Source organism: Nonomuraea sp. NPDC005650 (assembly GCF_040605375.1).
Lineage (GTDB): Bacteria > Actinomycetota > Actinomycetes > Streptosporangiales > Streptosporangiaceae > Nonomuraea.
Window position 1 is genome coordinate 1 of the sequence record NZ_JBEXCR010000004.1, and the last position, 56520, is coordinate 56520.

The 56520-nt window shown below is 70.9% G+C and carries 56 protein-coding genes (1 of these 56 only partly in view); 31 read left to right on the top strand and 25 right to left on the bottom strand.

What is annotated here, in order from left to right; translation table 11 throughout:
• The 14 genes from ABZS69_RS07905 to ABZS69_RS07970 form a co-directional block, all read left to right on the top strand.
• Window positions 1-1112 (top strand): N-acetylmuramoyl-L-alanine amidase (locus ABZS69_RS07905; RefSeq protein ID WP_355368338.1); only part of this gene is annotated, 1112 nt, incomplete at its 5' end.
• Between the two features lie 256 nt (window positions 1113-1368).
• A complete protein-coding gene (locus ABZS69_RS07910) occupies window positions 1369-2238 on the top strand; it encodes a branched-chain amino acid ABC transporter permease (protein ID WP_355368341.1) in 870 nt (289 codons plus the stop codon).
• Window positions 2239-2248: 10 nt separating this feature from the next.
• Window positions 2249-4795, top strand: a complete 2547-nt coding sequence (locus ABZS69_RS07915) for an ATP-binding cassette domain-containing protein (RefSeq protein WP_355368344.1) — start codon at window positions 2249-2251, stop codon at window positions 4793-4795.
• Complete coding sequence (locus tag ABZS69_RS07920; RefSeq protein ID WP_355368347.1) at window positions 4795-5919, top strand: acyl-CoA dehydrogenase family protein; 1125 nt, start codon at window positions 4795-4797, stop codon at window positions 5917-5919. The genes ABZS69_RS07915 and ABZS69_RS07920 overlap by 1 nt, the downstream gene beginning before the upstream one ends.
• A 73-nt stretch (window positions 5920-5992) precedes the next feature.
• A complete protein-coding gene (locus ABZS69_RS07925; protein ID WP_355368350.1) occupies window positions 5993-6781 on the top strand; it encodes an enoyl-CoA hydratase/isomerase family protein in 789 nt (262 codons plus the stop codon).
• A gap of 63 nt (window positions 6782-6844) precedes the next feature.
• On the top strand, window positions 6845-7153 hold the full coding sequence (locus tag ABZS69_RS07930; protein ID WP_355368353.1) for an OB-fold domain-containing protein: 309 nt from the start codon (window positions 6845-6847) through the stop codon (window positions 7151-7153).
• A complete protein-coding gene (locus ABZS69_RS07935) occupies window positions 7150-8295 on the top strand; it encodes a thiolase family protein (RefSeq protein WP_355368355.1) in 1146 nt (381 codons plus the stop codon). Before ABZS69_RS07930 ends, ABZS69_RS07935 begins: the two co-directional genes overlap by 4 nt.
• A gap of 25 nt (window positions 8296-8320) precedes the next feature.
• Window positions 8321-9523, top strand: coding sequence for an acyl-CoA dehydrogenase family protein (locus ABZS69_RS07940; protein WP_355368358.1), 1203 nt, complete (start codon window positions 8321-8323; stop codon window positions 9521-9523).
• Window positions 9520-10485 carry a phosphotransferase family protein gene (locus tag ABZS69_RS07945; RefSeq protein WP_355368361.1) on the top strand — a complete coding sequence of 322 codons (966 nt, stop codon included), beginning with the start codon at window positions 9520-9522 and terminating at the stop codon, window positions 10483-10485. Before ABZS69_RS07940 ends, ABZS69_RS07945 begins: the two co-directional genes overlap by 4 nt.
• The gene (locus ABZS69_RS07950; protein WP_355368364.1) at window positions 10486-11703 is read left to right on the top strand and encodes an acyl-CoA dehydrogenase family protein; all 1218 of its coding nucleotides are present in this window, start codon (window positions 10486-10488) and stop codon (window positions 11701-11703) included. It abuts the gene before it with no gap.
• Entirely contained in the window at window positions 11700-12470 is a 771-nt protein-coding gene (locus ABZS69_RS07955) for an SDR family oxidoreductase (RefSeq protein WP_355368367.1), read from the top strand. The genes ABZS69_RS07950 and ABZS69_RS07955 overlap by 4 nt, the downstream gene beginning before the upstream one ends.
• Window positions 12467-13219: an SDR family oxidoreductase gene (locus tag ABZS69_RS07960; protein ID WP_355368370.1), complete on the top strand. Its 753-nt coding sequence runs from the start codon at window positions 12467-12469 to the stop codon at window positions 13217-13219. The genes ABZS69_RS07955 and ABZS69_RS07960 overlap by 4 nt, the downstream gene beginning before the upstream one ends.
• Window positions 13216-14019, top strand: coding sequence for an enoyl-CoA hydratase-related protein (locus ABZS69_RS07965; protein WP_355368373.1), 804 nt, complete (start codon window positions 13216-13218; stop codon window positions 14017-14019). The genes ABZS69_RS07960 and ABZS69_RS07965 overlap by 4 nt, the downstream gene beginning before the upstream one ends.
• A gap of 11 nt (window positions 14020-14030) precedes the next feature.
• Entirely contained in the window at window positions 14031-15179 is a 1149-nt protein-coding gene (locus ABZS69_RS07970) for an acetyl-CoA C-acetyltransferase (protein WP_355369115.1), read from the top strand.
• 39 nt (window positions 15180-15218) lie between these two features.
• On the opposite strand, the gene ABZS69_RS07975 is transcribed toward ABZS69_RS07970, so the two are convergent.
• A complete protein-coding gene (locus tag ABZS69_RS07975; protein ID WP_355368376.1) occupies window positions 15219-15914 on the bottom strand; it encodes an alpha/beta fold hydrolase in 696 nt (231 codons plus the stop codon).
• 456 nt (window positions 15915-16370) lie between these two features.
• Between ABZS69_RS07975 and ABZS69_RS07980 the strand changes: the two genes are divergently transcribed.
• The 6 genes from ABZS69_RS07980 (at window position 16371) to ABZS69_RS08005 (ending at window position 21669) form a co-directional block, all read left to right on the top strand.
• Window positions 16371-16997 (top strand): TetR/AcrR family transcriptional regulator, encoded by a 627-nt coding sequence (locus tag ABZS69_RS07980; RefSeq protein WP_355368379.1) that lies wholly within the window; start codon window positions 16371-16373, stop codon window positions 16995-16997.
• 156 nt (window positions 16998-17153) lie between these two features.
• Window positions 17154-18338: an ABC transporter substrate-binding protein gene (locus ABZS69_RS07985; RefSeq protein WP_355368382.1), complete on the top strand. Its 1185-nt coding sequence runs from the start codon at window positions 17154-17156 to the stop codon at window positions 18336-18338.
• A gap of 45 nt (window positions 18339-18383) precedes the next feature.
• A complete protein-coding gene (locus tag ABZS69_RS07990) occupies window positions 18384-18746 on the top strand; it encodes a nuclear transport factor 2 family protein (RefSeq protein ID WP_355368385.1) in 363 nt (120 codons plus the stop codon).
• A 12-nt stretch (window positions 18747-18758) separates the two neighbouring features.
• Complete coding sequence (locus ABZS69_RS07995) at window positions 18759-19079, top strand: EthD family reductase (protein ID WP_355368388.1); 321 nt, start codon at window positions 18759-18761, stop codon at window positions 19077-19079.
• Between the two features lie 44 nt (window positions 19080-19123).
• Window positions 19124-20632: a class I adenylate-forming enzyme family protein gene (locus tag ABZS69_RS08000; RefSeq protein WP_355368391.1), complete on the top strand. Its 1509-nt coding sequence runs from the start codon at window positions 19124-19126 to the stop codon at window positions 20630-20632.
• On the top strand, window positions 20629-21669 hold the full coding sequence (locus tag ABZS69_RS08005; RefSeq protein ID WP_355368394.1) for an MBL fold metallo-hydrolase: 1041 nt from the start codon (window positions 20629-20631) through the stop codon (window positions 21667-21669). Before ABZS69_RS08000 ends, ABZS69_RS08005 begins: the two co-directional genes overlap by 4 nt.
• Window positions 21670-21696: 27 nt before the next feature.
• Here the strand turns inward: ABZS69_RS08005 and ABZS69_RS08010 are convergent, their stop codons facing one another.
• From ABZS69_RS08010 to ABZS69_RS08030, 5 genes are all read right to left on the bottom strand, one after another.
• The gene (locus tag ABZS69_RS08010) at window positions 21697-22455 is read right to left on the bottom strand and encodes an SDR family NAD(P)-dependent oxidoreductase (protein WP_355368397.1); all 759 of its coding nucleotides are present in this window, start codon (window positions 22453-22455) and stop codon (window positions 21697-21699) included.
• Between the two features lie 58 nt (window positions 22456-22513).
• Window positions 22514-23311 carry an SDR family NAD(P)-dependent oxidoreductase gene (locus ABZS69_RS08015; RefSeq protein ID WP_355368400.1) on the bottom strand — a complete coding sequence of 266 codons (798 nt, stop codon included), beginning with the start codon at window positions 23309-23311 and terminating at the stop codon, window positions 22514-22516.
• A gap of 39 nt (window positions 23312-23350) precedes the next feature.
• Window positions 23351-23734: a hypothetical protein gene (locus ABZS69_RS08020; RefSeq protein ID WP_355368403.1), complete on the bottom strand. Its 384-nt coding sequence runs from the start codon at window positions 23732-23734 to the stop codon at window positions 23351-23353.
• Between the two features lie 48 nt (window positions 23735-23782).
• Window positions 23783-25123 carry an FAD-binding protein gene (locus ABZS69_RS08025; protein ID WP_355368406.1) on the bottom strand — a complete coding sequence of 447 codons (1341 nt, stop codon included), beginning with the start codon at window positions 25121-25123 and terminating at the stop codon, window positions 23783-23785.
• 122 nt (window positions 25124-25245) lie between these two features.
• A complete protein-coding gene (locus tag ABZS69_RS08030) occupies window positions 25246-25815 on the bottom strand; it encodes a TetR/AcrR family transcriptional regulator (RefSeq protein WP_355368409.1) in 570 nt (189 codons plus the stop codon).
• A 102-nt stretch (window positions 25816-25917) separates the two neighbouring features.
• Between ABZS69_RS08030 and ABZS69_RS08035 the strand changes: the two genes are divergently transcribed.
• Both ABZS69_RS08035 and ABZS69_RS08040 read left to right on the top strand, forming a co-directional pair.
• Window positions 25918-27111: an acyl-CoA dehydrogenase family protein gene (locus ABZS69_RS08035; RefSeq protein WP_355368412.1), complete on the top strand. Its 1194-nt coding sequence runs from the start codon at window positions 25918-25920 to the stop codon at window positions 27109-27111.
• Window positions 27108-28136, top strand: coding sequence for a phosphotransferase family protein (locus ABZS69_RS08040; RefSeq protein WP_355368415.1), 1029 nt, complete (start codon window positions 27108-27110; stop codon window positions 28134-28136). Before ABZS69_RS08035 ends, ABZS69_RS08040 begins: the two co-directional genes overlap by 4 nt.
• 28 nt (window positions 28137-28164) lie before the next feature.
• On the opposite strand, the gene ABZS69_RS08045 is transcribed toward ABZS69_RS08040, so the two are convergent.
• A complete protein-coding gene (locus tag ABZS69_RS08045; RefSeq protein ID WP_355368418.1) occupies window positions 28165-28686 on the bottom strand; it encodes a MarR family transcriptional regulator in 522 nt (173 codons plus the stop codon).
• A gap of 74 nt (window positions 28687-28760) precedes the next feature.
• A complete protein-coding gene (locus tag ABZS69_RS08050) occupies window positions 28761-31763 on the bottom strand; it encodes a glycosyl hydrolase (RefSeq protein ID WP_355368421.1) in 3003 nt (1000 codons plus the stop codon).
• A 287-nt stretch (window positions 31764-32050) separates the two neighbouring features.
• On the opposite strand from ABZS69_RS08050, the gene ABZS69_RS08055 reads away from it, so the two are divergent.
• From ABZS69_RS08055 to ABZS69_RS08065, 3 genes are read left to right on the top strand one after another with little or no spacing between them, the layout of a single operon-like run.
• Window positions 32051-33025, top strand: a complete 975-nt coding sequence (locus ABZS69_RS08055) for a hypothetical protein (protein WP_355368424.1) — start codon at window positions 32051-32053, stop codon at window positions 33023-33025.
• A gap of 8 nt (window positions 33026-33033) precedes the next feature.
• Window positions 33034-34272 (top strand): histidine kinase, encoded by a 1239-nt coding sequence (locus ABZS69_RS08060; protein WP_355368427.1) that lies wholly within the window; start codon window positions 33034-33036, stop codon window positions 34270-34272.
• A 22-nt stretch (window positions 34273-34294) separates the two neighbouring features.
• A complete protein-coding gene (locus ABZS69_RS08065) occupies window positions 34295-34936 on the top strand; it encodes a response regulator transcription factor (protein ID WP_355368430.1) in 642 nt (213 codons plus the stop codon).
• Between the two features lie 64 nt (window positions 34937-35000).
• Here the strand turns inward: ABZS69_RS08065 and ABZS69_RS08070 are convergent, their stop codons facing one another.
• Window positions 35001-35264 carry a hypothetical protein gene (locus ABZS69_RS08070; protein WP_355368433.1) on the bottom strand — a complete coding sequence of 88 codons (264 nt, stop codon included), beginning with the start codon at window positions 35262-35264 and terminating at the stop codon, window positions 35001-35003.
• A gap of 364 nt (window positions 35265-35628) precedes the next feature.
• Window positions 35629-36258 carry a TetR/AcrR family transcriptional regulator gene (locus ABZS69_RS08075; protein WP_355368435.1) on the bottom strand — a complete coding sequence of 210 codons (630 nt, stop codon included), beginning with the start codon at window positions 36256-36258 and terminating at the stop codon, window positions 35629-35631.
• A gap of 112 nt (window positions 36259-36370) precedes the next feature.
• Here ABZS69_RS08075 and ABZS69_RS08080 point away from each other — a divergent pair, with 112 nt between their 5' ends.
• Complete coding sequence (locus tag ABZS69_RS08080; protein WP_355368438.1) at window positions 36371-37786, top strand: MDR family MFS transporter; 1416 nt, start codon at window positions 36371-36373, stop codon at window positions 37784-37786.
• Between the two features lie 104 nt (window positions 37787-37890).
• Window positions 37891-38238, top strand: a complete 348-nt coding sequence (locus tag ABZS69_RS08085) for a hypothetical protein (RefSeq protein ID WP_355368441.1) — start codon at window positions 37891-37893, stop codon at window positions 38236-38238.
• Between the two features lie 120 nt (window positions 38239-38358).
• Here ABZS69_RS08085 and ABZS69_RS08090 read toward each other — a convergent pair whose 3' ends face one another.
• From ABZS69_RS08090 to ABZS69_RS08105, 4 genes are read right to left on the bottom strand one after another with little or no spacing between them, the layout of a single operon-like run.
• Window positions 38359-39705 (bottom strand): sugar ABC transporter substrate-binding protein, encoded by a 1347-nt coding sequence (locus ABZS69_RS08090; protein WP_355368444.1) that lies wholly within the window; start codon window positions 39703-39705, stop codon window positions 38359-38361.
• Between the two features lie 32 nt (window positions 39706-39737).
• Window positions 39738-40619: a carbohydrate ABC transporter permease gene (locus tag ABZS69_RS08095; RefSeq protein ID WP_355368447.1), complete on the bottom strand. Its 882-nt coding sequence runs from the start codon at window positions 40617-40619 to the stop codon at window positions 39738-39740.
• Window positions 40616-41563 (bottom strand): sugar ABC transporter permease, encoded by a 948-nt coding sequence (locus ABZS69_RS08100; RefSeq protein ID WP_355368450.1) that lies wholly within the window; start codon window positions 41561-41563, stop codon window positions 40616-40618. Before ABZS69_RS08100 ends, ABZS69_RS08095 begins: the two co-directional genes overlap by 4 nt.
• A gap of 29 nt (window positions 41564-41592) precedes the next feature.
• The gene (locus ABZS69_RS08105) at window positions 41593-42744 is read right to left on the bottom strand and encodes an ROK family transcriptional regulator (protein WP_355368453.1); all 1152 of its coding nucleotides are present in this window, start codon (window positions 42742-42744) and stop codon (window positions 41593-41595) included.
• 156 nt (window positions 42745-42900) lie between these two features.
• Between ABZS69_RS08105 and ABZS69_RS08110 the strand changes: the two genes are divergently transcribed.
• Complete coding sequence (locus tag ABZS69_RS08110) at window positions 42901-45033, top strand: alpha-galactosidase (protein ID WP_355368456.1); 2133 nt, start codon at window positions 42901-42903, stop codon at window positions 45031-45033.
• A 31-nt stretch (window positions 45034-45064) separates the two neighbouring features.
• On the opposite strand, the gene ABZS69_RS08115 is transcribed toward ABZS69_RS08110, so the two are convergent.
• Entirely contained in the window at window positions 45065-46741 is a 1677-nt protein-coding gene (locus tag ABZS69_RS08115) for an aminotransferase class V-fold PLP-dependent enzyme (RefSeq protein WP_355368459.1), read from the bottom strand.
• 170 nt (window positions 46742-46911) lie between these two features.
• Here ABZS69_RS08115 and ABZS69_RS08120 point away from each other — a divergent pair, with 170 nt between their 5' ends.
• The 3 genes from ABZS69_RS08120 to ABZS69_RS08130 are packed head-to-tail and all read left to right on the top strand — an operon-like array spanning window position 46912 to window position 50461.
• Window positions 46912-47469: an ATP-binding cassette domain-containing protein gene (locus tag ABZS69_RS08120; protein WP_355368462.1), complete on the top strand. Its 558-nt coding sequence runs from the start codon at window positions 46912-46914 to the stop codon at window positions 47467-47469.
• Window positions 47466-49874, top strand: coding sequence for a YhgE/Pip domain-containing protein (locus ABZS69_RS08125; protein ID WP_355368465.1), 2409 nt, complete (start codon window positions 47466-47468; stop codon window positions 49872-49874). The genes ABZS69_RS08120 and ABZS69_RS08125 overlap by 4 nt, the downstream gene beginning before the upstream one ends.
• Window positions 49871-50461: a TetR/AcrR family transcriptional regulator gene (locus ABZS69_RS08130; RefSeq protein WP_355368468.1), complete on the top strand. Its 591-nt coding sequence runs from the start codon at window positions 49871-49873 to the stop codon at window positions 50459-50461. The genes ABZS69_RS08125 and ABZS69_RS08130 overlap by 4 nt, the downstream gene beginning before the upstream one ends.
• Before the next feature lie 93 nt (window positions 50462-50554).
• On the opposite strand, the gene ABZS69_RS08135 is transcribed toward ABZS69_RS08130, so the two are convergent.
• From ABZS69_RS08135 to ABZS69_RS08180, 10 genes are all read right to left on the bottom strand, one after another.
• Complete coding sequence (locus ABZS69_RS08135; RefSeq protein ID WP_355368471.1) at window positions 50555-51130, bottom strand: isochorismatase family cysteine hydrolase; 576 nt, start codon at window positions 51128-51130, stop codon at window positions 50555-50557.
• A 169-nt stretch (window positions 51131-51299) separates the two neighbouring features.
• Complete coding sequence (locus ABZS69_RS08140; protein ID WP_355368474.1) at window positions 51300-52193, bottom strand: DUF4097 family beta strand repeat-containing protein; 894 nt, start codon at window positions 52191-52193, stop codon at window positions 51300-51302.
• A gap of 32 nt (window positions 52194-52225) precedes the next feature.
• The gene (locus ABZS69_RS08145; protein WP_355368477.1) at window positions 52226-52741 is read right to left on the bottom strand and encodes a hypothetical protein; all 516 of its coding nucleotides are present in this window, start codon (window positions 52739-52741) and stop codon (window positions 52226-52228) included.
• Between the two features lie 26 nt (window positions 52742-52767).
• Entirely contained in the window at window positions 52768-52890 is a 123-nt protein-coding gene (locus tag ABZS69_RS08150; RefSeq protein WP_355368480.1) for a hypothetical protein, read from the bottom strand.
• 14 nt (window positions 52891-52904) lie between these two features.
• Window positions 52905-53360, bottom strand: a complete 456-nt coding sequence (locus ABZS69_RS08155) for a MaoC family dehydratase (RefSeq protein WP_355368483.1) — start codon at window positions 53358-53360, stop codon at window positions 52905-52907.
• Entirely contained in the window at window positions 53357-54229 is an 873-nt protein-coding gene (locus ABZS69_RS08160; RefSeq protein WP_355368486.1) for an amidohydrolase family protein, read from the bottom strand. Before ABZS69_RS08160 ends, ABZS69_RS08155 begins: the two co-directional genes overlap by 4 nt.
• 2 nt (window positions 54230-54231) lie before the next feature.
• The gene (locus tag ABZS69_RS08165; protein WP_355368488.1) at window positions 54232-55137 is read right to left on the bottom strand and encodes an SDR family NAD(P)-dependent oxidoreductase; all 906 of its coding nucleotides are present in this window, start codon (window positions 55135-55137) and stop codon (window positions 54232-54234) included.
• 12 nt (window positions 55138-55149) lie between these two features.
• The gene (locus tag ABZS69_RS08170; RefSeq protein ID WP_355368491.1) at window positions 55150-55332 is read right to left on the bottom strand and encodes a hypothetical protein; all 183 of its coding nucleotides are present in this window, start codon (window positions 55330-55332) and stop codon (window positions 55150-55152) included.
• A complete protein-coding gene (locus ABZS69_RS08175) occupies window positions 55329-55862 on the bottom strand; it encodes a hypothetical protein (protein ID WP_355368494.1) in 534 nt (177 codons plus the stop codon). Before ABZS69_RS08175 ends, ABZS69_RS08170 begins: the two co-directional genes overlap by 4 nt.
• 10 nt (window positions 55863-55872) lie before the next feature.
• Window positions 55873-56520: the 3' end of an aldehyde dehydrogenase family protein gene (locus tag ABZS69_RS08180; RefSeq protein ID WP_355368497.1), read on the bottom strand. The gene runs 807 nt beyond the window's last position; the window shows 648 of its 1455 coding nt (coding positions 808-1455); the start codon falls outside the window, past its right edge — the gene reads right to left on this strand; its stop codon occupies window positions 55873-55875.

A 56520-nucleotide genomic window follows, 5' to 3' on the forward strand; every position in this document is an offset into this window, starting at 1 on the left:
GCGCGGCCGTCCTGCGGGCCCTGGCCGACGAGCTCAAGCTGGACGCCGCCGCCCGCAAGGACGCGGGCAAGTGGTACCAGGCCGTCGCCAAGTACAGCGGCGCCTCCTCTCCCGCGGTCGCCCGGCTGTACGCCGACACCGTGTACGAGGAGCTCGCCAAGGGCATCCAGGCGACGACCCCCGGCGGCGCGAGCATCACCACGCCGGCGAGCAGCGTGACCCCCGACCGCGGCCCGTACGCCAACGTGGACGACCTGGACAAGCCCAGCACGCTCGCGGCGAGCACCGACTACCCGTCGGCCAGGTGGGTTCCGGCGCACAGCAGCAACTACGCCGTCTCCAACCGGCCGACCAGCGACGCGATCGACCGCATCGTCATCCACGTGACCCAGGGCAGCTACGCCGGCACCATCTCCTGGTTCCAGACCGGCCCCCGGCCGAACCCCACCTCCGCCCACTACGTCGTCCGCTCCTCCGACGGCGCCATCACCCAGACGGTCAGGGAGAAGAACCGGGCCTTCCACGCCGGCAACTGGAACCGGCGCTCGGTCGGCATCGAGCACGAGGGCTTCGTCGACAACGCGACCTGGTTCACCGACACCATGTACCGCGCGTCGGCGGCGCTGACCCGCAACATCGCCGACCGGTACCGCATCCCCAAGGACCGCACCCACATCGTGGGCCACAACGAGGTCCCGGGCGCCGACCACACCGACCCGGGCCGGTACTGGAACTGGTCCAAGTACATGCAGTACGTCACCGGCGGCAGCGGCGGGGGCGGGGGCACCAACCCGCACACCGCCGAGTCCGTGTGCGGCGCCGGCTACAAGGTGATCGACTCCGCGGCCCTCGGCTCGAACGGCACGGTCTACCTGACCTTCAACTCCGCCAACGGCAACAACTGCGTGGCCACGATCAAGAAGACCTCGCTGGGCAAGGCCACCGCCACCAGCGCCTTCCTGGAGGTCAAGGGCAAGGCCCGGGCCACCGACACCGGCAACTTCGACTACTACGCCGGACCCGTACGGGCCGCCGCCGCCGACAAGTGCGTCCAGTGGGGCGGCAAGGTCGGAACGAGCACGTACGAGAGCCCCTTCGAACACTGCGGGTGATCCGCTGACCCGATGACCTGTGGCCGGATCGCGAGGGCTCGCGATCCGGCCACAGCTTTTCCGTGCCACCCGCTCGCCTTCGACCGCGTCGCATCGTGACGCCCGGCACGCGATCCGGTGCCGCCGTCGACAGGAGCCTGGCCGCTCACCTATTGCTGGCCGCCCATTCCTCATCTACAGTTTTCGAACTGAGTTCAATTTGGCGCGGGGGGCGCCTGCCGAGTGAAGCCGCCCCGCCGAGAAGGTGGCGGTCGGAGTGGATCAGTTTCTGCTTGTCCTGGTGAGCGGGGTCGCCAGTGGCGCGATCTACGGCTTGATGGGCCTCGGCCTGGTGATCATCTATCGTGCGACGGACGTGGTGAACTTCGCCCTCGCCAGTCTGGCCACGCTGGGGCTCTACGTGGCGATCACGTTCCACGACAGCGGGGTCGCGACGCTGCTGGGGGTGTTCGCCGCGATCGCGGTGACCGCGGTGGCCGGGGTGATGGTGCGAGAGGTGGTGATCCGGCCGCTCGGTCAGGGGCAGTTGTTCTCCGCGCTCGTGGTGACGATGGGTGTCTCGCTCATCGTCGAGAGCGTGGTGGACTCGATCTGGGGCACCCAGCCGAAGACCTTTCCCAGCCTGGTGGACGGCACCGTCCGATGGGGTGACGCGGCACTGCCCGCGCAGAGCCTGGTGACCATCGGCATAGCGGCGGCGGCGATGGCGGCCGTCGCCTTCCTGTTCGGGCGCACCACACTGGGGTCGGCGATGCGGGCCGTCGCCGAGTCCGCGGACACCGCCCAGCTCATCGGCATCAGCGCGCAACGGGTCGCGCGGATCGCGTGGGCGCTCGGCCTCGCTCTGGCGGCTCTGGCCGCCTGCCTCTACGCGCCCCGATCGGGGCTGGTGCCCACCGTGCTGGCCGCGCCGCTCTTCCGGGCGTTCGCCGGGATCTTCCTCGGCGGTCTCACGAGCATGTACGGAGCCGTCATCGGCGGGCTGACCGTCGGGGTGCTGGAGAACATCGCGGCCAGCTACGTCTCGGCCAGCTTCCGCGACACCTTCGTGTTCTCGTTCACCATCCTCGTGTTGTTGATCCGCCCACAGGGCCTGTTCGGCACACGTACCTTCCAGCGGGTCTGAGGAGGAGCACATGGTATTCACCCGCTCGAATCTCGTGTGGGCGGCGCTCGGCCCGGTCGCCGGGCTGGCGCTCATCGCGCTGATGCAGGCCGGCGCGATCCCGGCCTACCAGGCCTATTCGGTCGCGCTCGCCGCCGTCTACGCGATCGTGGTCCTCTCTGTCGGCCTCCTGGCCGGCTGGTCGGGAGTGTGGTCCGTGGGCCACCCCGCGTTCGTCGCCGTGGGCGCCTACTTCGCGGCGTACGGCGGTGCGCACCAGTGGCCGCTGGAGTGGGTACTCGTGGGGGCGATCACGTCGTGCGCGTTGCTGGGCGCCTTCCTCGGGTACGCCGGCGCCAGGTTCTCGGTGCTCTACATCGCCCTGCTGACGTTGGCGTTCAGCCTGGTGTCCCTGGAGGTGATCAACCGGTGGACCGGCGTGACCGGCGGCGACCAGGGCGTGGCGGTGTCCCCCTTGGACAGCGCGCTCGGCCTGGGCACGGTGCCGAGCGGCGGCAGCGAGGCCCAGCATTTCGCGGTCCTCGTGGCGGGCGTGGTGTTCGCGATCGGGGTCTTCGCCAGGTCGAGCGCGCTGCGCATGCGGTTGGTCGCCGCGAAGGCACACCCGCTGGTCGCCCGTTCCGTGGGCATCGTGCCCGAGGCGCAGACCGCTCTGTCGTTCGCGGTCAGCGCGGCGTTCACCGGCCTGGCCGGCGTGCTGCTTGGCCTGATCACCGGCTTCGTCAGCCCTGACACGTTCTCGCTGAACTTCGGTGTCACCATCATCGCGGCCTGCGTGCTCGGCGGCGTCGGCACGGTGTCCGGCGCCGTGGTGGGCGGGGTCTACCTGGCGTGGGTTCCGACGGTGGCCGACGCCGTGTCCGTGCCGCAGCCGGTGGTGCAGGGCGTCCTGCTGATCGCCGCGCTGATCTTCCTCCCCGGCGGGGTGGTCCCGTTCCTGGGCTCGCTGGTACGGCGGGCGCTGGGCAGGCGCGGCCCCGGCCTGCTCGACGGCGAGCATCACGTCAGCGCGGCGGCCGCCGGCGGCGGGGACGGCGCTCCGGAGAGGGACCGGCCGGCCACGGACGACGCGGCACCGGTGCTGGTCGTCGACGGCCTGTCCGTACGATTCGGTGGTCTGAACGCCCTCGACGGCGCGTCGCTCGACGTACGGCCCGGCGAGGTGCTCGCCGTCATCGGCCCGAACGGCGCCGGCAAGACCACGCTGCTCAACGCCGTCTCCGGGCTCATCGGCGGCGCGCGGATCAGCGGCGCGGTCGACTACGCGGGTGTGCGGCTGATGGGGACGAGGGCCACCGCACGGCGCAGGCTGGGAATCGCCCGCACCTTCCAGCACGCGGAGACCTTCTCGGAGCTCACGGTCGCGGAGAACGTGCTGTGCACGAAGCGCTGGGCCGGCGCGGCGGACCTCGCGCGGGCCGACGAGCTGCTCGCCCGCACCGGGCTGGCCGACGTGGCCGACCGCTATCCGGCCGAACTGCCGTTCGGGCTGCAGAAGCGCCTGGACCTCGCCCGGGCGATCGCCGAGGAGCCCAAGCTGCTGATCCTGGACGAACCGTTCGGCGGCCTGGACGCCACGGAGCGTCGACTGGCCGCCCAGCAGATCGTCCGCCTGCGCGCGCAGGGCGCCGCGGTCGTGATCATCGATCACGTGCTGGACGACCTCTTCGCCGTCGCCGACCGGGTGGTCGCCTTCGACTTCGGCAAGCCGATCGGCTCCGGCGAGCCGGGCACCATTCTGAAGGACCCGCACGTGCGGTCGTCGTACCTCGGCCTGATCGCCACGCGCGCCGAGTTGCCGGCCCGCGCCGACGAGACCGTCGCCATCTCCCTGCGCGACGTCAGCCACCACTACGGTGGCGTCGCCGCCCTGCACGACGTCCACCTGGACATCGGCAAGGGCACGGTCATCGGTGTCGTCGGAGCGAACGGCGCGGGCAAGAGCACGCTCGGCAAGATCATTCATGGCTCGCTGCGCCCGTCGTCGGGGCAGGTGCGGATCGGCGAGCCCGGCGCGCGCCCGATCCGCAGCAGCCTGGTCCCCGAAGGCCGTGCCCTCTTCAAGACGTTGTCGTTGCGGGAGAATCTCGAAGTGGCCGGTTACGCCGTGGGCGTCCAGGGATCCGCCCTGCGCGCCCGCCTCGACGAGACCGCCGAATGGCTGCCGGAGCGGCTGCGCGGCCGCCTCTCGGCGGCCGCGGCCGGGCTGAGCGGAGGAGAACAGCAGATCCTGGCCGTCGCGCGAGCCCTGATGGCCCGGCCGGACGTGCTGATCCTCGACGAGCCCGCGCTGGGGCTGGCGCCGGCCCTGGTCGACGAGGTCTACGCCCGGATCAACCAGCTCGCCCGCGACGGGATGACGATCGTGCTCCTGGAGCAGCTGCTCAGCCGGGCGCTCACCTCCTGCCATGAGGTGGTGGTGCTGCACGAGGGCCGGGTGGCCGCCCGCGGAGACGCGTCGGACCCCTTGTTCGCCGAGACCGCCGAACTGGCCTACTTCGGTGGGGAGGCCGCGACCTTGCTCAAGCTACGCGACGTGAACGAACTGGAGGCCTGATGCTCGACGTCGATCCGGCTCTGCTCGGCGACACCGACGAACGCAAGCAGCTACGGGAGGTCCTGCGCGACTTCTTCACCGAGGCCGCCGCGTCGGCGGACGTACGCGAGCACCTGGCGACCGGCCGCGGACACGACGCGGCGCTGTGGGCGCGGATGGCCACGGAGCTTGGCGTCCAGGGACTGGCGATACCGGAGGAACACGGCGGGTCGGGCTGCTCGTTCGCGGAGCTCGCGGTGGTCTTCGAGGAGGCCGGGCGGGCGCTGCTGTGCGCTCCCTTGCTGTCCACCACCGTGCTCGCCACCTACACCCTGCTGCTCAGCGGAGATCGCGAAGCCTGCGCCCGCTACCTGCCCGGCATCGCCGACGGCACCCTGACCGCGACGGTCGCGGGCTTCGACGACGGCGGCGGCGGTCCGCGGGCCACGCCGGGGAAGGGCGGGTGGGTCGGCAACGGGTCGGCCGACTTCGTGCTCGACGGGTGCGGAGCCGGCCTGATCCTCGTCGCGGCGCGGACCGCCGATGGAGCCGGTCTGTTCGCGTGCGAGGGTGACGCGGAGGGCCTTACCCGGACGGCCCGGACGATTCTGGACGGCACCCGTCCGCAAGCCCTGCTCACCTTCGCGGACACCACGTTCGTACAGGTCGGGCAGCCGGGGAGCGCCGCCGCGATCATCGGGCGGGTGCTCGACATCGGGCGGGCCGCGCTGGCCGCCGAGCAGGTCGGCGGGAGCGCGCACGCGCTCGACGCGACCGTGTCGTACGTGCTGCAACGCCGTCAGTTCGGCCGGCAGATCGGCTCCTTCCAGGCGATCAAGCATCGGCTGGCCGACCTGCTGGTCGAGATCGAGGCGGCGCGTTCGGCCGCGGTCTACGCGGCGGCGTGCGTCACCGCCTCGCCCGGGGACCTGCCGGTGGCGGCGAGCGCGGCGAAGGTGGTCTGCTCCGGCGCCTACCGCCGGGCGACCGCCGAGTACGTGCAGCTGCACGGCGGCATCGGCTTCACCTGGGAGCACCCCGCCCACCTGTACCTCCGCCGCGCCCGTGCGGCGGAGGTCCTGTTCGGCACGGCCGACGACCACCGGGCACGCCTGGGTGGCCTGCTCGGTTTCAACGTGGCCTGACATGCGCAGGACCGACCCTTGACAGGGCCGCACCGGCCCCAGAAACTGTACTGAATTCAGTTTAGGAGGAACAGTGGCGGTAGAGGACGAGATCCAGTTCGAGCGCGATGGGAACGTCGCGCGGGTGTGGCTCAACCGGCCGTGGAAGAAGAACTGCGTGACCCTGCCGATTCTCAGGCGGCTCGACGAGATCATCACCGAGGTCGACGCCGACCCCGAGCTGCGCGTCCTGGTGCTGCGCGGCCGGGGCGGCACCTTCTGCTCGGGCTTCGATCTCGACGAGTTGCAGGCCGACTACATCGGCAGCAGCACGGCCATGGACGTGGCGGTCATCTCGGCGAAGGTCTGCGACCGGCTGTACTCGATGAGCACCCCCTCCGTGGCGGTGCTGGAGGGCCATGTCACGGCCGGCGGCTTCGAGCTGATGATCTCCTGTGACTTCGCGATCGCCGCGGACGACGCCAAGATCGGTGACTTCCACATCCGCCGGGCCCTGTTCGGCGGGGCGGGGCCGATCTACCGGGTGCCTCGCATGATCGGCGTCCGCAAGACCAAGGAGCTGATGCTCACCGGCAAGCTGTTGTCCGGTGTCGAGGCGGCCGACTTCGACCTGATCAACAAGTCGGCGCCCGCGGAAGAGCTCGACGCCACGGTCGAGGAGTTCATCAGCCACCTGACCGACAAGAGCCCCTTCCAGATGCGGATCACGAAGATGACCATCGACCGCAGCCTGGAGGCCGACATCCAGTCGCTGATGGTGATGGAGCACCTGGCCGTCGGGGTGACGCTCAACTCCCAGGACGCCGCCGAGGGTGTGGCCGCGTTCCTGGAGAAGCGCGAGCCGAAGTGGAAGGGACGCTGACCGGTGCCGGCGATTGCGCATCAGGCCGCCGGTCTGCGGGGTTCCCGGTGCGGGGAGTGCGCGGTGACGGTCTACCCGGCTGACGACGCCTGCCCGCGCTGCGGGCAGGCGGCCGCGCCGGTGACGCTGTCCTCGGCAGGGCTGCTGTGGACCTGGACGGTTCAGCGGTTCGCGCCGAAATCACCCCCGTTCGTGCCGCCGCAGGAGGGCTTCCGGCCGTTCGCGCTGGGTTACGTGGAGCTGCCCGAAGGCGTCCGCGTCGCGGCGGTGCTCGACATCGACGACCTCGACTCGATCCGGATCGGCATGCCGCTGCGGATCGAGCGGGCCACCGGAGTGCCACGCGCGACGGCGATCGAAGGGGCCCGATGACCGACGTACTGATCGCCGGCGTCGGCCTGTCGCCGTTCGGGCGCACCGAGCACACGACCGGACGTCAGCACGCCGTGTACGCGGTGAAGGCCGCGCTCGCCGACGCCGGGGTCGCGTGGCCGCGGGTGGACGCGGCGTTCGGCGGCAGCGACGCCGCGGGGCTGGCCGACACCTTGGTGGCCCAGCTCGGCCTGACCGGCCTGCCGTTCGTCAACGTCAAGAACGGCTGCGCGACGGGCGGCAGCGCGCTGGTGTCGGCGGTGAACGCCATTCGCGGCGGCATGGCCGAGGTGGTGGTGGCCGTCGGGTTCGACAAGCATCCGCGGGGCGCCTTCGACCCGCTGCCAGGGGACTGGGGACTCGACGAGGCGTATGGGCGTGACGGGCTGATGGTCACCACCCAGTTCTTCGGCATGAAGATCCGGCGTTACATGCACGACCACGGGATCAGCTCCCGGACGCTCGCACTGGTGGCGGAGAAGGCCTACCGCAACGGTGCTCTCAATCCGAACGCCTGGCGGCGTACCCCGGTGGACGCCGACGAGATCCTCGCGTCGGGCATGGTCAGCGACCCGCTGACCCGCTACATGTTCTGCTCCCCGGGAGAAGGCGCGGCCGCGCTGGTGCTGTGCGCAGCCCCGGCGGCCGGGAAACTGACGGGCGTCCCGGTGACCCTGCGATCGGCGGTCGTGCGCTCGCGCCGCTTCGGCTCCTTCGAGGTCTTCAGCCCGTGGATCGCCGGCGGCGAGCTGACCAGCGTGACCCGCGACGCCGCCGCGGCGGCGTTCGAGGCGGCCGGTGTCGCCCCCGGCGACGTCGAGGTGTGCCAGCTGCAGGACACCGAGAGCGGTGCCGAGGTGATGCACATGGCCGAGTGCGGGTTCTGCGAGGACGGTGAACAGGAGAAGCTGATCGCCTCCCGCGCCACCGAGATCGGCGGCTCGTTGCCGGTCAACACCGACGGCGGTTGCATCGCCAACGGCGAGCCCATCGGCGCGTCGGGTCTGCGCCAGGTCTGCGAGGTGGTGCGGCAACTGCGCGGACAGGCCGGAGACCGGCAGGTGCCCGGCGGGCCCAGAGTCGGATTCACCCACGTGTACGGCGCCCCGGGCGTGAGCGCCTGCACTGTGCTGACCCGATAACTGTGCTGACCCGATAGAGGAACTGATGAGCGACATTCCAGCACCAGAGAAGTTCAGGGCAGAGGCCGCCGGCTGGCTCGCGTCGGCCGCCCGGCCGCGGCGGGCGAACGGTGCCTGGGGCACCGGAGACGACTCGGTCGCGGTCTTCGAGAACTGGTCGGAAGAGGAGGAACGCGAGCACACCGAACGGATCCGGGCCTGGGAGGTGACCCGGTACGACGCGGGCTGGGGCGCGCTGAGCTGGCCGGAGGAGTTCGGCGGACGCGGCCTGCCCGTGTTCTACGAGCAGCTCTACCGGCAGGAGGAGGCGGCCTTCGACGTCCCGCGCCGCACCGAGATCTTCCCGGTCACCCAGCAGCTGGTGGCCCCGGCCGTCCGGATCTGGGGCACGCCCGAGCAGCAGGAGCGCTGGATCCGGCCCATGCTGCGTACGGACCAGCTGGCCTGTCAGCTGTTCTCCGAGACCGAGGCCGGCTCCGACCTGGCCGCGGTCCGTACCCGGGCGGTGCGCGACGGCGACAACTGGGTGCTCGACGGGCACAAGGTGTGGACCTCGGGGGCGACGGTCGCGTCCTGGGGCGTCGCCGTGTGCCGCACCGACCCGGACGTGCGCAAGCACGCGGGCATCACCGTGTTCATGGTGCCGATGGACGCTCCGGGCGTCACCATCCGCCCCATCCGGCAGATGACCGGCGGGACCAGCTTCAACGAGGTCTACCTCGACGGTGTCGTGGTACCCGACACCGATCGGCTGGGCCCCGTCGGCGAGGGCTGGCGGGTCACCCTGACGGTGCTGGCCGCCGAACGGCTGGACTCCGGCTCCCTCGGCCTGGACAACGCCGACCGCGCCGTCGAGCTGGCCCGGCACCTGCCACGGCCGCTCACCGGCCAGGAGCAGCACCTCGCGGCGGACCTGTACGTACGCACGCTCGTCCAGCGCGTCATCGGACTCCGCGTGACCGCGGCGCTGGTCTCCGGCCGCGAACCGGGCGCCGAGGCGTCGGTGGGCAAGCTCTACGCCACCGAGACCATGCGCCGGACCAGCGACCTGGTCCTGCAGCTCCTCGGGCCGCGCCTGGCCGCCGACACGGGGGAGTGGGGCACCTTCGCCTGGACCGAACAGCTCCTGGGCGCACCCGGCTACAGCATCGCCGGCGGCACCGACGAGATCCAGCGCACCATCCTGTCCGAGCGGGTGCTCGGCCTGCCCAAGGAGGCGGCGCGATGACCGCCGGCGTCGCTTCGCCGGATCTGGCCGGCCGGGTCGCCGGCGCGTTCCCCGGCCGGCGGGTGGGCCCGCTGGAGACACTCGCCGGCGGCCACTCCGGGCTCACCTACGTGGTCAGGGTGGGGGAGCGCAGGTACGTCGTCAAGGCGGTCCCGCACGCGGAACGGCCGGTGGGCCGCAATGACCTGCTTCGCCAGGCGCGAGTGCTCCAGGCGCTGGCCGGTACGGCGGTGCCCGTCCCCGAGATCGTGGCCGTCGACGAGCGGCAACCGGCCTGGTTCGCCATGGAGTTCGTCTCCGGCGAGGCCGTGGAACCGGTGCTCGACGAGCACGATCTCGACCCGGGCCTCGCGCGGGCCCGCATGCTGGAGGCGGCCCGCGTACTGCGCCGGTTGCACGACCTCGACGTCCCCTCCCTGCCGCTGGACGCGCCGCCGCCCCGCGACGCGACCGCCGAGCTCGGACAGTGGAGCCGCACGATGCGCGCGGTCCCCGTCGAACTCCGCCCCGGGGGCGAGGAACTGCTCCACCGGCTCGCTCAGGCGGTGCCCGACGACCTGCCGCCGGTCCTGGTGCACGGGGACTTCCGGCTGGGCAACGTCCTGTGCCGGGCGCAGGAGGCGGCGGCCGTCGTCGACTGGGAGATCTGGAGCGTCGGCGACCCGCGGACGGACCTCGGCTGGTTCCTGCTGTTCGCCGACCACCGCAACTTCCCCGCGCTGGGCAGGGAGTTCCCCGGGCTGCCGGCCGAGGCGGAGCTGCTGGACGCCTATCTCGCGGGCGCCGGCCCGCTGCCCGGCCTCGACTGGTTCCGCGCGCTCACCCGGATGAAGATGGCCGCGATCATGGGTCACAACCTGCGCCGTCACCGCGAAGGCCGGATCCACGACCCGGACCAGGAACGGTTGCCGCCGACGATCGCCGCCATGATCCGCACCGCGAACGACATTCTAGGAACCTAAGTGGATTTCGCATTCTCTCCCCGCGCACGCGAGCTCCAGACGCGGCTGCGAGCGTTCATGGAGCAGCACGTCTACCCCGCCGAAGCGGTGTACGACCGTCAGCTCGCCGACGCCGACGACCCGCACGCCCTTCCCCCTGTGCTGCTCGACCTCAAGGAGAAGGCCCGCGCCGAGGGGCTGTGGAACCTGTTCATGTCCCACGGCGACTGGGGCGCGGGCCTGACCAACCTCGAGTACGCGCCGCTCGCCGAGCTCGCCGGCCGCTCCATCATCGGCCCCGAGGTGTTCAACTGCTCCGCCCCGGACACCGGGAACATGGAGCTGCTCGCGCTGTTCGGCACCCCCGAGCAGCGGGAGCGGTGGTTGCGCCCGCTGCTGGAGGCCGAGATCCGGTCGTGCTTCGCCATGACCGAGCCCGACGTGGCCAGCTCCGACCCGCGCAACCTCCGTACCAGGATCACCCGCGACGGCGACAGCTACCTCGTCAACGGCCATAAGTGGTACACCTCGGGCATCCTCGACCCGGACTGCCGGCTGATCATCCTCATGGGGGTGAGCGACCCGGACGCGCCGACCTACCGCCGGCAGAGCATGCTGCTCATCCCCCGGGACACCCCGGGCATCACGGTGCTGCGCGACCTGCCCATGTTCGGGTACACCGACCGGCTCGGCCACGGTGACGTGCTCTTCGAGGACGTACGCGTGCCCGCCGCCAACCTGCTCGGCGGCGAGGGCGAGGGCTTCGCGCTCGCCCAGGGACGGCTCGGACCCGGCCGGATGCACTACGCCATGCGCGCGGTCGGGTTCGCCGAACGCGCGCTGGAGCTCATGTGCCGGCGGGTGCTCGACCGCGAGGCGTTCGGCGGCCCGCTGGCCGACCAGGGCGTGGTGCGGGAATGGATCGCGCGCAGCCGGATCGAGATCGAGCAGTTGCGGCTGCTCGTGCTCAAGTCGGCATGGCTGATGGACACCGTCGGCAACGCCGCGGCCCGCATGGAGGTCGCGGCGATCAAGGTGGCGGCGCTGGAGGTGGCTCATCGAGTGGTCGACCGGGCCGTCCAGGCGTTCGGCGCGGCAGGGGTCAGCGACGACACCGTCCTGGCCCGGCTTTTCGCGATCACCAGGGCGTTGCGCATCGCCGACGGGCCCGACGAGGTGCACCTGCGCACCGTCGCCCGCCAGGAGCTGGCCAAGTACACCAGGAAGGGGGCGGCATGAACATGCTCGACGGACGGGTGGCGGTGATCACCGGCGGGTCCCGCGGCATCGGGCTGGCGATCGCGCGGGCCTACCGGAGCGCCGGCGCGCACGTGGTCATCGCCGCGCGCAAGCCGGAGGGGCTGGCCGCCGCCCGTGCCGAGCTGCTGCGCGCCGAGGCGGGCGGGGACGTGCACACGGTCGTGGCCAACGCCGGCGAGCCGGACCAGGCGCAGCGCTGCGTCGACCAGACGATGGAGCGGTTCGGCCGGCTCGACATCCTGGTCAACAACGCCGCCACCAACCCGTACCACGGCGACCTGCTCGACCTCGACCTGCCCCGCGCGGAGAAGACGGTGCGGGTCAACCAGTACGGGATGATCGCGTGGACGAGCTGCGCCTGGAAGGCCGCGATGGCCGAGCACGGCGGTGCCGTCATCAACATCGCGTCGGTGGGCGGGCTGATCGTCGACCCGCACATCGGTTACTACAACGCCACCAAGGCCGCCATGATGCACATGACGCGGCAGCTCGCCTATGAGCTCGGCCCCAAGGCGCGCGTCAACGCCATCGCACCGGGCCTGATCAAGACCGAGCTGGCGCGTGCCGTCTGGGAGGCGCGCGAGTCCATCCTCACCGCGAAGCTCCCGCTGCGCAGACTGGGCACCCCCGAGGACGTCGCCGACGCGGCGCTCTTCCTGGCCTCGGACGCCTCGTCCTGGATCACCGGCCAGACCTTCGTCATCGACGGCGGCGCCACGGTCCTGCCGATCGGGGTCGAGGAGTGATCGACGACCTGTTCTCCCTGCGCGGACGGACGGCCGTGGTCACCGGCGCCTCCTCCGGGCTGGGCGCCCGCTTCGCGACCGTACTCGCCGCCGCCGGGGCGAGCGTGTTCGCGGCGGCCCGGCGGATCGACCGGCTGGCGGAGCTGGCGGCCGGTGATTCCCGTATCCACCCGGTGGCCTGCGACGTCAGCCGTGAGGAGGACCGCGAACGGCTGATCGCGACGGCCATGGCGGAGACCGGCCGCCTCGACGTCCTGATCAACAATGCCGGCGTCCCGGGCGGGCTTCGCGCGCAGGACGAGAGCTCGCAGGATTTCGCGGACGTCCTCGCGGTGAACCTGGTGGCGCCGTTCCACCTCGCCCGCCTCATGACGCAGCACGAAGCACCCGGGCGGAGCATCGTGAACGTGGCGTCGATCCTGGGTCTGGTGTCCACGGCTCCGATGGGCGGCGCGAGCTACTCGGCCTCCAAGGCTGGGCTGGTCGGGCTCACCCGAGAGCTGGCCGGCCAGTGGGGTCAGGCGGGCGTACGCGTCAACGCGCTGGCGCCGGGCTGGTTCAGGTCCGAGATGACCGAGGAGCTGTTCTCCGACGCCCGGTCCAGCCGGTGGGTCGAGAAGAACACGATGCTGCGCCGCGGCGGGGACCCCGCCGAGCTCGACGGCGCCCTGCTGTTCCTCGCCTCCGACGCCTCGTCCTACTGCACCGGCCAGGTGCTGGTCGTCGACGGCGGCTGGACGGCACGATGAGGGCACTCTCCGCCGTCACGGTCGACGTCCTGGACGGAGTGGCCGACATCGTCATGTGCCGCGGCGCCCGCGGTAACGCCATCGATCTGGACCTGGCGCGCGGGTTGCATGCCGCCGCCCGGACCTGCCGGGGCGAGAACGTCCGGGCCGTCCTGCTGCGCGGTGCGGGACGGTCCTTCTGCGTCGGCGGCGACCTGCGCGAGTTCTCCGCGCTGAGGGGTGAACCGCTCAAGGAGCACCTCATGGAGGTGACCGACGCGCTGCACGGAGCACTGCGGATCTTCGCCCGGATGGACGCGCCGCTCGTCGCGCAGGTCCAGGGAGCGGTGGCCGGCGCCGGCGTGGGCCTGGCCGCCGCCGCCGACCTCACCATCGCGGCGGACGACGCGACGTTCGTGCTCGCCTACACGGGCATCGGATACTCACCCGATGCCGGGGTGACCTGGTCGCTGCCTCGCCTGGTCGGCCCGAAACGGGCCTTGGAGCTGCTGCTCACCAATCGCCGGATCTCCGCGCGGGAGGCGGCCGACATGGGGCTCGTGACGTCCGTGGTGGCCGCCGAGCGGTTGCCGGAGGAAGCGCGCCGGGTGGCCGCCGCGCTCGCTCTGGGGGCGACCGGGGCCGTCGGCGCGACCAGGCGGCTCGTCTCAGCCGCCCTGTCCGTCGACCTCGACCGTCAGCTCGACCGTGAGGCCCGCTCTCTTGCCGAGACGGCGGCGTCCGCCGAGGGCGTGGAAGGCGTCGCCGCCTTCCTGGGCAAGCGTGCTGCCCGGTTCTCTTCCATCCATCCCACCGAATGACCGGAGACACCGTGGCCGAGGCTTTCATCGTCGATGCCGTCCGTACCCCTGTCGGCCGCCGGAAGGGAGGGCTCAGCCAGGTCCACCCCGCCGACCTGGGCGCCCACGTCCTGCGCTCGCTCGTCACCCGTACCGGGATCGATCCCGGGGACGTCGACGACGTCTACTTCGGCTGCGTCGGCCAGATGGGGGCGCAGACGGGGAACATCGCCCGCACGTCATGGCTGGCCGCGGGGCTTCCCCAGCACGTGCCCGGCACGACCGTCGACCGGCAGTGCGGCTCGTCGCAGCAGGCCGTCCACTTCGCCGCCCAAGCGGTCATGTCCGGCACCACCGACCTCGTCGTCGCGGGCGGCGTCGAGGTCATGAGCCTGGTGCCCATCGCGAGCCCGGCCGTCGTGGGCGAACGCGAGGGCATGGGGACGCCGTACGACGGGGAGGGATGGCGGACCCACTTCGGCGAGGAGGAAGTGTCGCAGTTCCGCGGCGCCGAGCTGATCGCGCGGATGTGGAAGGTCTCGCGGGAGGACATGGAGCGGTTCGCCATGAACAGCCACCAGCGCGCGGTCGCCGCCTGGGCCGACGGGGTCTTCGCCGGTGAGGTCGTGCCGGCGTTCGGCCTGGAGGCCGACGAAGGACCGCGGGCCGACACCACTCTGGAGAAGATGGCGGGGCTCAGTACGCTCAGCGAGGGCGGCCGGCTGACCGCTGCGGTGTCCAGCCAGATCTCGGACGGCGCCGCCGCACTGCTCGTCGCCTCGGAGGACGCGGTGCGCCGCCACGGGCTCACGCCGCTGGCCCGGGTCCACAGCATGGCCGTGGTGGGCTCGGACCCGATCTACATGCTCACCGGGCCCATACCGGCCACCGAGAAGATTCTGGACCGCTCCGGGCTGTCCATCGACGGCATGGACCTGATCGAGATCAACGAGGCGTTCGCCTCGGTGGTGCTGGCCTGGCAGAAGGAGACCGGCGCGGCTCCCGAACGGACCAACGCGTTCGGGGGAGCGATCGCGCTCGGCCATCCGCTGGGCGCCACCGGAGCGCGGCTGATGACGACCCTGGTGCACCAGCTTCGCCGCACTGGCGGACGGTACGGCCTGCAGACGATGTGCGAGGGCGGCGGGATGGCGAACGCCACGATCATCGAGCGGGTATGAGAGCCGGCCCGCCGCAATCGCGGCGGGCCGACCCGTCGATCAGCCGTGAATGGCGTTGAGGACGGCGGCCAGCTTTCCGGGCGCGCTGATCATCGCCAGGTGGCCGGTGTCGAGATCGACGACGTCCGGCCGGAGCAGCGCGATGGACCGCTGCTGAAGCTCCTCGACGTAGCACCGATCCCGCGTGAGGTGCAGGTACGTCCGCGGGATCTCGCGCCGGTAGCCGCTCAGGTCCACGGTTTCGCTCAGCAGGGCAGCCGAGTCGTCGATCAGCCGGTCCAGCGTGGACGCGGTGGTCGCCTCGTCCATGTCCTCGCACAGGATCGCGGCGGCGCCCTCGCGGGTCTGGTGGTAGACGCCGCCGGCGATGGACTGCTCGACCAGATCCCGTACGCCGGGGTCGATCTGATCGAGCACCCGCGATCCGTCGGGAGGCACCACGCCAGAGACGAGAACGACGTGCCGGATCCGGTCCGGCATGAGGTCCAGGACCCGCGGCACCGTGACTCCCGCGAAGGAGTGACCGACCAGCACCACGTCCCGCAGATCCTTGGCTTCGACATCCTCCCGGACCGCGTCGGCGCAGTCCGCGAGGGTGACCGTGTCGAGCCCGATCCCGGCCCTCGTCCCGCGGCCGGGAAGGTCGACCGCCAGCGCCTGAGCGTTCAGGTGGGGGATCAGCTCGTCCCAGCAGTTCGCGCCGAAGCCGGCGCCGTGGATGAGAACGAACGGCATGGGTGGCCTCCTCATTCGCAATGTCGCTGAACCCTAACTGAATTCAATTTCGCTGCATAGGCCTTGTGCCGCTCGCGGGCCGATCGCCAGGCGCCGACACCATGGCCGGGCGGGCGATGGGAGCCGGGACCCGCCCGCTACGGAACGACGATCGTGCCGGACGTCCCGGTGCGGATGGACGACGGCGTGACGCTCACGGCCATGGACTGGTCCTCCAAAGGGCCGGGCAAGCCCTGCGAGCGGTAGCGCGCGTGCGGCGTGCGGCCTCGCCGGACGCGCGCAGTCGGGAGCTGCGATCTTGGCGATCCGCCGCGAGATCCCGAGCTCGACCAGGGCTGGCGCATTCTTACGGGTATGATGACTTGGAGTGGGACTAGAACCGAGTTCAAATCAGGTCGACCATAGGGTATCGGCCGGGCCACGACGTTCCTCGGCGCGAATGCCGGAGGTGGGGTGATGAAGGCAGCGAAGATCACGGAGCCGGATGAAGGTCCCCGTTCCAAGCGGAGGGCCATCCTGGCGGCTGCGATCAAGAATTTCGGCAAGAACGGCTACGACGCCACCAAGTGGTCGGTGGTGGCTGATCAAGTAGGGATCGGGCAGACCGCCCTTTATCACTACTTCGAATCGAAGGCCCACTGCCTGCTCACGATCATGCGGCTTGAGCTCCAGCGTTCGCTGGAGATGTTCGTGCAGGCGACCGACGGCCGGCCGGAGCCGATGGAGGCGCTGCGGGAAGCGGTGCGCTCGGCGTACACGGTGTCCGACCGCGATGTGGCGCAGATGCGGATCCTGCAGAACAACCTGGCGATCCTCGCGGTGCCGCGTAGCTCGGCGAAGGAGGAGGCCGAGCGGCTCGCCGCTCGCGAGCTGGTCCATCGCATCGAGGGCGCCTGGACCGAGCTGCTCCAGCGGGGGATGGACGAGGGCGCCTTCGTCCGCCGTGACGCGCACACGCTGGCCCTGAACATGCTCGGCATGATCGTGAGCGTCTGGCGGTGGTATCGCCCCAGAGGTGCGGTGACCCTCTCCGACGTGAGCGAGCTGACCGAAGACTGCTGCGTGCGGATGGTCGCACCCTAGCTGTCGGTCCGGCGACCGGCACGACCTGTGGAAGGTCGTGCCGGTCGCTTCGGGTCTGGATGAAAGCACGCATTTGCCTCATCAGGCTATTGCCCGAGTGTGAGCGCGGCGATAGAGTCCCGTAAACTGAACTGAACTCAGTTGTGGGAGAACGTCATGCGCCTCCATTCGACGCACCTTCTCACCGCCTGCGTCGCGGCCCTCGTGCTCGCCACGGGCGCCTGCGGCGGTGGCGGCTCCGCTGCCGCCGACGACAAAGAAATCAAGATCGGCGCCTGGTATCCGCTCACGGGTCCCGTGGCCGCCTCCGGAGTCCCGCAGCGCGCGGGTGCCGACGCCTACTTCAAGATGATCAACGACAAGGGCGGTATCAACGGACGCAAGATCAACTGGATCGTCAAGGACAACGCCTTCGACCCCCAGCAGACCGTGCAGATCGCCCGGGAGCTGATCGGCCAGGACAAGGTCGTGGCCATCGTCGCCGCCAACGGCACCGCGCAGGGCGAGGCGAGCTTCCCCTTCGTCCTGCAGCAGTCGAAGATCCCGATCCTCAACGAGCTGGGCGGCGCCGCCGGCTGGTACACCCCGCCCCGTCCGGGCCTGTTCGGGATCCAGACCCTCTATGAGGACCAGGCGGCGGCGCTGGCGGCCTGGGCGGCGGAGGACGGCGCGAAGAAGGTGCTGGTCGTGCACAGCGACCCGGCCGCGTTCGTGAACGTGGCCAAGCAGGTCGGGCCCGTCCTGCAGAAGGTCAGCCCGGGCAGCAGCGCCGAGCTGTTGTCGGTGAAGTTCCAGTCCACCGACTGGAGCCCGACGATCACGCAGGTGAAGGCGAAGCGGCCCGACGCGGTGATCGTGATTCTCGCCTCGCCGGAGGCCGCGGCCTTCCTCAAGGAGGCCAAGCTGCAGGGCCTGTCCGTGCCCACCTACGGCTACGCGCCCACCGCGGCCGCCTCCACGCTCACCCTCGCCGGTGACGCCGCGGAAGGCTTCAAGGCGGTACAGCTGGTCAAGGCGCCGAGCGACGACGATCCGTCGGTCAAGGAGTTCCGCGACGCGATGGCCAAGTACGAGCCGAAGCAGCCCGCCGACTTCATCGCCCTGTGGGGGTGGGCCTCAGCCAAGGTCTTCGTCCAGATCGCGCAGACCATACAGGGCCCGATCACCTCGCAGTCGCTCGTCCAGGCGTACGAGAAGGCGGGCAGCATCGACCCCGGGGTCGCGCCGGTGATGAACTTCAGCGCGACCAACCACCTCGGGACCCGCGGCGTGCAGAAGGTGGTCGTGAAGGGCGGCCAGTTCGTGGCGGAAGGCGACTTCTTCACACCCCCTGACAGGTGACACCGGCTCACCTGGTTTCCTTGGCGTTGAGGAGGATCGACGATCATGGTGTTGCGTGAGTACATGGCCTGCATGGACAGCCAGAACCCGGAGAAGGCGCTCGAGCACGTGGAGCCGGACTTCCGATTCCTGCTCGCTCTCCCCGGCGGCCAGGTGAGCGGACGGTCCAGAGAGGACTTCGCCCGGTACATCTCCGGCCGCAACGCGGTCGAGCGGGTGCACAAGGTCCTCCGCTCGGCGGTCGACGGGAACCTCGAGATGGTCTACGGGGTGGTCGTCGAGTCGGGCAGGCCAACCGGAACGTTCCACTCCGCGGCCGTCGTGTCGGCCAACGGGAAGATGCTCCGCTACCAGTCCTTCTTCACGACCTCGTTCGAGCTGCTGGACTGGCCGGCCGCCGAACAGTAGAGGAGAGAGCGCATGTACAACCTCGTGCTGCTGGCCGCGCGGCCACCGGAGTGGACCCATGAGCAGTTCATCGCATGGTGGCGGGTCGAGCACGCGGAGCTCACCTGCCGGCTGCCGGGCCTGCGGGCGTGGCGGCACACCGAGATCGAGGCGGCGTTCGACCCCCGTTCCGAGGGCTGGGACGGGGTGTCGGTGCTCAGCTTCGACAGCGCGGAAGCCCTCAGGAAAGCGCTGGACAGCCCCGAATGGGCTGCGGCGGTCGCCCAGGTCGGCGACATGAGGGGCCGCCGGCTCGCCGTGATGGGCACCGAGAAGGAAATGTTCACAGGCTGACCGGCATGGGCCGGCCGGCCCGTGAGTGATGCGAGGAAAGCGGTATGCGACAGGTAGTGAGTGAGTTCCGGCGGCGGGCCGAGGAGTCGGATGCCGTGGCCGTCATCGACGATTCGGGCAGTCACACCGCACGCGAGCTGCTCACTCATGCGGCCGGGCTCGCTGACGCCGTGGCCGGGCCGGGTGGCGCCGGAACCGTGCTGGTGCAGGCCGACAACTCGTGGCGGACCGTCGCGGCGAGCCTGGCCGTGGGGATGAGCGGCGGCGTGCTGGCGGTGGTCAACCGGCACACGACCGGCGCCGAGTTCGCCGCGGCCTTCGAGGACATCCGGCCCGACGCCGTGCTCGCCGAACCCTCCGCCCTTGAGGAGTGGGCCGTGCCCGCCCTGATGGCCGGTGCGGGCCGGCACGATGTGCTGGACGGCTGGTCGGCCTGGTCAGGCGACGGGTCGCGGGACGTCTCGCGGTGGTCCGGCGGCTCGCTGATCGGGCTCACCTCCGGGTCGACGGGCCGGCCCAAGGGGGTGGTGCAGTCCGAAGACGCCTTGCGGTACGCCTGCTCGCACACCATCGCCATCAACGGCCTGCGCCCAGGGGACGCGATCGCGGCGATCGTGCCGCTGTCGTCCACCGCGGCATATTGTTTCGGGGTCTTCCTGGCCCTGTCGCTCGGCGGTCCGCTGGTCCTGTGGCGCAAGTGGGACCCCGCCGCGGTGCTGGCCCGGATGGCCGAGACGCGGGTGCGGTGGACCATGTGCGTGCCGACCATGTCGCTCCAGCTGGGCGCCGCCGCCTCCGGATCGCGGGTGCTCCAGGGCGTGCGATCGATCACCGTCGGCGGCGGCCCGATGGACGTGGCGGCCATGACCCGGGCCGAGGAGTCGCTGGGCACCAGGATCCTGAGGGTGTTCGGGATGTCGGAGTGCCTGGGCCACACCTCGCCGTCGCCTGAAGAGCCGGTGGAGATCCGGCTCGGCCGCGATGGCCGCCCGTTTCCCGGCACCGAGCTCCGGGTGGTCGGCCGGGACGGCCGTGCGGCGCGGCCGGGTGAGGTCGGCAGGGCCCAGGTGCGCGGGCCGTCGCTGTTCCTCGGATACGCGCATGAGGGCAGGCTGAACCCTCCGGAGCTGACCGCGGACGGGTTCTTGCCGACCGGTGATCTCATGATGACCAACGAGGACGGGACCGTCAGCGTCATGGGCCGGGAGAAGGATGTGATCATCCGCGGCGGCCGCAACATCGACGTCACCGAGGTGGAGCGCGCCGTCGCGTCTCACCCGGAGGTCTCGCAGGCCTGCGTGGTGCCGGTCCCCGACGAGATTCTCGGTGAACGGGTGGCCGCGCTGGTGACCTCCGCCGACCGGGGCGCGATCGGGCTTGACGAGATCACCCGGCACCTGCGGGGGGTGGGGCTCTCCAAGGCCAAGTGGCCCGAGTTCGTGTTCACCGTCGACGAGTTGCCGCAGACCACGGTCGGCAAGATCTCCCGAGCCGGCGCCCGCGATCTCGCGCGTGACCTGCTCGCCGGCCAGAACGGCGGGGCGGGGAAGTGACGACACCTGCCCGGCACGGCCGGTGGGCCGAGCCCGGAGCGGAGCTGATCCGGCCCGGCGTGCACCGCGTTCCGCTGCCGCTTCCTGGCGACGGGCTGCGTGCCGTCAACGTCTACCTGCTCGAAGAGGACGACGGCATCGTCATGATCGACGGCGGCTGGGCGTTGCCCCAGTCCCGCCGCGTCCTTGAGCAGGCCATGGCGCCGGTGGGGTACGACCTCGGTCAGATCACGAAGATCTTCGTCACCCACATCCATCGTGATCACTACACGCAGGCCGTGGCGTTGCGCCGGCTTCTGGGGTCGCGGGTGTATCTCGGGGCCGGCGAGCGGCAGGGCCTGGAGCTGCTGGGCGAGGTGCGCAGCGACGTGCCGGTCACCTCGCTGCGGGTGCTGCGCCGTGGCGGCGCAGGCGACCTCGCCGACCGCCTGTCGGGCGTGGACCACGGCGGCTTCACCGCCGGCGACTGGGAGGCGCCGGACGGCTGGCTCGGCGCGGGCGTCCTCCAGCTCGGCCGACGGGCTCTGCGCGTCATCCCCACGCCCGGCCACACCAAGGGGCATGTGGTGTACCTGGACGAAGGGGCAGGGCTGCTGTTCGCCGGCGACCACGTCCTGCCGCACATCACGCCGTCCATCGGTTTCGAGCTCGGCGAGTCCGAGCGTCCCCTGGCGGACTACCTCGATTCGCTGCGGCTGATGACCCGCTTCGCCGACGCGCGGCTGCTGCCCGCGCACGGCCCGGTCACCGAGAGCGCCCATGCCCGCGTCGCCGAGCTGCTGGCCCATCATGACGTACGGCTGGCCCAGGCGCTGCGGGCTCTCGGCGCGCGGACCCTCGACGGGTACGCGGTCGCGCGGCAGCTGACCTGGACCCGCCGGGAGGTGCCGTTCGCCGGCCTGGACGACTTCAACCAGATGCTCGCGGTCAACGAGACGGTCGCCCACCTCGACGTCCTCGTGGCGCGCGGACAGGTGACCGTGGCGCTCGACGGCGCGGTGGGCAGGTACACGCGGGTGGACGACGGCGCGGAGTGACCGGCGTCCGCGCCGCCGTGGCCGGCCTCAGCGGGCGGTGTAGCCGCCGTCGACGTACAACTCCGAACCGGTGATGAAGCTCGCCTCGTCGGAAGCGAGGAAGAGCGCGGCGTCGGCGACCTCGTCGGTGCGGCCCAGCCGTCCCATCGGGGTGTTGCCGACCATCAGGTCGAGCCGGGGCGTCCCCCGCCAGAGCTTGCGTGACAGCGGGGTCTCGATGAATCCCGGGTGCAGCGAGTTGACCCTGACCCCGCGCGTCGCCCAGTGGAGCGCCGCGTTCTTGGTCATCAGCCGGACCGCGCCCTTGGCGGCGTGGTAGGAGAACTGCCCGCCGAATCCGCCGACCGTGCCGAAGATCGACGAGACGTTGACGATCGAGCCCCCACCGGAACGCTCGATCACCGGGCCGACGTGCTTCATCCCGAGCCAGACCCCGCGCTGGGTCACCGCGACGACCGCCTCCCAGGTCTCCAGCGTCTCCGTCTCCACGTCCGTCATCTTGGCGATGCCGGCGTTGTTGACCAGTACGGAGATGCCGCCGAACCGCCCGTCCACCTCGCTCACCACCGCCTCCCAGGCCTGCTCGTCGGTGACGTCGAGGCCCAGGCCGAGGGCGCGCACACCGGTCGCCGCGAACTGCTCGGCGGCCTCCTCACAGCGTCCCGCGTCCACGTCGGTGATCACGACCGCCGCGTCCTCCTGGGCGAACCGGCGGATGACGGCCTCGCCGATTCCGCCGGTCGCGCCGGTGACCAGGGCTACGCGTCCGGACAGCCGAGCTTTCACGGCGATCTCCATTCCGTTACTGGATCGAATTCACTTCAAAATGAGGGCCTGGGGATTCTCAGACCGTGAATCGCCCGCCGTTGCTCAGCAGGACGGCGCCCACCACGTTCGAGGCGCCGGGAGAGAGGAGGTAGAGGATGTTGTCCGCGAGCTCTTCCGGGGAGGCGTACCCCACCGGTCCCGACGCCTCCATCGCCTGCCTGACGGCCGCGGGAGTGCGGGCTGCCATGGGGGTGTCCACGGGGCCCGGCGCGACGACGTTGACCCGTACGCCGAACGCCGCCGCCTCCTTGGCCACCGACTGCGCGAGCGCGTGCACGCCCGCCTTGGACGCCGCGTAATGGGCGTAGCCCGCCAGCGTGTCGAAGGCCGCCGACGATCCGACCATGACGACGGCGCCGCGACCCGCCGGGATCATCGCGCGCACCGCGGCACGCAGGACGTGGAACGACCCGTCGAGGTTGACCGCCATGACCCGGCGCCACTGTTCGTCCTCGAGATGCCGGAACACGTCGAGAGGCTCACCTGACTGCTGGGCGGCCAGGATCCGCTCTTTGGCGCGCGGGTCGTCGACCCCCGCGGTGTTCACCACGACGTCGAGCCGGCCGTGTGCTTCGACGATCCGTTCGACCTGCGTTTCGACGGCGGCGGCGACGGTGACGTCCAGGGCGACCGGACGGCCGGACCTGGTCGTCGCGGCCACCGTCCGCGCTCCGGCCTCGTTGACGTCGGCCACATAGACCGCGGCGCACCGCTCGCGATCGAGCCAGCGGACGACTGCCGCGCCGATTCCGGAGCCGCCGCCGGTGACCAGCGCGATCATCCCCTCGAACCGGCCGTCGGTGGTCGCGGTCATGCCGTCGTTCCCTTCGATCGCCGGTCGCTCACTGGTCACTCACCGGTCGCTCAGGGGAAAGGTGATCTCGGGAGTCCGGCAGATCAGCAGTCGCCGGCACCTGCCGGACGCGGGATCCACGAGCGCGGTCACGTTGAAGGACGCCTCGAACCGGCCGTCCCGCGTCACCAGCCCGAACCCCAGCTCGACGTCGTCGACGGCCGCGGCCCGGACCAGGTGGTGGACGAGCGTGTTCTTCTCGCGTTGCTCAAGGTAGCCCACCAGGCCCGCCCGGTCGCCGCAGAACTCGGCGGTCTGGCCGTCGCCCTTGGAGAACACCACCGACATCTGGAAGTCATCGGTGATCTTCTCGAGCACGCGTTCCGGCTCATCGGAGTCCATCGTGGCGAACCACGCGTCGAGCAGGGGCGTTTCGGTGGTCATGGGCGGCTCCTTGTCGGTGGGTGAATCCGTGGTACTTCGGCGGGAATGTCACGTCGCCGCCGCCGCCTTCATGGCGGTGTCGGCCGCGGTGAGCCCGAAGACGAGAGCCGCGGCGATACCGCCGGCGTAGGCGCGGTGCCACAGGCCGCCGACATCCGACCCCGCCGCGAGGAGCCCGCCGAGCGGTTCGCCGTCCTCGCGCAGCACGCGGGCGCGGTCGTCGATGCGCACGCCGTGGAACGGGAAGGTGATGGCGGGCGCCGTCTCGATGACGTAGTACGGCGGCTCGTCGAGCGGGAGGCGGTCCAGCTCGCGGCCGGGCCGCAGTTCGAGCCCCGCCGAGGCGCGCTCGTTGAACGCCTCGACAGCGTCGCGAACGGCCTTGCCGTGGTAGCCCCATTCCTCGGGCAGGAAAGCCAGCTCGTCCAGATCCTCGGCGACTCCGACGCGGCCACCACGCTTGCTCGCCAGGGCGAACTTGTCGACCGCGACGGCTCCCTCGACATAGGAGCCGAGGATCCAGTCGCGGAACACCCGGGCGTCGGCGACGAGGAGACCGCGACTCTCGCGCTGCTCCAGCAGCGCCATGGTCGTGAGGTGATCGCCCAGCGTCTCGTCCACGAACCGCTCGTTGTCCAGGTTGAACAGGAGCGCGTGCTCGCTGTAGTACAGCGACATGTCCACGAAATCCGACGGATCGGCGAAGGACAGGCCGCTGGGGATGAGGTGGCCGTAGAAGCCGGCGTCCTCATGACCGGTGGCCGCGCCGGCCTGGGTGGCCAGCCGGTAGCCGCGGCCGCGGCTGTGGGGATTCGAGCGCAGCTCCATGCGGTCGGCGTTCGGGTGCACGTGAGCGGTCCGGAGCCCGAGGTCGCCCTGGAATCCGCCGGTCGCGATGAGCGTCGAGCGGGCCCGTACCTCCCTCGACGTGCCGTCGGCCGACCTCAGGCGCGCTCCGACCACCGCCCCGTGCTCCGCCACCAGCTGCTCGGTGTCGGTGTTGAGCAGCAGTTCGCCACCGCCCTGGAGGATGAGCCGGCGACAGGTGTCGACGTAGTGGTTGGTGTCGAACCGGTGTCCGCGGCCGAAGCTGAGGATGCGCTGCGCGTCCTTGGCCTCGACGCCGATGGAGCGGATCCACGCGATGCCGTCGGCGAACCGGTCCACCAGGGCGCGCTTCAGCGAGACCTCTCCGTGTGGATTGTGCTGATCCATGACCTCGTGGCTCGGGGCGGTCCAGGCGTATCCGGCGACGCGGGCGGATCCGCCGACGTCTTCGCCGATCTCGACGATCACCACGGACAGTCCGTCGCGTGCCGCGCGGGCACCGGCGGTCAGCCCCGCCATGCCCGCGCCGATGATCAGCAGATCGGTCTCCTCTGCGCTCACGCGGCTCTCCTCTGTCCGGATCGGCTGGTCGGTGGGGGTGGTTGCCGTCCGCGTGCCACGATAGACCAAACTCAATTCAATTCAAGTCCCGGCTCCCGGTTCGTGCCGCGCCCGAGGGCCGATCAGTCTCCTGAGCCCACGATGCGGAGCGCGAACTCGCTGTACTGCCACACGACGGCGTCCTCGCTGTGCTCGCCGTCGTCGCGGTACCAGGCCGCCAAGCCCATGCCGAGGTCGAGGATCGCGTAGGACGCGAGCCGCTCCGAGGTCACGCTGAACACGCCCGCGGCGATCCCCGCTCGTACGAGCTCGCGAAAGCAGGTCTCGTACTCGGCGCGCAGGTCGAGCACGCGGCCACGATGAGGCTCGACGAGACTGCGGATCTCCCGGTTGCCGACGAACGCCTCACGCCGGTGCCGGGCGTGATAGCGGACGTGGGCCTCGGCCGCCCGCCGCAGGCGCTCGACGGGGTCGGCCGTGGTCGCGACCGCCGCGCGGTTGGCGGCGAGCAGCTCCCGCATCGTCGCGGTCATGATCTCGGCGAGCAGCTCCTGCTTGGAGGCGACGTGCTTGTACAGGCTGGGTGCGCGCATCCCCACCGCGGCGCCGATGTCGGCCATCGTGGTGGCTTCGTAGCCCTTGCCGGCGAACAACTCCAGCGCCACCGCACGGATGTGATCGAGCCTGTCCACCTCGTCTCCTTTCGGCTAACACATCTTAGGCCCCCTGCCCTTGCCCATCCGCGATCGCGCGCTACAGTTCGGCTAACGACCATTAGCTACACGGGAGGCTCCGTGGCCGTCGACCTTGCCCCCAGTCCAGATGTCGCCGAGGTCGCCCGGCGTACCGCGACGTTCATCCGCGAGGTGGTGATCCCCGTCGAGGAGCGGCATCGTGGCGTCGTACGGTCGGAGGACGTCCGCTGGCAGTTGCAGCAGGCCGCGAAGCAGGCCGGGATCTTCGCCCCGCACGTCGCGCGGGAGTACGGCGGGCTCGGGCTGGACCTGCTCGGCCGGGCGGCGGTGTTCGAGGAGGCCGGCTACTCCCTCCTGGGGCCGCTCGCGCTCAACGTCGCGGCGCCCGACGAAGGCAACATGCACCTGCTCGAGGCCGTCGCCACCGGCGAGCAGAAGGAACGCTACCTGCGGCCTCTCGCCGCGGGCGAGGTCCGCTCCTGCTTCGCGATGACCGAGCCGGCCCCCGGCGCGGGCTCGGATCCGAGCGCGCTCTCCACCCGCGCCACGCGAGTGGACGAGGGGTGGCGCATCGACGGCCGCAAGTGGTTCATCACCGGCGCGGACGGTGCGGGTTTCGCGATCTGCATGGCGAGAACCTCGGGGCGACCGGGTGAAGCGGGCGGCGCGACGATGTTCCTCGTCGATGCCGGCAACCCCGGCATGAAGACGGTCCGGCACATCGACACCCTCGACGAGAGCCTGTACGGGGGGCACGTCGAGCTGGTCTTCGACGACTGCGTGGTCGGTGCGGACGCGGTGCTCGGCGAGGTCGACCAGGGTTTCCGCCATGCCCAGGTCAGGCTGGGTCCCGCCCGGATGACCCATTGCATGCGCTGGCTGGGCATCGCACGGCGGGCGCAGGACATCGCCGTGGCGCGGGCGGCCGAGCGGCGGTTGTTCGGGTCGCGGCTGGGCGAGCTCGGCATGGTCCAGCAGATGATCGCCGACAACGAGATCGACATCGCCGCGTCCCGCGGCCTCATCCTGCGGGCGTGCTGGGAACTCGACCGGAAGGAATCCGCGTCACAGTCCACCGCGATCGCCAAGACGTTCTGCGCGGAGGCGATCTGGCGCGTCGTCGATCGCGCCGTGCAGATCTGTGGCGCTCTCGGCATCTCCGGCGACGTCCTGCTGAGCCGCTACCTGCGCGAGGTCCGCCCGTTCAGGATCTACGACGGACCGTCGGAGACCCACCGCTGGGCCATCGCCAGGCGGGTGCTGCGCCGGCATGACGCGCGGGCGGCACGATGACCGGCCCGGCCGAGGTCGACGGCCTGGACCTGCCCGCGCTCGAACGGTTCTTCGCCGAGCGCGTGCCCGGGTCCACCGGCCACCTCACCGCCGAGTTGCTGCAAGGGGGCCGGTCGAACCTGACGTACCTGCTCATGGACGGGCGGCACAAGTGGGTGCTGCGCCGCCCGCCGCTGGGCGGGCTCACCCCGTCGGCCCACGACATGGGCCGCGAGTACCAGGTCGTGGCGGCCCTGGCCGGCAGCCGGGTTCCGGTCGCGCGTGCGGTCGTCCTGGCCGGGGCGGAGGTGCTGGGCGTGCCGTTCTCGGTGGTCGAGCACGTCGAGGGGGTCGTGCTCCGGACCACGGAAGACCTGCTCGCGCTGTCCGACGAGGATCTCGCCCGCTGCACGTACGGGTTGGTCGACGTGCTGGCCGAGCTGCACGCGGTCGACCCAGGAGCGGTCGGGCTGGGGGCTTTCGGCCGTCCCGCGGGCTACCTGGCCAGGCAGGTGGGGCGCTGGCACGACCAGTGGCAACGGGTGCGGACCCGCCCCCTGGCCGACATCGAGCGGCTGCACGCGCGGCTGGCCGAGCTGTGTCCTCATGAGAGCGGCGCCTCGATCGTGCACGGCGACTATCGCATCGACAACGCCATCCTCGCCCGGCACGATCCCGCCGAGGTTCGCGCGGTGGTGGACTGGGAGATGGCCACGCTGGGCGATCCGCTGGCCGACCTGGGACTGCATCTCGTGTACGCGGATCCGGCGTTCGCTCCCGTGCTCGGCGGCTCGGCCGCCTCCACCAGCGACCGCTTGCCCGCGCCCGCCGAGCTCGCGCAGCGCTACGCCACGGTCAGTGGTCGCGACCTCGGCCGGCTCGACTTCTATCTCGGGCTCGGCTATTTCAAGATCGCCGTGATCGCGGAGGGCATCCACGCCCGCTTCCAGCAGGGCATGACGCGAGGCTCCGGGTTCGAAGCGGTCGGCCAGGCGGTCGCGCCGCTGGCCGCCGCCGGCCTCCGCGCCTTGGAGAGGATCAGCTGAGCTTGCTTGTTGCAGCGCCCCGGGCGGCTCAGGGGTGGCGCTGCGGCGTGGCACGTCCTCTTACCGGCACCGGCTGGTCCCACATCGTGTCGCGGGCCAACCGGGCCAGGAGACGCTTGAGCGTGGTCACGTCCTCGTCGCTCCAGTCCGTGAGGACCGACTCGAGATTGCGCTGAACCCGCTCCATGATGCGCTCCCCGATCGCCCGTCCGCGGGGAGTGAGCGCGAGCAGCACGCCGCGTTCGTCGGACGGCTCGGGGACCCGCACGATGAGGCCCGCGTCGTGCAGGCGATGGGCGATCTTGGTGAGATTCGCCCGCCCCGTCCCCAGAGCCAGCGCGAGGTCACTGGGGCGCATCGCTCCCTGGTAGCTCAGCCGGTTGACGACGAGGAACATCGGCACATCGTCGACGGGGAAATCGACGGCGGCCATGAGGGCCAGCCGCACGGCATGGCTGTCCGCCCAGTGGATGATCGAGGACAGCGACACGCGTGGATCGAGCAGGTCCGGCGCGATGACGGGGGACAGGTCGGCGTCCTGATGGTCCATTTCGTCCCCTCGCGTCCGCGTCACGGTGTGCCCCCCTTCGCGTCCGCCGTGTTCGCACTCCGTCTTCCGGAACCCTACTGCCGGTCGAAAGGCCGGGCGACCGGGGTCGAGGGCAGGCCGACTGTGGGGTCGGTAGCTTCGCGCAGCAGTCGTACCGGCCCGAGCAGCCCGTGGTCGTGCGCTTCGGTCTTCTGCGACTCGCTGTGCCCGGCGAAGTGCGACACGACGTCGGGGACGGAGTCGTAGTAGCCCCGGGCGAGCAGCCGGTTGTTCAGCGAACTGGCGACGCGGACCGTCACCGTGTTCTCCCCTGCCCGCAGGGCGGCGGTGACGTCCACGCGCGGGCAGGAGGTGTCGAAGCCCTTGGCCTCGTCCCCGTTGACCCGGACGGAGCCGAGGCCGCCCGCCGTCGAGCCGAGGTCGATCACGTACCTCGCCCCTGGGGCGGGCGCTTCGTCGAGGGTGAACGTCGCGGTGTACTCGCCGACGCCGCTGACCTCGGGGCCGACCTCGGGGAGGTCCGTCCACGGGCGCAGCGGACCGCGGCCGCCGTCGAGCCGGGTGATCGCCGTCGTCGGCCGTACCTCCTGGGTCCGGTAGCCGAGTCCGCGGTCTTCGCTGATCACCTCGAGCTCGCCGGCGTCCCAGCTTTCGACCGCGACCCTCCACTCCGGGAGCTCCTGGAGGAGCCGGGGCGTGACGGGATCGGATCCCGCCGGTTTCCGCGCCGAGCGGTCGACGGTGAGCAACGCCGTCTCCCCGGGCGTCAGCGTCACGGTGATGATCGTCCGCTCGCCGTCGTACCGGACCCCGTGATGCGGGCGGACGGCGCCGGTCCAGGCGTCGATGCGGTGCGCGGCTCCGGTGCCCGGCAGGGCGACCTCGACCGTGGTCGGCTCGCCGGTCTCGTAGAGGAAGTGGTAGAGGTACAGGTGCAGCAGCTCGCCGTCCTCGCGCAGGTGGCTGAGCACGCTGCGGTCGTCGGCGGTGAATTCGGCGCGTCCGGCGACGCCGAGCCTCCGCAACGCCTGGACGGTGTGGGACGGATCGTGCACCTCGGCGACGGTCGGCAGCGCGCGAAGGTCCGCCAGGATCCGGGTGAGTTCGTCGTCGCGGCCGTCGAGTCCGGGGGTGCGGGCGGCGGCCCGGGCGTGGGTGACGTGCCGGCCGGCCATGAGCCATTCGAGCTCGCGGGCGCCGTTGACGATGAGCAGCTTCAGGCCGTCCCGCGCCCACTGCGCGAGCCTGGCCGCCACGTCCGCGTCGAGCGTCTCCTGGTAGACGATGAGCGCCTGGTAGCCGGGGCCGCCGGGCTGCACGAGCCCGTCGGCGAAGGACACCTCCTCGCGCAGCAGCAGCGACCCGTCGAAGAACTCGTAGGTCCACCCCGCGTCCTGCATGCCCAGGTCCTGCCACCAGTGGTTCTGCCGGTCGCGCATCCACCTGCGCCCGTACGCGTCCTCGTCGGGGATCCGCCGCCCCTGCTCGTCGAGGAGGGCCAGACCCGAGGTGTTGTCGGTGAAGTGGTCGGTGCGCAGGATCCCGACGTCGATCCGCGGCCTGCCCTGCCGCAGGACGCACTGGTAACGGCCGATCGCCCTGTTCCACAGGGGGTAGAACTCGGCCGCCGGCTGACGCGTGTCGAACCGCTCGGAGAATCGGGATTGCATGCCCTCGTGTCCGGGCCAGGCTGTGGTGCCCGGCGCGCCGGCGGTGCTCGCCCAGCCGTGCAGCACGGTCCTGGTGATCCCGGCGGCGAGCTGGGTGGCGATGATCTGGTCGTAGAAGCGGTGGTCGAGGATGTGGTTGCGGGTCGTCGCGCCGGTCTCGGAGGAGTACTGCCTGCCGAACAGGTGAGCAGGCCCGGCCATCAGCCGGTAGGCGTCGATCTGGGCGCCGAACTCCAGGGACTCGGTCTCGATGCCGTCGACCTCCGGCCCCGGCCGGGTGAGCTCGAACGGCAGCCCGTAGCTGATCTCGGCGCGGAGCGTGATCCCGTTGTCGTGCAGGAACGCGGCGAACGGGCGCAGCATGTTCTCGATGTAGAGGTCGGTGAGCGTCCGGGCGTAGTCGAAGCGCACCTTCTCGACGGTGACGCGGTGCTCCTCGCGTACGTCGTAGTGGTAGGTCGTGCTGACGGCCATGAAAGGCGCGGTACGGATCAGGAAGGGCAGCCAGCGGGTGACGTCGTAGCCGCGGCGGGCCCGGAACTCCCGGGCGACGGTGTGCCCCCAGAACATGCCGCCGGCGCCGTAGACGGACAGTTCCAGAGAGTCCATGTACATCTGCACCCGAGGGTTGCCGCTGATCTGCCGGCGCAGCCGCGGCGTGAGCACGACCGAGTCCCAGTAGTCGATGACCGCGTCGACCCCGTCCCGGTCCAGGTAGTTGACGGTGTAGTTGACCGACGCGGACGGCGCGGCCGTCTGTCCGGTGCCGTGCATCCAGAAGACGAACAGCCGCCAGTCGCCGTCGGCGGGCGCGCTCCACTCGAGGCTCTCCTCCACGGCCCGGCCGGTGAGGTCGACGACGGAGTCAAGGTCGAGGATCGCGCCCGTCTCGGTGGTCTCGAGCAGGCGGGCGGCCACGATGGCCACGAGGCGCTGCTCGGTGACCTTTCCCCGGTGGCCGGGCAGGAGGGCCGCCTGAGGTTCGGCGTCGAGGTCGACCCGCGGCAGCGGCCCGCTTCGGGTGCGTGCGGGTGCGAGGTCCTCGACCACCACGTCGAGCTCCTGGGCCGCGGCCGGGTGGTCGGGGGTGATCGTCGGGAGGTTCGCGTTCGACCAGTTGGTGCCGGAGGTGAAGCTCACCGCCATGTTCCTCCTGGTCGTCTCCTCGACGACCACCTGCGAGTCGTGCACCCACTCCTCCGCGCCCCAGCCGTAGCGGGAGTGGTCGATGTCGCCCTCGTCCATCGCGAGGAACTCCATCCCGCCGAACCCCAGCCGGTGCGCGGTGTCGATCTCGCGGACCAGCGTCTGGTCGGTGTGCAGGCCCTCCGCCAGCCACCACCGCAGCTCGGGCCGGAACTCGATCGCCGGCTCGGCGATCATACGGGCGAGGTCGTCGAGTGACACGCGGTTCTCCTCAAGGAACGAGACACGGCACAGGGATGACCGGGGATCAGATCGACTCCCTGCGATCCGACACTAGGACGCACCACGACCAAAGGCAATGTCCTCAGGAAACTATCCAGTCTTCCTGGGACACTTGTGAGCCGCTCACCGCGGCTGACAGGTCCTCCTCGGGGACGACGCCGTCGCTACCTCCGGAGGACCTCGTCGATACCCGGTGACGATGTGCGGGGGCACCTCGTGGCGGCAGATTGAGCCGGGTGAACACCTCTCACCCAGGAAACCGCCGCATGGTCGTGCCAGTCCTGATCACCGGGGTCTGGTCCGTGAGCTATCTGGCCCTCGGTCTGCGCTGGGCTCTCGGCGGGCCCGGATATCCGTTCGACGCGGGCCGGGCAGGCGCGGGCAACACCCTGCTCGACCCCGTTCCTGCGGCGGTCGGCGGGGGCGTGCTGGCGGTGTCGGCGCTCGTGGCCGTCGGCATCGCCGTGCTCGCCGCCAGGGGCCCGCTCAACCGGGCGCCCGCCGTGGTGGCCGTCGTGGCAGGCGTCGGCCTGGCGGTGGTCCTCCCCGACGTACGCATCATGATGACTGCCGGGTACCTGCCGGTGATGCTGGCCGCCGCGCTCGCCGGCCAGGCCGAGTTCTCGATGATCGCGAGCATGCTGACCTGGCCGAGCGTCAACCTGCTCATCCTGACGGCAGCCGGCGTCAGCCTGATGGTCCTGGGAACGCGGGGGCTCCTCGGAGGGCACGGCCGGCCCGTCAGCGCCGCCGGCGCGCTCAGGATCGGGCGGTACGCGACGGCCGTCGCGGTCGCCGTCCCCGTCGTCTACGCCGTCACCCGCTTCGGCTGGCTCCTGGGCGTGCCCGTCGGCATCAGCGACGAGTTCCTGGCCTACATCGCCGAGATCACCCCGATCGGCGCCGGTCTCGCCGTCCTCGGTCTCATCGGCGCGGGCCTGACTGTCGGCCTGGTCCGGCCGTGGGGCGAGATCTGGCCGCGCTGGGTGCCGTTCCTGCGCGGACGGCCGATTCCGGCGCGTTTCCCGGCCTACTCGGCGCTGGCCGTCTCCCTCCCCATCACCTCCGCTGGGCTGATGTACGTGCGCAAGAAGCTCACCGGCGAGCAGGTCGGCCCGGCGGGGGCGGCCGACGAGCTCGGCGCCTGGCTGCCGGAGATGTTGTGGCCGCTGTGGGGCGCGGCCCTGGCGGTGGCCGCGCTGGCGTACCTCAGCCGGCGCAGGCAGCTCGCTCACGGATAATGGCAGGTGTGAAGGAGTCTCCGTTCCCGGACGGCGCCGCGGTGGACTCGTTTCTGCACAGGCATCAGCTGGGCGCCGACGCCGTGCTCGCCGTCCTGCTCATCCTGCCGCTCGGCCTGGTCTCGTTGAGCTTGCTCCGGGCCTCGGACAGTCCTGTGCCCCTCCGCCTGCTCGCGGGTCTTGGCCTGCTGGTGCTGCACGGTTGCGTCGTCCCGCGTCGCGTGCGCCCGGCGGCGGCGTACTGCCTGGCCGCCGCGGCGATGCTGTCGCTGGTGGTGCTGCCGCCCCTGCACGACCCGGGCGGTGCCTATTATCCGCCGGTGCTGCTGCCGAGCTCACTGGTCTTCGGGCTGCTGCTCTACACGGCGTCCGGTCGGCTCGGCCGGTTGTCCAGCCTGGTCTGCCTGGCCGTCGCCCTGGCCGGAGTGCTCCTGGTTCTGGCGCGGCTGTGGAATCCGGCCTCGTGGGGCGGCTCGTCGGGCTCCTTCGGGCTGGTCGCGTGGCGGATCGGGCTGGCGGTCGGCCTGGCCGCCGCGGCGGCGTGCCTGTGGTCGCTGGGCCGCCTCAGCCGGATGCGGGTGTTGTTCCTGGCCGAGCTCAGAGCGAAGGCCGAGCGCGCCGAGGCCGACCGCGCCCGGGAGCGGTCGGAGGCGGCACGGGCGGAACGCGACCGGATCAGCCGCGAGATGCACGACGTGGTGTCCCACTCGCTCGCCGTCATGGTCAGCCAGGCGGAGGGCGGCAGGCTGTCCGATGTGGACTCGCCCCAGGCGGGCGTGTTCGCCACCATCGCCGGGGTCGGGCGCGACGCCCTGCGTGACATGCGCGGGCTGCTGAACGTGGTCCGCGCCGACGGCGGCACCGCTCCGCAGCCGGGCCTCGGCGACCTCTCCGACCTGCTCGACCAGGTGCGCAGTACGAGCGTACGCGTTGCCGTACAGGAGGTCGGGGACGTCCGGCCGCTGCGCCCCGCCGTCGACCTGACCGCCTATCGCGTCATCCAGGAAGGGCTGACCAACGTCATCAAGCACGCGGGGGCGTCGGCCGTCGCGGACGTGATGCTCGCGTGGCGTCCGGACGGACTGCACATCACCATCACGGATGACGGCGCCGGGCCGTCCGCCGAAGAGCCCGGCGTCGGGCTGACCGGGATGCGCGAACGCCTCAGCATGGTGGGCGGAACCCTGGAGGCCGGCAGCCGCCCCGGGGCAGGTTACGTACTGTCGGCCACCCTGCCCTATGAGTGAGGAGCCTCCCATCATCAGGATCATGATCGTCGATGATCAGGAGCTGCTGCGCAACGGCCTGACCATGGTCGTCAGGTCCCAGCCCGACATGGAGATGGTCGCCGAGGCCGCCGACGGCCTGGAGGCACTGAAGGCGCTGGAGTCGCGACGCGTCGACGTGGTGGTGATGGACATCCGCATGCCCCGGATGGACGGTGTCACCGCCACCCGGGAGATCCAGCGGCTGGACGACCCGCCGAAGGTGCTGGCGCTGACCACGTTCGACCTCGACGAGCACGCCCTGGCCGCGCTTCGCGCGGGCGCGAGCGGGTTCATGCTGAAGGACGCGCCGGGGGAGGAGATCATCGCCGCGATCCGGCACGTACACCGGGGCGACTCGATCATCGCGCCCTCCACGACCCGGCGGCTCATCGGGCGGCTCGTCGCGAAGACCGACACCGCCCCGGACGCTGTGCTCAACGTGCTCACGAAGCGTGAGCGTGAGGTCTTCCTCGGCCTGGCCCGCGGCGCGTCCAACGCCGAGATCGGGGCCGATCTGTTCCTGTCGGAGACCACGGTCAAGACACATGTGGGGCGCATCCTGACGAAGCTCGGGCTGCGCGACCGGGTCCAGGCTGTGGTCCTGGCCTACGAGTCCGGCGTTGTCACTCCGGGCGAGCGTTGAAGACTGTCGCTCAATGGGCGAGCAGGGCTTCATCCCGGCCTGTCGTCACCGCACAGGGCGACGTTCACGGCTCGTAGTGCCAGAAATACCAGTAGTTTGCGCCGCCGTCGTAGCAGTCCTCGGGGGGAGCCGGATCTGTCTGGTAACCGGCCTGGTGATAGAACCACCGGCCCCAATTGCATACGCCTTGGTCATCGTAAATGTGGTATATCCATTGAGCGTCGGCCTGCGTGGTGCTCGATTGTGCCGCAACTGCGGTGCTGCTGGAAACGACCGGTGTCATTGCGATGGCGGCGGCAATAACGCCGGCCCGAGCGAGTCTTCGCATGATGCTCCTCTGTGGCTTGGCGGCTGCGGGTCTTTGACCTCGCTTTCCGCGGAATGAATTGAGCGTATCGTGTGCGGCTGTCGTATCTATGTCCTGCCGCTTTCGAGCATTGTGATTGTGCGCGGCCGGTCGAAAGGAAGCGGCGAATTTCGCGGCATGCGTCGCGATCCATGTCAGCGGCAATCGCTGGGACGGGCCCCCGGTGGTGGGCGTGCACGGCGCGCGCCAAGACCGCCGACTACCAGAGCCGCCGCCGAGCCTGATCGCGCTTCGGGCGCCCGTAGTCGGGGCCGGTTCTGGCGTCACCTCCGGCGTGCGGTGTCCGCTCGGCAGCAGTGGGAGATCGGAGCGCGCGCGGTGGCCGTCAACGGCGGGCGTAGTCGCCCAGGGCGGGTTCCAGCAGGTCGAAGGCGCGCTCGGCGGTCTCGGCGAGGATCGTGTAGATCTCGTCGGGGCTCCTGCCGTCGAGGACCAGGCGCTGGCCTTCGAAGAACAGCAGCCGGTCCACGGCGGCCAGCTGGGCGGCGGCGAGCTTCGGCGTGATCCCCGCATCGCCGGTCTCGCCGGCCAGCACGGTCGCCAGCGCGTGTTCGGCCTGCTCGTGGATCTGCCGGAGGCGGGCGCGGAGCGCCGGGGTGTCGCGCACCAGGCGCTGCCAGGCGGTGTCGTCGTCGGGGATGAGCGGGTCGCGGCGGCGCACCCGTTCGAGATAGTCGCGGCGCATGGCGGCCAGGACCGACTCTCCGGGCTCGCGCCGGCCGACCGCCCGGGCGAGCGCGTTGACGTGTTCCTCGTGCATGTCGAGGACGAGGTCCTCCTTGAGCGGGAAGTGGTTGGTGACCGTCATCTTGGCCACGCCCGCGGCGCTCGCGATCTCGGCGATCGTCACCTTGTCGAAGCCGCGCTCCTTGAAGAGCTGGGTCGCGACGTCGGAGATCAGCTGACGCGTCCGGCGTTTCTTGACCTCGCGCAACCCCTCGGCTCGCACACTCACGGCCTCATGCTACCCGCGGTCACGAGGACGAACCTAAAATTAGGTTTGACCTAATAAAGTGTCCGACCTAGATTTAGGTCCGACCTAACTAGTGAACCGCGAGAGGACGACAATGGCCGCGAACACGTTCGCGTCGGCGCCCGAGAAGCTCGACCCCCGGCTGACCCGCATGGGGCTCGTCCTGATCGCCGCCCCCATCCTGGCCACCGTGGACGCGACGGCCGTCGGGGTCGCGACGCAGGCGATGGCCGCTCACTTCCGTACCTCGCTGGCTGACGTCCAGTGGGTGGCGACCGGATACCTGCTGGCGATCGCCATGGTGATGCCGCTGTCGGGCTGGCTGAGCGAGCGGTACGGCGCCAGGCGGATGTGGATGATCGCCGTGGCGCTGTTCACGGCGGGCTCGGCCCTGTGCGGCCTCGCCTGGTCGCTTCCCGCGCTCATCGGATTCCGGCTGCTCCAGGCGCTGGGCGGCGGTCTGATGAACCCCATCTCGCAGGCGATCGTGGCACGAGCGGCCGGGCCGTCCCAGGCCGGCCGGGTCCTCGGGCTGCTGTCGATCCCGGCGATGTTCGCGCCGGTGCTCGGGCCGGTCCTCGGCGGGCTGGTCGTGCAGAGCCTGGACTGGCGGTGGATCTTCTACGTCAACCTGCCCGTCTGCCTGGTCGTCCTCCCGCTCGCCGCGCGCCTGCTGCCCGCCGACGGCACGGAACGGGACCCCGGCCGGCCGCTCGACGTCCTCGGCCTGCTCCTGCTGTGCCCCGGGGCGACGGCCGTGATCTATGGCCTGTCCGTGGCGGGCGAACGCGGCGGACCGGGATCCCCCGTCGCCGCGGCCGTACTCGGCGCCGGGTTGGTGCTGATCGGCGGTTACGTCGTCCACGCGCTGCGGGCCGGCGACGCGGCGATGATCGACGTACGGCTGTTCGCGCGCCGCGGCTTCGCGGCGGCGACCGCGACCTCGTTCCTGCTCGGCGCCGCACTCTACAGCTCCATGGTCCTGTTGCCGCTCTTCTACCAGCAGGTTCATCACACGGATGCGTTCCGCACCGGCCTGCTCCTCATCCCGCAGGCGCTCGGCGCCGCCCTCGGCGCGTTCGCCGCGGGAAGGCTCGCCCACCGCTACGGAGCGCGCGCCGTCGTCCTCACCGGCCTCCTGTTCATGGCCGCGGGAACGGTCGTCTTCACCCAGGCGGGCGCGGGACCGGCCGCGTGGGCGCTGAGCGTCTCGCTGGTGGTCCAGGGGCTCGGTCTCGGAAGCGTGATGGGCCCGACGATGGGAGCCGCCTACGCGTCCGTCGACGAACGTGAGACGCCGCGCGCCGCGAGTGCCCTGAACGTCCTCAACCGGATCGGCGGATCACTGGGTACGGCGATCTTCCTGATCGTGCTTGAGAGCCGGCTCGCCGGAGCCCAGGCCGACCCCGCGCCGGCGTTCGGCGTCACGTTCGGCTGGGCGCTGGCCCTGGCGCTGGTCGCCTTCCTCCCCGCGGCCCTGTTCCCGTCGAGGAGATCGTCGCAATCCTGATATGGGGCCGTCCTGGGCACCGGGACATCTCCGGGACAGCATGACGACAGTGGAGCGGAATACTCTCGTTTCGGAATGTGGGCTATTTGGAAGGGAGAAATGAAGTGCGAAAGCTGTTCGCCACGTTCGCCGTGGCCGGCGCATTAGGTCTCGCTATTCCTGCTCTCACCTCGTTGCCGGCAGCGGCCGGTTCTTCTGTTGCGAGCGCAGGCAATGTCTGCCTGCGCTCGGACTCCACACAGCAGGAGCTCTGCGTCCCGGCATCACCTGGCCTCACCGCGGTGCGGATGACGGTCTCGTCGGCGCGCAATCTCAGCCCTTACGCAGTACGCCTGGAGCCGGCGGAGGGAATCAGCCTCGAATGTCTGGCGCCGGGCACGTCGGTCGGTTACCCGCAGGGTAAATCGATCGTCGGTGTTCGCGTCTTTTCCGGTGCCACCTGCGCGGTATAGCCAATTGCGATGACCTCCTCGATCCGGTCCGGCTGTACGTCGAAGTCCGGATCGGTGGAGGTCTTCCAGGTGCGGATGCGTCGGAAGGTGACGCCGTGCCGGTGCAGGGTCCAGCGGGGCTCAGCCGAACAGGCCGTTGATGGTGGCGTTGGCCTGGTCGAGCGAGTTGACGTCGCTCTTGAACGCGAAGATCGACTCCATGGTCTCGGTCATGGTGGCCTTGATGTCGGCCCAGTGCTCGGCGATGGGCGCCAGGTGGGTCGTGCCGTTCTGCACGTGCGTGGTGAACGGCTTGACGTCGATGCCGGCGTCGGCGAAGGCCTGCTCCGCCTTGACCGTCGCGGTCTTGATGGCCGGGAACACGATGGCCTGCTTGGCCACGATGTCCTCCTGGCAGGCCGGCGAGGCGAGGAACTTGACCCACGCCCACGCCGCGTCGGGGTTGTCGGTGTTCGCCGAGATGTTGTCGGCCAGGCCGTTGAACACGCTCGCCCGCTTACCCGTCGGCCCGACCGGGGTCGGGGCGAGGGCCGACTTCACGTCCTTGAGCGCCCAGTAGCTCTTGGTGTTCCAGCTTCCCTCGGTGACCATCGCGTACTTGCCCGCCCCGTAGGCGTCCATCTGGCCGACCCCTGAGGAGACGATGTCCAGGTTCGGCATGTAGCCCTTGTCGATGAGCGAGGTGACCCACTTGATGGTCTCCTTGAACTTCGGGTCGGCGTAGTTGAACTTGGTGGGCCACGGGTTCTGGTCGGCGTAGTTCCAGCCGTCGCTCATCGCGTACATGCTCCACTCGGTCTGCCCGAAGGCGTCGCCGGTGCCGTTCAGGCCGATGCCGTAGGTGGCCACGTGCTTCTTGTCGAAGCCGGGCTCGTCGCCGCGCTTGCCGTTCTTGTCCACGGTGAGGTGGGCGATGACCTTCTCGTACGTGCCGCCGTCCTGGGGGTTCCAGGTCAGGTTGGCCATCTCCTCCGGCTTGAGGCCGGCTTCCTTGAGCTTCTCGGTGTTGTAGATCACCGCCACCGTGTCGAAGTCCTTGGGCAGCCCGAAGCGCTGTCCGTCCTTGGTCACCCACAGGTCGGCCAGGCCGTCCTGGTAGATCGACAGGTCCACCTTGTCCCGCGTGACCTGGTCGGTGATCGGCAGGAGCTGGCCCTGGGAGGCGAACTGCGGGTACTGCGACAGGTGGCTGACGAAGACGTCCGGGGCGGTGCCGGAGACGAACCCGGTCGTCAGCGTGTTCCAGTAGTCGTCCCAGCCGTACTGGGTGATCTTGACGGTGTACTGGGGGTTCGCCTTGTGGAAGGCGTCCGCGCAGGCCTGGTATTGGGGCTGCTGGGCGACGTCCCAGAGCCAGTAGTCGATCGTGGCGGGACCGGCGGCGGCGGGGGTGCCGCCGTCCTGGTCGGCGCCGCATCCGGTCAGCAGCAGCGACGCCACGCAGGCGAGGGCAAGACAACGCTTCACAACATCAACCTTCTGTGGTGGGGGGACGGCGCTCACTTGACGCCGGTGTAGCCGATGGAGTCGATGACGCGGCGGCCGAGCACGGTGAACAGCACCATGATCGGCAGCGCGGCGAAGAGGGTGGCGGCCATGAGCCCGGCCCAGTCGGGGCTGCCCTGCGGGGTCTGGGAGCGGAAGATGCCGAGCGCGACCGTGAGCACCCGGACGTTCTCCGCCTTGCCGACCAGCAGCGGCCAGAAGTAGTCGTTCCAGCTGGTGATGTAGGTGAGGATGGCCAGCGTGGCGATGGGCGCCCGGCCCATGGGCAGGACGATGCGGAAGAACGTCCGTACGTGCCCGGCGCCGTCGATGCGCGCGGCCTCCTCCACGCTGGCGTTGATCCCGAGGAAGAACTGCCGCAGGAAGAACACCGCGAACGGGGTCATGAGCAGGTGCGGCAGGACGATGCCGAGATAGGTGTTGAGCAGCCCCAGCTCCTTGACCAGCACGAAGTTGGGCAGCGTGGTGAAGATCGGCGGCACCATGAGGGCGGTGACGAAGAGCGTGAAGACGGCGTCCCTGCCCGGCCAGCGCAGCCGCGCGAAGGCGTAGGCGGCCATCGAGCCGAAGAAGACCTGCCCGAGCGTGGTCGCGGTCGAGACGACGATCGAGTTGCGCAGGTAGAGCCAGAAGCTGACCGTGCCGCTCGACCCGCCCTCGGCCACCGCCTCAGCGGTGCTCGACAGGCCCAGCACCCGGCGGTAGGCGCCCAGCGTGAAGTCGACGGGCAGCAGGTCCGCGGCGCCCCCGGCCAGCGCGCGGGTGTTGGAGAAGGACGTACGCAGCATCCAGTAGAACGGGAACAGCGTCACCGCCATGACCACGACGAGCACGGCCCAGCCCGCCACCCGTCCCCAGCGAATCGAGGTCATCATGACGTCCTCAGATCGGACTCGCCCGCCCGCGAGAGGCGCATCTGCAGGTACGCGATCCCGGCGAGCAGCACGAACAGCACGGACGACAGCGCGGCGGCGTAGCCGAAGTTGAACCGGTTGAACGCCTGGTCGTAGATGTAGAAGTAGATGACCCTGGTGGCGTTGATCGGCCCGCCTCCCGTGGTGACGGCGACGGTGTCGAAGACCTGGAACGACCCGATGACGCTCAGCACCATGACCAGCGCCATGACGGGGCGCAGCAGCGGCAGGGTGACCCGCCAGAACGTCCGCCACTCCGAGGCGCCGTCGATGGCGGCGGCCTCGTACACGCTGGGCGGGATCATCTGCAGGCCGGCGAAGATGAGCAGCGCGGTGTAGCCCATGTGCCGCCAGGTGTTGATCCAGGCGATGGTCGGGATGGCCCAGTCCGAGCCGAAGAACGCCACCCGGTCGAAGCCCAGCCACTCGATGACGTTGTTGACCACGCCGAGCTGGAAGTCGAGCATCCAGAACCACACGAGGGCCACGACCACGTTGGCGACGAGGTAGGGCAGCAGCACGATCCCGCGTACCAGCAACGACTTGGTCAGCCGGTACAGCAGGACGGCCAGCAGCATGGAGATCACGGTCTGCGTGCCGATGTTGATCAGCACGTACTCGCCTGTGACCTTCAGCGCGTTCCAGAACAGGCGATCGCCGATCAGCCGCTCGTAGTTGTCCAGCCCGATGAAGCGCGGCGGGGTGAGGACGTTGTACTTGGTCAGGCTCAGGTACACGCCGCGAACGGCGGGCCAGAGGTAGAAGACGGCGAAGCCGATGGCCGCCGGGAGGACGAACACGGCCGCGACGGGCAGGTCGCCGAAGCGGCGTCGGCGTGGAGGAGGAATCTTGGGCACTGTCCCGGGCACGAGGCGGGGGGCGGCGCGGACGGTATCACTGGTCATCAGACCTCCTAGTGCCCGCCGGCGGTTGATCAGCGGTGCAACAACAGATGCTGGAGAGCGGTGACGGCCGCTCCCCTGGCCCACTCGTTGAAGGCGAAGGGCTTGACGGCCACCCGTACGGGGGTGGACGTCCAGTGCGTGTGATGGGCGAGCGCGGTCTGGAACGCCCCCGCGCACACGTCGTACATGTGGACCGACTCGCCGGACAGGACGACGAGTTCGGGTCCGGTGATGTTGGCGACGGTGGCGACGACCTGGCCCAGGGCGGCCCCGGCCTCGTCCAGCACGCGGCGCGCGACGGGGTGGCCTTCGGCCGCCAAGGCCAGGCAGTCGTCGAAGGTGAGCTCGGGCCGGTCGAGCGTGGTGGCGATCGAGCGGCGGATGGCGGGGGAGGTGGCGTACGCGCGGGCGCAGCCGTGGTGGCCCCGCTCGCACATGGGGCCGCGGTCGTTGATCTGCAGGTGGCCGATCAGCCCCGTGGCGCCCGACTGGCCGGTGACCAGGCGGTCGCCGACGACGAGCCCGCAGCCGATGCCCGCCCCGACCGTGACCAGCGCGAACGACGAGTGGCCCACGCCCTCGCCGAACCACTGCTGTACGGCCGTCAGCGCCCGCACGTCGTTGTCCAGCACCGTGGGCACGGACACGGCCTCCTCCACCAGCGTCGCCAGCGGTAGCTGGCTCCAGCCGAGGAACGGCGAGGTGTGCACGACGGGGTCGGCCGGCGTGGCGGTGCCGGCCAGGCTGATGCCCACGGCCGACAGGGGCCGCCCCGGCACGGTCAGCTCCTCGACCACCTCGACGATCTGGCCGAGCACGTGGTCGATCTCGTGGTCCGCGAGCGGCCTGGAGGTCTCCATCCGTACGGTGGCCGAAAGGTCGGTGCGGACGGCGAAGAGCTCGTCGGCGGTGAGCTTGATGCCGACGAACGACATGCGCGAGGCGTCCACCTGCAGCGGCTGCGACGGCCGCCCGACGGTGGCCGGGCCCTCGCCGCTGGCCTCCAGCAGGTAGCCCGCCTCGATGAACGGCTTGGTCAGTTTGGTCAGAGCGGACGGTGACAGGGCGAGCCGCCTGGCCACCTCCGCTCTGGATAAGGGGCCATGCACGAGCAGCTCGACGAACACGGATCGCATGGCGTCGGTGAGCCGCACAGGATCGCTGGCGGTGTGTGAGAACACGGGGCCAATGGTTGGCCCCTTTTGTTCATGTTGTCAAGTAAATGCGTGGCATGGATCACAGATCCTGATGTATGGCGGAATCCTTTCGTTGACCGAGTGCATTAAGTCGGGTTAGTCTCCAGCCGCCTGATTGATCCAGCCGCTCGGGGGACGCCGATGCCTGTAATCCCGCTCGACGATCACCACTGGGCGGTCACCACGCCCGCCTCGACGTACGTCATCGGCGTGGAGGTCGACCCGCTCACCGGGGAGGCCGTGCCACGGCAGACGTACTGGGGTCCGAGGCTCACGCCGGAGGCCGCCCGCCAGGTCACCCGCCTGCCCAAGAGACACGTCAGCAGCTTCTCCACGCCCGCCGAGATCGAGGAACTCCTGCCGGTGGACGGCGGCGCGCGGTGGGGCTCGCCCTCCCTGCAGGTCACGTTCGGCCACGCCCGCTCGCTGGAGCCGAAGTTCGTCGAGGCGGGCGTCCACGACGAGGGCGGCGGGGCCGAGCGCCTGGACATCGTGCTGGCCGACGCGTACCACCCGTTCGAGGTCGTGCTGTCCGTCCGCGTACGCGACGACACCGACGTCATCGAGCGCTGGACCACCGTCCGATGCGGCTCCGCCGGCACCGAGGTCGCGGTCACCCGGCTGGACTCGGGCAACTGGTTCATCCCCGACGCGGCGGACTACCGCCTCAGCGGAGTCTTCGGCGCGTGGGCCGAGGAGCTGCAGCTCCAGCGGGGACCGCTGCCGGTCGGTGAGCTGGTCTTCACCAGCCGCCAGGGCGTCACCAGCCACACGGCGAACCCGTGGGTGATGATCGACGCGGGTGCGGCGACCGAGGAGCACGGCGAGGTCTGGGGCCTCGCCCTGGCCTGGAGCGGGAGCTGGCGGCTGACCACCACGCACCGGCCCGAGGGCGGGGTCTGCGTCTCCGGAGGCTTCGGCCACGACGGGGTGCGCTGGACGCTCGCGCCGGGGGAGGAGCTCGTGGCGCCGCCCGTGCTGGGGCTCTACTCCGGCGGCGGGTTCGGCGCGGCCAGCCGGTCCTGGCATGAGTACGCCCGCAGGCACGTGCTGCCCACCCCGTTCGAGGAGCGGCCGGTGCTGTACAACTCGTGGGAGGCGACCGACTTCGCCGTCACCGAGGCGCACCAGCTGGAGCTGGCCAAGACCGCCGCCGCCCTCGGCGTCGAGCTGTTCGTGATCGACGACGGCTGGTTCGGCGGGCGCGACGACGACACCACCTCACTGGGTGACTGGCATCCCCACCGTGAGCGCTTCCCCGAGGGGCTGCGCGGCATGTTCGACGGGATCCGCGACCTGGGGATGCGCGCCGGGCTGTGGGTGGAGCCGGAGGGTCTCAGCAAGGAGAGCGAGCTCTATCGGGCGCACCCGGAGTGGGCCCTGCACATGGAGCACCGGCGCCGGGACGAGAAACGCCAGCAACTCGTGCTCAACTTCGCCCGCGACGACGTACGCGAGTGGGCGCTCGGCTGGCTCGACCGGCTGGTCACGGAGCTCGGCCTCGACTACCTCAAGTGGGACATGAACCGCCCGTTCACCCAGGCGGGCTGGCCGGAGCGGGAGGCGGCCCAGGACCGGGTCTGGATCGAGCACACGCGCGGCGTCTACCAGGTGATGGAGCTGCTGCGCGAGCGCCATCCCGGGCTGCGGATCGAGTCCTGCTCGGGCGGCGGCGGGCGGATCGACTTCGGGATCATGCGGTACACCGACGAGGTCTGGCCGTCGGACAACACCGACGCCCGTGACCGGCAGACCGTACAGCACGGGTTCTCCCAGCTCTACCCGGCCAGCGCCATGTCGGCCTGGGTGACCGACTCGCCCAACCTCACCACCGGGCGCGCGATGCCGCTGCGCTACCGCTTCCATGTGGCGATGGCCGGCGTGCTGGGCATCGGGGGGAACCTGCCGGAGTGGACCTCCGGCGAGCTGGAGGCGGCGGCCGAGCTGATCGCCCAGTACAAGCGGGTGCGCCCGACCGTGCAGCACGGGCTGCAGTACCGCCTGGCCGGCACGCCGGGGCAGGAGCGCTCGGCGGTGCAGTACGTGCTGGGCGACCAGGTCGTGGTGTTCGTCTACAACCCGCTCGGCAACGCCAGGCGCGGGCCGCGCCGGCTGCGGCTGACCGGCCTGGACCCGGAGGCGCTGTACGAGGTGGAGGCGGACGGCTCCCGCTGGTACGGCGCCACGCTCATGGCCAGTGGCATCCGGCCCGCCGCGTGGGAGCCGATCGGCGCGGACTATCGCAGCGAGATGGTGGTGCTCAGGAAGGTCTAGATCGATCGTTGCGGGACGAAGGCCGGGTGGCTCACGGCAGGCAAGCCTTCGGGAGCGGGAACCAGCGCAGCCGCTCGAACTCCTCCGGCAGGCCGGGCGGGCGTGGATCGACCTCGTCGGGACAGCCGCGCAGGAGCGTTCTGGCCTGGTCGAGGTAGCCGGGCAGAACGTCCTCGCCGGCCCGCGACCGTGCCGCCGGTGGCCCGTCGAGATCGTCGAAGCGCAGGTCGGACAGGTGCAGCGGCGGCTCGGCCGGGCCCAGGCGGTGGCGCCACAGCCCGGTGCGGGGGTCGAAGTGGTAGTCGGGCAGCAGCCGATGCCCGGCGGTGGCGAGCAGGTCGACGGCGTCGATCAGATAGTCGCAGACCGCGTCGGAGATGAAGTAGTTGAAGTTGATGCGCACCCAGCCCGGCTTGATGCCCTCGCAGCCGTGCTCGATCTCCTCCTCGAAGGCCCGCGAACGCGTGGCGTCGATGGCCAGCAGCCGGTGCCCGTACGGGCCGGCGCACGAGCAGCCGCCGCGCGCCTGGATGCCGAACAGGTCGTTCAGCACTGCCACGACGTAGTTGTGGTGCAGGAACAGCCCTCCGGCGGCCCGGACGCGGACGGACACGATCGACAGCCTGCGGGCGTGCCGGTCGCCGAGGATCTCGATGTTCGCGTTGCGTTCCCACCGTTCGAGGGCCCGGTGCCAGAAGCGTTCCTCGCGGGCCTGGATCAGGTCGGTGCCGATGGCCTGCTTGAGGCGGAAGACCAGCCCGGCGCGGATGGATTCGATGATGGCCGGGGTGCCGCCTTCCTCCCGGGCGACGGGATCGTCCAGGTAGCGGTGCCCGATCGGGTCCACGAACAGCACGGTGCCGCCGCCCGGCGCGGTCGGCACCCGGTTGCGCACCAGGTCGCGCCGCACGACCAGCACGCCGGGCGTCTGGGGGCCGCCGACGAACTTGTGCGGCGACAGGAAGATCGCGTCCTTGTGGTCGTCCCTGCCGGGAGCGCCGGCGCCCATCCGGATCGGCACGTAGGGGCCGGCGGCGGCGTAGTCCCAGAACGACAGCGCGCCGTGCGCGTGCAGGAGCGCCGCGATGCGTTCGGTGTCGGACAGGATGCCGGTCACGTTGGAGGCGGCCGAGAAGCTGCCGATGCGCAGCGGCCGGTCCGCGTGCCGCACGAGCTGGGCCTTCAGCTCCTCCAGGTCGATGTGGCCGTCGCGGTCCACGCCGATGGGGACGGTGTCGGCGACGGACTCGCGCCAGGGCAGCTCGTTCGAGTGATGCTCGTACGGCCCCACGAACACCACCGGCCGTTCCTCGCGCGCGACAGGCTGCGTGTACCGGTCGGGGACGCGCAGCTCCAGGATGCCGACGAGCTTGTTGACCGCCGCCGTCGCGCCGGAGCCGCAGAAGATGACCAGGTCGTCGGGGCCGCCGCCGACGGCGTCGTGGACGGTGCGGCGGGCCTCCTCGCGTAATCGGCTGGTCTGCAGCCCGGTGCCGGAGCTCTCGGTGTGGGTGTTGGCGTATCGCGGCAGAACCTGGTCGCGGATGAAGTCCTCGACGAAGCCGAGCGACCTGCCGGACGCGGTGTAGTCGGCGTAGATGATGCGACGCGGCCCGTACGGGCCATGGAGCACCTCGTCGTCGCCGATGATGCCGCGCCGGATGCGTTCCAGGAGCGGGGAGGTCGGCGGGGTCTGCTGTGTCGGCACTCCATCATGATGCGGCCGCGCCGGGCCGTTCTGGCAACGGGACATTCGTTCCTGATCTGCCCCGTGCGTCGGTTCGAAGGTGACGAATGCCACCGCACCTCCATGAGTGCGGTCACGTGAACCGGCCCTATCTTTGTACTGACTGGTCAGTACAAAGCGATGGAGTCACGGTGATCACTGCGGACGGGTTGGCGATCGAGGGGGTGTACCCGGAGGTCTCGCTGAAGGCCGGGGCCGGCACGCTCACGGTGGTCGCGGGTTCGGCGGGCAGCGGGCGGACGAGCCTGCTGCTGACGCTGGCCGGGCGGATGAAGCCCACGAAAGGCGCGTTGAACGTCGCCGGGCACGCCGGGCGCCGCGCCATCCGCAAGGCCGTGGCGCTGGCACTGATCGACGGAGTGACGGATCTGGACCGGTCGCTGACCGTCGGGGAGCACCTGCGGGAGCGGCGGCGCCGGCCGTACCAGGAGATCCTTGAGCGGGTCGGGCTGGCGGGCCGGGAGCGGACGCCGGTGCGGGAGCTGGACCGCGAGCAGCACGTGCGGCTGGGCCTCGCGCTGGCGCTCCTGGACGAGCCCGAGGTGATCGTCGCCGACAACGTGGACGCGGGTCTGCCGGTCGACCGGCAGCAGGCGCTGTGGAATCTGCTGCGGGGTCTGGACCGCACAGTGGTGGCCTCGTGCGTGACGCCGCCCGCCCGCTTCGACCAGCTGGTGGAGCTGTCATGAAGGGCATGTTGCGGTCGCGGCTGACGAGGGCGGCGCTGGCGGCGGTGGTGGTGCTGCCGCTCCTGTACGCGGGCCTGTATCTGTGGTCGTTCTGGGACCCGCAGGGCAACCTGGACCGCGTACCGGTGGCCCTGGTCGTCGAGGACCAGCCTGCCCAGGCCGCGGGCAAGACCCTGCACGCGGGCCGCGACCTGGCCGGCGAGCTGCTGGAGCGCGACGTGTTCGGCTGGCACGAGACCACCGCGAGGCAGGCGGCCGACGGGGTCGCGGACGGCACGTTCTACCTGTCGCTGACCGTGCCCGCCGACTTCAGCGCCAAGCTGGCCTCACCCGGCGACGACACCGCCGTACCGAGCCCGGCGCGGCTCGGGCTGCGCGTGGACACGGGCCGCAGTTACATCATGGGAAGCATCTCGGACGCGGTGTTCAACGAGGTGCGCGCGGCGGCCGAGCGCACGGCGATCCACGGCTACTTCGACAACGTCTTCGTCTCCATAGGCGACATCCACGACAAGACCGCGGAGGCCGCCGAGGGCGCGGACAAGCTGCACGACGGCGCCGTGCGACTCGGTGACGGCGTCTCCCGGCTCAGCAGCGGCCTGGGCACGGCCGGGAGCGGCGCCCGGCAGCTCTCCGCCGGCCTGAACTCCGCCAACTCCGCCACGGGCAGGTTGCGTGACGGCTCGGCCCAGGTCACGCAGGGCCTCACGCAGGCGCGGCAGGGGATCGGCCAACTGCGCGACGGCCTGAACAAGCTGCACGCGCAAGGAACTGCTCCTCTCAGCTCTGGCGCGAAGGAGGCATACCAGCAGGTTCATGCTCAGACCCGCACGGTCAACCAGCTCGCGGACACGTACGTCCCGGTGCTGAACGAGTGGGGTCCGCAGATCTCCCGGGCCGCGGAAGCGGTCGCCGACGCCGCCGACAAGATCGCCGACAACGGCGCGGCGTCCGGCACCGCGTCCGGCGCGGCGACTGGCTCGGCGCAGGCGGGCGCGGCGGCCGACAGCGTTCGCGAGGCGAAGGCCCGGGCGGGAAGCGCGGCCGACAGCGCCAGGGAGGCGAGCTCGCAGGCGCAGGCCGCGCTCGACCGCCTCGGCGCGGACGCCGACCCCGAGGTACGCGGCCTGCTGCGGAACGCGGCAGCCGCCGCGCGCCGGGCCGCCACCCAGGCGGATCAGGCCCAGGACGCCGCCCGGACCGGCGCCGGCAGCGGTGTCGGCGGTGGCACCGGCAACGGTGTCGGCAGCGGTGTCGGCAGCGGTGCGGGAACCGGGGCCGACGGCGTCGCGGACCTGCGGAACCGGGCGCGGGAGCTGGCCAAGCAGGCGCGCAAGATCGCGGCTGTGGCGCGCCAGCTCGGGTCCAAGCTGGACCAGGCCAGGAACCAGCTCAATGCCCTGGATACGGGCCTGGGCAAGCTGGCCGACGGCGCCGCGAAGGTGAACTCGAGCCTGGGCACGGCCGCGACCGGCGCGAACCGGCTCTACCAGGGCGCGACCGAGCTGGCCGACGGTTCCCGCCAGGTCACGAACGGCATCGGACGCCTGGGCGGCGGGCTGGTCAGGCTGAGCGACGGCGCGAGCGAGCTGAGCACCGGCGTGGACCGGCTCCACGACGGCGCGGGCCAGGCGGACAAGGGCGCGACCAAGCTCGCCGAGGGATCGAAGGAGCTGGCGGGCGGGCTCGGCGACGGCGCCGCCCGGATACCCGACTACGACGACAAGCAGCGCGACGAGCGCGCGGGCGTGATGAGCGATCCGGTCCGGCTGGCCAAGACCGTCGACAACGAGGTGCCCAACTACGGCACCGGCTTCGCGCCGTTCTTCCTGCCGCTGGCGCTCTGGGTCGGTGCGATGATCGCGTACATGATCCTCAAGCCGCTGAACCAGCGGCGGCTGGCGGGCACGACGGGCGCGGTGCGGATCGCGCTGGCGGGCTGGCTGCCGGGGGCGGTGCTCGGGGCGGCGCAGGTGGGCGTGCTGGTGGCGGTCCTGCGGTTCGGGCTCGGGCTGGAGGCCGCGCACTGGGGTGGGCTCATCGGGCTGCTGTTGCTCGCGACCGCCGCGTTCATGGCGGTCGTGCAGGCGGTGAACGCGCTGCTCGGCCCGTCCGGGCGGGTGGTCGCGCTGGCGCTGCTGATGCTGCAGCTCACCTCGGCGGCCGGGACGTATCCCATCGAGACGTCGCCCGGGTTCTTCCAGACGATCTCGCCGTGGCTGCCGATGAGCTGGGTGGTGTCGGCGCTGCGCAGGCTGATCAGCGGTGGCGATCCCACCGTGGTGTGGCAGGCTTGCGGGGTGCTGTCGGCTTTCCTCGTACTCGGGCTCGCGCTCACCACGCTCGCCGTGGAGCGCGGCCGCACCTGGTCCGTCAAGCGCCTGCACCCGGAGCTGGCGCTGTGAGCGAGCGCACCGCCGGGCGCGGGAACAGGCAGGAGACCCGGCAGAAGGTGTTCAGGGCGGCTGTGGAGCTGATCGCCGAGCACGGTTACGCGGCCACCACGGTCGACGCCATCGCCGAGCGGGCCGGGGTGGCCAAGGGCACCGTGTTCTACAACTTCGGCAGCAAGGAGGGGCTGTTCGAGGCGCTGCTGGAGCACTCCGTCGACCTGCTCGCCGAGGCGCTGGCCGCCGCCGACACCGGGGAGAGCGCGCTGGACGCGCTCGACTCGGTGGTGCTCGGCCAGCTCAGGTTCTTCGAGGAGCACGGGGCCTTCGCCCGGGTGCTGCTGGCCGAGATGTGGCGGACGGCGTGGCAGGAGGCTGTGGCGCGGCTGCGCGAGAGCGCGCTCGGCGTTTACGCGAACGTGCTGCGCAGGGCCGCCGCGAACGGCGAGGTCCGGGCCGACCTGGACGTGGAGACGGCTTCGACGGCCGTGTTCGGCATGGTGCTGACGGTCGCCATCGAGCGCCGCGCCCTGCACCCGGACCGGCCGCTCGAACAAACCCACGCGACCCTGTCCGAACTCCTGCACGGCCGCATCAAGTAGGCCGTACCTGGGCGCCTACGCCGCGTCCGCTGTTGGCCCTACCTGGGCAGTGCGCCTGCGCCGGGTCCGGAGCCTCGACCTTCCGGGGCGGGATCAGCCGCTCAGGGGTTCTGGCCTGCGGGCAAGGCCGGGAGGGACGTCGGCCACCGAGATGATCTGCCTCTTGCCGATGAGGCTGCCGGCGACGAACACGCCCGCGTCGTGGGCATGAGGCCCGCGGTGGCTGGCGGAGGCGTCTTCGATCAGCCAGGGCGTCAGATTGAGCTCGAACGCCCCGAGCGCGGTCGCCAGCACGCAGTTTTCCGTGGCGATCCCGCACAGGTAGATGTCCCGCCACCCGCGTTCGGCGATCAGCGCGGCTCCGCCGGCGTCGGCGAACAGGTTGTACCCCTTCTTGTCGATGACGGCCGTCGCCTGCCGCGCGTGTGCCCGCAGCTCGTCGACGATTTCGATCTGCGGCGCCGCCATGCATTCCGTCCAGCCGAGCAGCCGCTCGTACGGCGAACCTGGATGGTTGACGTAGCGGGTGAACACCACCTCGTTCCCCGCCGAACGCCACCGGGCGGCAAGGTCCGCGATGACGGGGACGATATGGGCAGAAACATCGCGAACGAAGTAGTTCTGCATGTCGATGACCACAAGCACGGGCTCGCCGGAACGTACCGTCACGCTACTAGGTTCGGACGTGATGCCCCGGACGCGCCATCACCCCCGCCGTGTCGGGTTGAGCCGTCCGCGCCGCCTCCTGATCGACCCCGGGCGGTCTGGTATGCGGCCCGCGGCCGGGCCAGGTGGGACAAGGGGCATGATCGACGACCTCTGGGCCGGCCATGGCTGGTCAGGCGCGCCGGATCGTGATGTCGCCGTGGTGGCTGCGGGCGCGGATCTCGACCGCCTCGTCGAACCCCGCCGGGCCCTCGCGGGCGTCGAGGGAGTTGAGCAGCCTGCCGTCGGCCGTGCTCACGTCGAGGAACGCCGCGGTGCCTTGCCGGATGCCGACCTCGAGGTCGCCGGTCGTGCTCGTCAGGGCGACCTCGCCGCGCGTGACCTCGCCGATGCGCACGCTGCCGTGCACGTTCTTCGCCTCGACGCCGCCGTGGGCGCGTTCGACCTGCATGTCGCCGTTGGTGCCGATCAGCCGCAGGTCGCCCGTCACCTCGCCGAGGTAGCACTCCCCGTGGTCGTTCCTGATCGACGCGCTGCCGTCCACCTCCTGGACCCTGATGTCGCCCGAGGAGTTGGAGAGCTCGGCCCGGCCGGTGGCGCGCTCGACGGTGATCTCGCCGCTGTCGCTGGTCAGGTGGATCGTGCCGGCCTGGTCGAGGCGGATGTCGCCGTGGTCCGTCCGCAGCCGGCAGTCTCCCAGCCGGCCCGTGCAGTGGAACTCACCCGATGCGCCCTGTATGTGCGAGCCCGACGGCAGCTCGATCGTCACGTGGACCGACTCCCCCCAGTCACCGAGCAGCCGGGCCAGCCCCTCCAAAGCCCAACTTTGGCGCCGCGCGCCTGCTCCGGCGCTCGCGTGCCGGGACTGGACCGGATCCCGCTGTGCCGCCTTGACGACCAGCCGGCCGCCCGCGTAGCCGATCTGGACCGCGGCCGCCCCTGCCTCGCCGTCGCCTCGCCGCGCGTCGACCACCGTGTCGGCGCGGTCGCTCGCGTTGATCCTGACCTCGCCGTTGGGCAGGTCGATGCTGACCGAGATCGGCTGAGGCGTGTCGAATGTCGGCATGAAACCCTCCTCGTGGTTGGTACGTCCGGGCCTCAGCCGACCCAGCCGGTGTAACGGCGCCCGCCCGCCGAGCCGCCCCCGGCCGACCGGCGAGCGCCGGACTCGAACGTGGCGCCGACGGCGCGGACGAGCCAGGTGTTGACCGACAGCCCCTCCCGGCGGGCGGCCTCCTCGACCTGGACCTTCAGCTGCTCCGGGAGGCGGAGGCTGATGCGGGCCGTGCCGCCGTCCTGGGCGCCCGGCGTGTCCGTGGGCTGGACGTCCGCGCTGGGCGGTCCACCGGTGTCGTCGAACGGGTGACCCGCCGGGGACCGCGTCAGGACGAAGTCGGGATCGCCGCGGCGCAGCCGGACCTCCACCGAGCCGGGCGCCAGCTCACGCGTGATCTCGTCGGCGGCCGCCGACAGGACCTCCAGCAGGATCAGCCGGACGGATGACTCGAGAGGCGAGACGAGTCGCTCGGCGAGAGCCCGGGCGTCCTCGCCGCCTGCCTGCGCGGCGATCGCGAGGTCCGCGCGGAGTCTGTCGACGTATGGCTTGAGATCCATGGCGCCATTATGGCGTCAAAGTGACGTCACCGCCAACCCGGTAGCGTCATGTCCGTCCTGGAGCGCAGCCGTCTCGTCTGGATCTTGTTGGAGCCGGTGCGGGGCAGGTCGGCCACTAGGTCGAGGTACCCGGGGAGCTCGTTCAACACCGACCCCTCACCTCTCAGGCGTAGTGGCGGTAGACGGAACGGGCGACGCAGGCGGGCTTGCCGACGCCGTCGATCTCGACGGTGAAGTCGCAGAGCATGTGCACACCGTCGCCGGCCACGTCCTCGACCTCGGCGACCTTCGCGGCCAGGCGGATCCTGGCGCCGACGCTTACCGGGCTGGGGAAGCGGACCTTCTCCAGCCCGTAGTTGATGCTCATCTTCACGCCCTGGATGTCGAGCACCTCATTGAACAGCGGGATGAGCAGCGACAGGGTGAGATAGCCGTGGGCGATGGTCCCGCCGAAGGGGCCGTCCGCGGCCCGCCGCGTGTCCACGTGGATCCACTGGTGGTCGCCGGTGGCGTCGGCGAAGGTGTTCACCCGTTCCTGGGTGATCTCCAGCCAGGAGCTGTGGCCCAGGTCGCGACCGGCCAGGGCCTTGATCTCCGCGAGCCCGTCAACCGTGATCATGAGGTCTCCTTGTCGAGGCCGAGCAGGCGCGCGGCGTTGTCCTTGAGGATCTTGGGCCGGACCCCGGGCTTGATGTCGAGCTTGGCGAAGTCGGCCAGCCAGCGGTCCGGGGTGATGACGGGGTAGTCGGAGCCGAAGAGCACCTTGTCCTTGAGCAGGCTGTTGGCGTACCGCACGAGCTGCGGCGGGAAGTATTTCGGCGACCATCCGGACAGGTCGATGTGGACGTACGGCTTGTGCGTGGCGACAGCGAGCGCCTCGTCCTGCCAGGGGAACGACGGGTGGGCCAGGATGACGCGCAGCTCGGGGAAGTCCACGGCCACGTCGTCGACCAGCATCGGGTTGGAGTACTTGAGCCGGATGCCGCCCCCGCCGGGTACGCCCGCGCCGATGCCGGTCTGCCCGGTGTGGAACAGCGCGGGCACGCCGAGCTCCTCGATGACCGCGTACAGGGGGTAGGCCATCGGGTCGTTCGGGGCGAACCCCTGGATGCTGGGGTGGAACTTGAAGCCGCGAACCCCGTGCCGCTCCACCAGGCGGCGGGCCTCCCGCGCGCCCGCCCTGCCTTTGTGCGGGTCGACGCTGGCGAAGGGGATGAGCACGTCAGCGTGTTCGGCGCAGCTCTCGGCGATCTCCTCGTTGGCGATGCGCGGGTGGCCGGTCGCGTGTTCGGCGTCCACGGTGAACACCACCGCGGCCATCTTCCGTTCCCGGTAGTAGGCCGCCAGCTGGGGGACGGTGGGGCGCTCGTGCGAGCCGAAGTACTCCTCGGACGCGCCGAACAGCCGCGGGCTCAGCGAGCCGTGGCCGTCCTTGGAGATCTCGGCGTGGGTGTGGACGTCGATCGCGACCAGCTCGTCGAGGTTCACCGTCAGGCTCCCTTGGGGGCGGGGATGCCGTAGGTCTCGGGTTCGGCGCCGACGCCCGTGTGCCACTGCCCGGCGATCGCCTCGGCGCTCCAGCCGCCGTCGGCGTACGCCACCGCCTTCTCCTGCGGGTGCGCCCACAGTGCCAGCCGGTCCCCGCCGACGCCGATGGCCTGCCCGGTGACGCCCTTGGAGTCGTCCGAGGCCAGGTACGTGATCAGCCCGGTGACGTCCGCGACCGTGCCCAGCCCCTCGTCCCTGCGCAGCCGGCCGGGCAGGGGCTCCCCGGTGCGCTCGGACTCGGCGATGACCTGCGCGAACGCCGGGATGGTTCTGGTCATCTCGGTGGCCGCGACCGGGATCACCGCGTTGACCGTGATGTCGGCCCTGGCCAGCTCCATCGCCCAGGTACGGGCCATCGCCACGATTCCGGCCTTGGCCGCCGCGTAGTTGGTCTGGCCGAAGTTGCCGCGCTGGCCGGCCGGCGAGCCGACGAGGATCAGCCGCCCGCCCGTGCCCTGCTCGCGCATCCGCACCGCCGCCGCGCGGGCGCAGGTGAACGTGCCGCGCAGGTGCACGTTGACGACGTCGTCGAAGTCCTCGTCGGACATCTTCCACAGCACGCGGTCGCGCAGGATGCCCGCGTTCGTGATCAGCACGTCGAGGCGCCCGAGCTCCCGTACGCTCGCCCCGATCAGGTGCTCGGCCGCCGCGGTGCCGCCCACCGCGGCGGCCACGCCGACGGCCCGGCCGCCCGCCGAGGTGATCTTCGCCACCGCGGCGTCCACCGCCTCCTGATCGACGTCGTTCACCACCACCGCGGCGCCCGCCGCGGCCAGGGCCTCGGCGTAGGCCAGCCCGAGGCCGCGCCCGCTGCCGGTGACGATCGCCACTTTGCCGGTCAAATCCATGTCGGGTACCTCTCAGAACGTGATCACAGGCTCGATCGCCTTGCCCGCGACCATGTCCTGCGCGGCGCGATCGATGTCGTCGAACGGGTAGTGGCTGATCGGCCTCCCCACCGGCAGGCGGCCGGAGCGGACGAGCTGGACCAGGGCCGGGATGACGGCCCGCGTCCCGGCGTCGCCGAGGGGCGGGCCGGTCACGCGCTTGCCCGGCAGCATGGCGTTGACGTCCAGGGCCGGCTCGGTGCCGAACGGCGGCGCGCCGACCAGGACCAGCGCGCCGCGGGCGTCAGGGCCACCGCCATCACCGCCATCACCGCCGACAGTCCGACGGAGCCGGCGCCGAGGACGGCCACGGTGTCCCCGGGCCGGAGCACGTTCCAGACGGCTCCGGCGCCGGTCTGCACGCCGCAGTCCAGCGGCGCGATCGTCGCCGGCGGCACCTCGGGATCGACCTTGACCAGGCTGCGCTCGTCCACCAGCGCCCGCCGCGCGAACGACGACTGCCCGAAGAAGTGACCGCCGATCGGCGCGCCCGCTTCGACGACCCCCGCCCCCTCGTGGCCCAGCACCCCGGGCAGGGGGAACGGCAGCCCGCCCGAGGCCACCGTCAGGTCGGCCGCGACCGTGCGGACGACGGCCTCGTCGCGGCGCGGCTCGTCCAGCTCCACGTCGGTGAGGGTGAAGGGCGCCGCGCCCGACTCGACGACGGCCGCTGTCGTTGTGGCCATGACGGGCTCCTCAGCCGAGGGAGATGACGACGGACTTGGTCCTGGTGTACGAGGCGAGTGCCTCCGGGCCGGACTCGCGGCCGAACCCGGAGTCCTTCACCCCGCCGAAGGGCACCGCCGGGTCGAGCATCGCCCAGTCGTTCACCCAGACGATGCCCGCCTGGAGTCGGCCCGCGACGCGGTGCGCCCGCGCGACGTCGCCGGTCTGGATGCCCGCGGCCAGCCCGTAGCGGATGCCGTCGGCCAGTGCGACCGCCTCGTCCTCCGAGTCGAACGGCTGGACGGTGAGGACGGGGCCGAAGATCTCCTCCCGCACGGCGCGCGAGTCGTCCGGCAGGTCGGCGATGACGGTCGGCTTGTAGTAGTAGCCGCCGTTCAGGTCGAGCCGCTCGCCGCCGCACACGACGCGGCCGCCCTCCTGCCGGGCCAGGGCGACGTACTCCTCGACCTTCTTCAGGTGCCGGTCGGCGGCCATCGGCCCGATGACCGTCGCGGGGTCGCGCGGATCGCCCACCGGGACTCCCGGGACGGCCTGGGCCAGGATCCCGACGATCGTCTCGTAGAGCGGCCGGGCCACCAGCAGCCGCGGCCCGGCCATGCAGAACTGGCCGGTGTTGAACACGAAGCCTTTGATGATCGCGCCGACCGCCCTCTCCAC

Coding starts and splice junctions, on each gene's coding strand:
- ABZS69_RS07995 (WP_355368388.1), top strand. CDS start 18,759: ATGTACAACCTCGTGCTGCTGGCCGCGCGGCCACCGGAGTGGACCCAT.
- ABZS69_RS07915 (WP_355368344.1), top strand. CDS start 2,249: ATGGTATTCACCCGCTCGAATCTCGTGTGGGCGGCGCTCGGCCCGGTC.
- ABZS69_RS08140 (WP_355368474.1), bottom strand. CDS start 52,193: ATGCCGACATTCGACACGCCTCAGCCGATCTCGGTCAGCATCGACCTG.
- ABZS69_RS07985 (WP_355368382.1), top strand. CDS start 17,154: ATGCGCCTCCATTCGACGCACCTTCTCACCGCCTGCGTCGCGGCCCTC.
- ABZS69_RS08070 (WP_355368433.1), bottom strand. CDS start 35,264: ATGCGAAGACTCGCTCGGGCCGGCGTTATTGCCGCCGCCATCGCAATG.
- ABZS69_RS08000 (WP_355368391.1), top strand. CDS start 19,124: ATGCGACAGGTAGTGAGTGAGTTCCGGCGGCGGGCCGAGGAGTCGGAT.
- ABZS69_RS08055 (WP_355368424.1), top strand. CDS start 32,051: ATGGTCGTGCCAGTCCTGATCACCGGGGTCTGGTCCGTGAGCTATCTG.
- ABZS69_RS07945 (WP_355368361.1), top strand. CDS start 9,520: ATGACCGCCGGCGTCGCTTCGCCGGATCTGGCCGGCCGGGTCGCCGGC.
- ABZS69_RS08145 (WP_355368477.1), bottom strand. CDS start 52,741: ATGGATCTCAAGCCATACGTCGACAGACTCCGCGCGGACCTCGCGATC.
- ABZS69_RS08100 (WP_355368450.1), bottom strand. CDS start 41,563: ATGACCAGTGATACCGTCCGCGCCGCCCCCCGCCTCGTGCCCGGGACA.
- ABZS69_RS08045 (WP_355368418.1), bottom strand. CDS start 28,686: ATGGACCATCAGGACGCCGACCTGTCCCCCGTCATCGCGCCGGACCTG.
- ABZS69_RS08110 (WP_355368456.1), top strand. CDS start 42,901: ATGCCTGTAATCCCGCTCGACGATCACCACTGGGCGGTCACCACGCCC.
- ABZS69_RS07980 (WP_355368379.1), top strand. CDS start 16,371: ATGAAGGCAGCGAAGATCACGGAGCCGGATGAAGGTCCCCGTTCCAAG.
- ABZS69_RS08165 (WP_355368488.1), bottom strand. CDS start 55,137: ATGGATTTGACCGGCAAAGTGGCGATCGTCACCGGCAGCGGGCGCGGC.
- ABZS69_RS08125 (WP_355368465.1), top strand. CDS start 47,466: ATGAAGGGCATGTTGCGGTCGCGGCTGACGAGGGCGGCGCTGGCGGCG.
- ABZS69_RS08175 (WP_355368494.1), bottom strand. CDS start 55,862: ATGGCCACAACGACAGCGGCCGTCGTCGAGTCGGGCGCGGCGCCCTTC.
- ABZS69_RS08040 (WP_355368415.1), top strand. CDS start 27,108: ATGACCGGCCCGGCCGAGGTCGACGGCCTGGACCTGCCCGCGCTCGAA.
- ABZS69_RS07935 (WP_355368355.1), top strand. CDS start 7,150: ATGACCGACGTACTGATCGCCGGCGTCGGCCTGTCGCCGTTCGGGCGC.
- ABZS69_RS08065 (WP_355368430.1), top strand. CDS start 34,295: ATGATCGTCGATGATCAGGAGCTGCTGCGCAACGGCCTGACCATGGTC.
- ABZS69_RS07975 (WP_355368376.1), bottom strand. CDS start 15,914: ATGCCGTTCGTTCTCATCCACGGCGCCGGCTTCGGCGCGAACTGCTGG.
- ABZS69_RS07990 (WP_355368385.1), top strand. CDS start 18,384: ATGGTGTTGCGTGAGTACATGGCCTGCATGGACAGCCAGAACCCGGAG.
- ABZS69_RS08015 (WP_355368400.1), bottom strand. CDS start 23,311: ATGACCGCGACCACCGACGGCCGGTTCGAGGGGATGATCGCGCTGGTC.
- ABZS69_RS07920 (WP_355368347.1), top strand. CDS start 4,795: ATGCTCGACGTCGATCCGGCTCTGCTCGGCGACACCGACGAACGCAAG.
- ABZS69_RS07940 (WP_355368358.1), top strand. CDS start 8,321: ATGAGCGACATTCCAGCACCAGAGAAGTTCAGGGCAGAGGCCGCCGGC.
- ABZS69_RS07965 (WP_355368373.1), top strand. CDS start 13,216: ATGAGGGCACTCTCCGCCGTCACGGTCGACGTCCTGGACGGAGTGGCC.
- ABZS69_RS07955 (WP_355368367.1), top strand. CDS start 11,700: ATGAACATGCTCGACGGACGGGTGGCGGTGATCACCGGCGGGTCCCGC.
- ABZS69_RS08020 (WP_355368403.1), bottom strand. CDS start 23,734: ATGACCACCGAAACGCCCCTGCTCGACGCGTGGTTCGCCACGATGGAC.
- ABZS69_RS08080 (WP_355368438.1), top strand. CDS start 36,371: ATGGCCGCGAACACGTTCGCGTCGGCGCCCGAGAAGCTCGACCCCCGG.
- ABZS69_RS08155 (WP_355368483.1), bottom strand. CDS start 53,360: ATGATCACGGTTGACGGGCTCGCGGAGATCAAGGCCCTGGCCGGTCGC.
- ABZS69_RS08095 (WP_355368447.1), bottom strand. CDS start 40,619: ATGATGACCTCGATTCGCTGGGGACGGGTGGCGGGCTGGGCCGTGCTC.